The sequence below is a fragment of the Cohnella baijiui genome (genome assembly GCF_020731285.1).
Classification (GTDB): Bacteria; Bacillota; Bacilli; order Paenibacillales; family Paenibacillaceae; genus Cohnella.
The window spans coordinates 57,672-103,510 of the sequence record NZ_JAJFOW010000023.1; the positions used below are offsets into that span (position 1 = coordinate 57,672).

42 protein-coding genes and 1 pseudogene (1 of these 43 only partly in view) are annotated in these 45,839 nt (G+C 59.7%); 31 read left to right on the plus strand and 12 right to left on the minus strand.

The genetic code is table 11. The features are described 5' to 3' along the window. Both LKX83_RS19635 and LKX83_RS19640 read right to left on the minus strand, forming a co-directional pair. Positions 1-508, minus strand: partial view of a carbohydrate ABC transporter permease gene (locus LKX83_RS19635; RefSeq protein ID WP_227884073.1) — the 5' portion only. 371 nt of this gene lie to the left of the window's left edge; only the first 508 of its 879 coding nucleotides appear in the window; the start codon lies at positions 506-508; its stop codon lies beyond the left edge, outside the window. A 16-nt stretch (positions 509-524) separates the two neighbouring features. After that, positions 525-1,382: an ABC transporter permease gene (locus LKX83_RS19640; protein WP_227884141.1), complete on the minus strand. Its 858-nt coding sequence runs from the start codon at positions 1,380-1,382 to the stop codon at positions 525-527. 305 nt (positions 1,383-1,687) lie between these two features. On the opposite strand from LKX83_RS19640, the gene LKX83_RS19645 reads away from it, so the two are divergent. From LKX83_RS19645 to LKX83_RS19660, 4 genes are all read left to right on the plus strand, one after another. Beyond that, on the plus strand, positions 1,688-3,412 hold the full coding sequence (locus LKX83_RS19645) for a type 2 periplasmic-binding domain-containing protein (RefSeq protein ID WP_227884075.1): 1,725 nt from the start codon (positions 1,688-1,690) through the stop codon (positions 3,410-3,412). 114 nt (positions 3,413-3,526) lie between these two features. Further along, on the plus strand, positions 3,527-5,212 hold the full coding sequence (locus tag LKX83_RS19650) for a cache domain-containing sensor histidine kinase (RefSeq protein ID WP_227884143.1): 1,686 nt from the start codon (positions 3,527-3,529) through the stop codon (positions 5,210-5,212). 19 nt (positions 5,213-5,231) lie between these two features. Beyond that, the gene (locus LKX83_RS19655) at positions 5,232-6,878 is read left to right on the plus strand and encodes a response regulator (protein ID WP_227884076.1); all 1,647 of its coding nucleotides are present in this window, start codon (positions 5,232-5,234) and stop codon (positions 6,876-6,878) included. A gap of 49 nt (positions 6,879-6,927) precedes the next feature. Further along, complete coding sequence (locus LKX83_RS19660; protein ID WP_227884077.1) at positions 6,928-7,092, plus strand: hypothetical protein; 165 nt, start codon at positions 6,928-6,930, stop codon at positions 7,090-7,092. An 18-nt stretch (positions 7,093-7,110) separates the two neighbouring features. Here the strand turns inward: LKX83_RS19660 and LKX83_RS19665 are convergent, their stop codons facing one another. Further along, positions 7,111-7,980 (minus strand): helix-turn-helix transcriptional regulator, encoded by an 870-nt coding sequence (locus LKX83_RS19665; protein WP_227884078.1) that lies wholly within the window; start codon positions 7,978-7,980, stop codon positions 7,111-7,113. A 136-nt stretch (positions 7,981-8,116) separates the two neighbouring features. On the opposite strand from LKX83_RS19665, the gene LKX83_RS19670 reads away from it, so the two are divergent. Further along, complete coding sequence (locus tag LKX83_RS19670) at positions 8,117-9,070, plus strand: phytanoyl-CoA dioxygenase family protein (protein WP_227884080.1); 954 nt, start codon at positions 8,117-8,119, stop codon at positions 9,068-9,070. Between the two features lie 152 nt (positions 9,071-9,222). On the opposite strand, the gene LKX83_RS19675 is transcribed toward LKX83_RS19670, so the two are convergent. Next, positions 9,223-9,678 carry an Lrp/AsnC family transcriptional regulator gene (locus LKX83_RS19675; protein WP_370639103.1) on the minus strand — a complete coding sequence of 152 codons (456 nt, stop codon included), beginning with the start codon at positions 9,676-9,678 and terminating at the stop codon, positions 9,223-9,225. Between the two features lie 148 nt (positions 9,679-9,826). On the opposite strand from LKX83_RS19675, the gene LKX83_RS19680 reads away from it, so the two are divergent. After that, positions 9,827-10,525: a flavodoxin family protein gene (locus LKX83_RS19680; RefSeq protein WP_227884082.1), complete on the plus strand. Its 699-nt coding sequence runs from the start codon at positions 9,827-9,829 to the stop codon at positions 10,523-10,525. 193 nt (positions 10,526-10,718) lie between these two features. Then, positions 10,719-10,934: a hypothetical protein gene (locus tag LKX83_RS19685; RefSeq protein ID WP_227884084.1), complete on the plus strand. Its 216-nt coding sequence runs from the start codon at positions 10,719-10,721 to the stop codon at positions 10,932-10,934. A gap of 218 nt (positions 10,935-11,152) precedes the next feature. Here LKX83_RS19685 and LKX83_RS19690 read toward each other — a convergent pair whose 3' ends face one another. Beyond that, complete coding sequence (locus LKX83_RS19690; protein WP_227884085.1) at positions 11,153-12,487, minus strand: FAD-dependent oxidoreductase; 1,335 nt, start codon at positions 12,485-12,487, stop codon at positions 11,153-11,155. Between the two features lie 354 nt (positions 12,488-12,841). Continuing rightward, positions 12,842-13,123 carry a hypothetical protein gene (locus LKX83_RS19695; protein WP_227884087.1) on the minus strand — a complete coding sequence of 94 codons (282 nt, stop codon included), beginning with the start codon at positions 13,121-13,123 and terminating at the stop codon, positions 12,842-12,844. An 85-nt stretch (positions 13,124-13,208) separates the two neighbouring features. On the opposite strand from LKX83_RS19695, the gene LKX83_RS19700 reads away from it, so the two are divergent. The 7 genes from LKX83_RS19700 (at position 13,209) to LKX83_RS19730 (ending at position 18,544) form a co-directional block, all read left to right on the plus strand. Next, positions 13,209-13,736 carry a hypothetical protein gene (locus LKX83_RS19700; protein WP_227884089.1) on the plus strand — a complete coding sequence of 176 codons (528 nt, stop codon included), beginning with the start codon at positions 13,209-13,211 and terminating at the stop codon, positions 13,734-13,736. Between the two features lie 2 nt (positions 13,737-13,738). Further along, positions 13,739-14,233 (plus strand): GNAT family N-acetyltransferase, encoded by a 495-nt coding sequence (locus LKX83_RS19705; RefSeq protein WP_227884090.1) that lies wholly within the window; start codon positions 13,739-13,741, stop codon positions 14,231-14,233. Between the two features lie 103 nt (positions 14,234-14,336). After that, positions 14,337-14,624, plus strand: a complete 288-nt coding sequence (locus LKX83_RS19710) for a late competence development ComFB family protein (protein WP_227884092.1) — start codon at positions 14,337-14,339, stop codon at positions 14,622-14,624. A 224-nt stretch (positions 14,625-14,848) separates the two neighbouring features. Next, positions 14,849-15,847 carry a globin-coupled sensor protein gene (locus tag LKX83_RS19715; protein WP_227884094.1) on the plus strand — a complete coding sequence of 333 codons (999 nt, stop codon included), beginning with the start codon at positions 14,849-14,851 and terminating at the stop codon, positions 15,845-15,847. A gap of 158 nt (positions 15,848-16,005) precedes the next feature. Continuing rightward, on the plus strand, positions 16,006-16,812 hold the full coding sequence (gene speD, locus LKX83_RS19720; protein ID WP_227884095.1) for an adenosylmethionine decarboxylase: 807 nt from the start codon (positions 16,006-16,008) through the stop codon (positions 16,810-16,812). Positions 16,813-16,892: 80 nt separating this feature from the next. Continuing rightward, a complete protein-coding gene (locus LKX83_RS19725) occupies positions 16,893-17,936 on the plus strand; it encodes a GTPase (protein ID WP_227884098.1) in 1,044 nt (347 codons plus the stop codon). Beyond that, positions 17,933-18,544 (plus strand): hypothetical protein, encoded by a 612-nt coding sequence (locus LKX83_RS19730; protein ID WP_227884099.1) that lies wholly within the window; start codon positions 17,933-17,935, stop codon positions 18,542-18,544. Before LKX83_RS19725 ends, LKX83_RS19730 begins: the two co-directional genes overlap by 4 nt. A gap of 101 nt (positions 18,545-18,645) precedes the next feature. Here the strand turns inward: LKX83_RS19730 and LKX83_RS19735 are convergent, their stop codons facing one another. The 3 genes from LKX83_RS19735 to LKX83_RS19745 all read right to left on the minus strand — a co-directional run bounded on the left by LKX83_RS19735 (position 18,646) and on the right by LKX83_RS19745 (position 25,465). After that, positions 18,646-21,948, minus strand: a complete 3,303-nt coding sequence (locus LKX83_RS19735) for a DEAD/DEAH box helicase (protein WP_227884100.1) — start codon at positions 21,946-21,948, stop codon at positions 18,646-18,648. Positions 21,949-22,031: 83 nt separating this feature from the next. Continuing rightward, positions 22,032-23,669 (minus strand): response regulator transcription factor, encoded by a 1,638-nt coding sequence (locus LKX83_RS19740; RefSeq protein WP_227884102.1) that lies wholly within the window; start codon positions 23,667-23,669, stop codon positions 22,032-22,034. Beyond that, positions 23,666-25,465: a cache domain-containing sensor histidine kinase gene (locus LKX83_RS19745; RefSeq protein WP_227884104.1), complete on the minus strand. Its 1,800-nt coding sequence runs from the start codon at positions 25,463-25,465 to the stop codon at positions 23,666-23,668. Before LKX83_RS19745 ends, LKX83_RS19740 begins: the two co-directional genes overlap by 4 nt. Positions 25,466-25,626: 161 nt before the next feature. On the opposite strand from LKX83_RS19745, the gene LKX83_RS19750 reads away from it, so the two are divergent. The 10 genes from LKX83_RS19750 to LKX83_RS19795 all read left to right on the plus strand — a co-directional run bounded on the left by LKX83_RS19750 (position 25,627) and on the right by LKX83_RS19795 (position 34,758). After that, positions 25,627-26,508, plus strand: coding sequence for a carbohydrate ABC transporter permease (locus tag LKX83_RS19750; protein WP_227884105.1), 882 nt, complete (start codon positions 25,627-25,629; stop codon positions 26,506-26,508). Then, positions 26,508-27,341 (plus strand): carbohydrate ABC transporter permease, encoded by an 834-nt coding sequence (locus LKX83_RS19755; RefSeq protein ID WP_227884107.1) that lies wholly within the window; start codon positions 26,508-26,510, stop codon positions 27,339-27,341. Before LKX83_RS19750 ends, LKX83_RS19755 begins: the two co-directional genes overlap by 1 nt. A gap of 116 nt (positions 27,342-27,457) precedes the next feature. Further along, on the plus strand, positions 27,458-28,747 hold the full coding sequence (locus LKX83_RS19760; RefSeq protein ID WP_227884108.1) for an ABC transporter substrate-binding protein: 1,290 nt from the start codon (positions 27,458-27,460) through the stop codon (positions 28,745-28,747). A 158-nt stretch (positions 28,748-28,905) separates the two neighbouring features. Then, positions 28,906-29,736 (plus strand): sugar phosphate isomerase/epimerase family protein, encoded by an 831-nt coding sequence (locus LKX83_RS19765; RefSeq protein WP_227884110.1) that lies wholly within the window; start codon positions 28,906-28,908, stop codon positions 29,734-29,736. 99 nt (positions 29,737-29,835) lie between these two features. Further along, complete coding sequence (locus LKX83_RS19770; RefSeq protein WP_227884111.1) at positions 29,836-30,939, plus strand: Gfo/Idh/MocA family protein; 1,104 nt, start codon at positions 29,836-29,838, stop codon at positions 30,937-30,939. Between the two features lie 150 nt (positions 30,940-31,089). Continuing rightward, complete coding sequence (locus LKX83_RS19775; protein WP_227884113.1) at positions 31,090-32,022, plus strand: DMT family transporter; 933 nt, start codon at positions 31,090-31,092, stop codon at positions 32,020-32,022. Between the two features lie 188 nt (positions 32,023-32,210). Continuing rightward, a complete protein-coding gene (locus LKX83_RS19780; RefSeq protein WP_227884118.1) occupies positions 32,211-32,489 on the plus strand; it encodes a DUF2277 domain-containing protein in 279 nt (92 codons plus the stop codon). A gap of 155 nt (positions 32,490-32,644) precedes the next feature. Beyond that, a complete protein-coding gene (locus tag LKX83_RS19785; protein ID WP_227884120.1) occupies positions 32,645-33,535 on the plus strand; it encodes a DMT family transporter in 891 nt (296 codons plus the stop codon). 321 nt (positions 33,536-33,856) lie between these two features. Continuing rightward, on the plus strand, positions 33,857-34,201 hold the full coding sequence (locus LKX83_RS19790) for a PadR family transcriptional regulator (RefSeq protein ID WP_227884122.1): 345 nt from the start codon (positions 33,857-33,859) through the stop codon (positions 34,199-34,201). Next, positions 34,198-34,758 carry a DUF1700 domain-containing protein gene (locus LKX83_RS19795; RefSeq protein WP_227884124.1) on the plus strand — a complete coding sequence of 187 codons (561 nt, stop codon included), beginning with the start codon at positions 34,198-34,200 and terminating at the stop codon, positions 34,756-34,758. Before LKX83_RS19790 ends, LKX83_RS19795 begins: the two co-directional genes overlap by 4 nt. A 138-nt stretch (positions 34,759-34,896) precedes the next feature. On the opposite strand, the gene LKX83_RS19800 is transcribed toward LKX83_RS19795, so the two are convergent. From LKX83_RS19800 to LKX83_RS19810, 3 genes are all read right to left on the minus strand, one after another. Then, entirely contained in the window at positions 34,897-35,715 is an 819-nt protein-coding gene (locus LKX83_RS19800; protein ID WP_227884127.1) for a GNAT family N-acetyltransferase, read from the minus strand. A gap of 200 nt (positions 35,716-35,915) precedes the next feature. Then, on the minus strand, positions 35,916-37,127 hold the full coding sequence (locus LKX83_RS19805; protein WP_227884129.1) for an MFS transporter: 1,212 nt from the start codon (positions 37,125-37,127) through the stop codon (positions 35,916-35,918). A gap of 168 nt (positions 37,128-37,295) precedes the next feature. After that, complete coding sequence (locus LKX83_RS19810) at positions 37,296-38,024, minus strand: hypothetical protein (protein WP_227884131.1); 729 nt, start codon at positions 38,022-38,024, stop codon at positions 37,296-37,298. A 223-nt stretch (positions 38,025-38,247) separates the two neighbouring features. Between LKX83_RS19810 and LKX83_RS19815 the strand changes: the two genes are divergently transcribed. The 7 genes and pseudogenes from LKX83_RS19815 (at position 38,248) to LKX83_RS19845 (ending at position 45,582) form a co-directional block, all read left to right on the plus strand. Further along, on the plus strand, positions 38,248-39,030 hold the full coding sequence (locus LKX83_RS19815; RefSeq protein WP_227884132.1) for a DeoR/GlpR family DNA-binding transcription regulator: 783 nt from the start codon (positions 38,248-38,250) through the stop codon (positions 39,028-39,030). Beyond that, entirely contained in the window at positions 39,023-40,198 is a 1,176-nt protein-coding gene (locus LKX83_RS19820; RefSeq protein WP_227884134.1) for a sn-glycerol-1-phosphate dehydrogenase, read from the plus strand. The genes LKX83_RS19815 and LKX83_RS19820 overlap by 8 nt, the downstream gene beginning before the upstream one ends. A gap of 277 nt (positions 40,199-40,475) precedes the next feature. Next, the gene (locus LKX83_RS19825) at positions 40,476-41,624 is read left to right on the plus strand and encodes an ABC transporter ATP-binding protein (protein ID WP_227884136.1); all 1,149 of its coding nucleotides are present in this window, start codon (positions 40,476-40,478) and stop codon (positions 41,622-41,624) included. Beyond that, the gene (locus tag LKX83_RS19830; RefSeq protein WP_227884137.1) at positions 41,617-42,495 is read left to right on the plus strand and encodes a carbohydrate ABC transporter permease; all 879 of its coding nucleotides are present in this window, start codon (positions 41,617-41,619) and stop codon (positions 42,493-42,495) included. The genes LKX83_RS19825 and LKX83_RS19830 overlap by 8 nt, the downstream gene beginning before the upstream one ends. A 151-nt stretch (positions 42,496-42,646) precedes the next feature. Beyond that, positions 42,647-43,387, plus strand: coding sequence for a carbohydrate ABC transporter permease (locus LKX83_RS19835; protein WP_227884147.1), 741 nt, complete (start codon positions 42,647-42,649; stop codon positions 43,385-43,387). A gap of 278 nt (positions 43,388-43,665) precedes the next feature. Then, positions 43,666-44,780 (plus strand): annotated as a pseudogene (locus tag LKX83_RS19840) (ABC transporter substrate-binding protein). 25 nt (positions 44,781-44,805) lie between these two features. Continuing rightward, positions 44,806-45,582, plus strand: a complete 777-nt coding sequence (locus LKX83_RS19845) for a glycerophosphodiester phosphodiesterase family protein (RefSeq protein WP_227884138.1) — start codon at positions 44,806-44,808, stop codon at positions 45,580-45,582. Positions 45,583-45,839: the final 257 nt, after the last annotated feature.

Genomic DNA, 45,839 nt, shown 5'->3' on the forward strand with positions numbered 1-45,839 from the left:
TTTCTTTGGGTACGGTCTTAAAGAAATTGAGCAGGAGAACCATGTTCCAGGCGGATACCGCTCCCGGCAACACCAGCGCCCAAATCGAATTCATCAGATGCATCTTCTGGACGACGATATAGGTGGGGATAAGCCCGCCGTTAAACAGCATCGTAAAGACGAAAAACCACGTATACGCCGTTCTTCCTTTGAAACGGGAATGGACTTTGGACAACGGATAAGCAGTAAAGATCGTAACGATCATGCCGATTCCCGTCCCCAGGACGACGCGCTCGACGGAGACCAGGATGGAACGCAAAAAGTTCGAATTGGAAAACGTCTGCTCGTACGCGTCGGTATTGAAACCGACGGGCCACAAGCCGACCATATTGGCGTTGGCCGGTTCCTTGGCACTGAAGGAGACTGCGAGTATATGAATCAAGGGCAATATGCAGGCAACAGCCGAAATCAGCAAAAATGCAAGGTTGATGATGTAGAACACCCTGTAGGCCGGGGCTTTATGATACATATTTGTGCTCCTTTGCTCAAAAGATGCGATAATTGGCGAATTTGAAAGCCATTCGGTAGGCGGTCACGATGAGGAAGAAACTGACCACCGATTTAAACATGCCGACCGCCGTGGCGAAGCTGAACTGTGTTTTGAGCAGACCGGCCCGATAGGCGAAAGTATCGATAATATCTCCTTTGTCATAGACAAGCGCATTATACAGATTAAAGATTTGATCGAAGCCCGCGTTCAGAATGTTTCCAAGAGACAAGGTACCGAGAACGATGACGATCGGGGTGATCGCGGGAATCGTCACATTCAGCGTTTGTTTCCAGCGACCCGCTCCGTCCATCTCCGCGGCTTCGTAAAGAGCCGGATTGACGGCGGTTAACGCCGCAAGGAACAGGATGGTGCCGAAGCCGAATTCCTTCCAAATATCGCTGGCGACAACCGTGAACCGGAACCAATCCCCCTGCATAAGGAACGGAATCGATTCGATGCCGAACCAGGAGCCGAGCAATTGATTGACGGGTCCGTTGTTTCCCAGCAGGTTGATCAGAATGCCGCCTAGAATGACCCAGGACATGAAGTGCGGCAAGTAAACGAGCGTCTGCACGAGCCGTTTGACGAACATATGGCGCAATTCGTTAAGCAGCAGGGAGAATACGAACGGAACGAGCAAGCCGAACACGATTTTCAATCCGGCGATAACGAAGGTGTTGCGAATGACCTCAAGGCTGTCTTCCCGGGCGAACATCAGGCGGAAATTGTTCAGCCCTACCCATGGAGAGTGAATAAAGCCCAGCCAGGGCTTAAACTCCTGAAAGGCAATGACCAGTCCTCCCATAGGAAAATAGAGAAAAACGAGAGCCAGAACGATCCCGGGAACAAGCATGGCGTGGAGTTGCCACGTCAGTCCGAATGACCAAGGCTTCCTTCCCGCGGCTGGGCGTGTCTTTGTTTCCAAGTTCAATGCGATGTCCTCCCATAATCTGCGTTTATGTTTCGGTACATTCATTGTAAGAGAGCGCTATTGGGTTCAGATACGCGAAAGTCTCAACAAAAAAAGCATTCTCTTAACTTCGATTGGGGGATGGTTAAAGAATTGTCATTATTGTTAAATTTGTTTTCTATCCGGCCTGTTTTATATTCGTTATGCTTGGGGAGCAATTCCAAATCATGAGGTGGAGGTCAGCAGAAATGAAAGGTATAAAAAAGCGATTTTTAATAGGGATGGTCACGGTTCTCGCACTCTCGTCTTTAGCTGCGTGCTCCGGCAAATCCGGCAACGAAGCCGTTCAGGAGACGAACCCCGCGGCAAGCGCTTCGAGCGCATCGTCAAATGATAGCGGTTCCGCGGAAGCGAACGGGGAAACGGCTCCATTCAAGAACGGCAAATACGATCCGCCGATCCCGATCAACATTGCGGTCGATGTCGGGGACGATATCCAGTATTTCAACGGAGAAACGGCCGAGAAAAATATATTGTTCGACCAGACCAAAGCCAACCTGGGCCTGGACATCCATGTGCTGTGGACCGCCCCCGGCAAAAACGACGGGTTCAAAACGAAGCTGCTGCTTTCCCTGGCTTCCGGAGAAAAGCTCCCCGACGTGGTATTTACGGGCGGAGACTCCGAGCTCATGAATCAATTGATAGACTCCGGCAAGTTTATGGCGCTTAACGATTCCATCGACAAATACGCAAGCGAAGACATCAAACGGGTTTACAAGGAAAACCCCGATCTGTTCCTGCCCGTTACCCGCGACGGAAAAGCGATGGCTCTGCCTATTCCGATCTTCGGACCGAACAGTCCTCCCCTGATGTACATCCGTCAGGACTGGCTGGATAAGCTGAATCTGAAAGCGCCGACCAACATGGACGAACTCGAACAGGTGATGGACGCCTTCGTTAATAAGGATCCGGACGGCAACAACAAGAAAGACACGTACGGAGCGGCCGTGCAGCTGAAAAATCCGGGCGGAGATATCTTCGCCGACGCGACCGCCTTGTTCGGGGCTTATGGAGCGATTCCCGGAATATGGAGAAAATCGGAAGATGGCCAATCGCTTTCCTACGATTCGGTTCAACCGGGAATGAAAACGGCGCTCGGCAAATTCCGCGATTGGTTATCCAAAGGGTATATCTCCAAGGATGCCGCCCAGCAGGACGGAGGGACGGCGACGCAATTGTTCACTTCGGGGAAAGCCGGTATCGTGTTCGGTCCGAACTGGTTCCCGTACTTTCCGCTTCCGGATCTGGAGAAGAACGTTCCGGGAGCCAAGTACAAGGTTTATCCCATTCCAGCCGGTCCGGACGGCAAAGCCGAACGCAGAGCGATGTCCATCTTCGGCGGAGCGCTTCTTATCAACAAGGACTACGCTCATCCCGATGCCGTATTCAAATATGCCCAAGCCATGTACGAGATGGCCAGAGACGGCCAGGTATGGGGGCTTACTAGGGATTTCCTCATGAACAACGGTTACCAGGCGCAAGGAAGCTATTTCCAAGTATCGAAATACGGTTTCCTTCCGAATTACTTCGTCGATCCGTGGTACCAAATCGACGGTTATCTGGATTACATGAAAGAAGGCAAGCCGGGCCGCTCTCCAAGCGAACAGGAAGGGTTCGATACGTGCCAAAAAAATCCGTTGTGCGTGAACGGACAGATCGAATCGATGAGCACGTGGAGGGCGCAGAAAGACGCCGACGTCATCAGCGCTTTCGCCGGGCCTACGACGGAAACCCAAAAAACGCAAGGCGACTACCTTTACAAAATGGAATACGAGACGATGATCAAAATCATCTACGGCACTACGCCGGTTGACGGCTTCGACGCTTTCGTCGAGAAGTGGAAATCAAGCGGCGGCGATAAATTGACCCAGGAAGTCAACGATTGGTACACGAAGAACGTTCTGAAGAAATAATCGGCTCATCTGTACGGAAGAGGCGGACTTTCCATCCGCCTCTCTTGTACGTCCCGAAAGGGCTCCGTCATAATGGAACTTAAAAAACAGATGAGGCGATCCATCGTGATCAAGATGAACAACTTCACCAAAGTGAACATATTGATTCTCATGCTGCTCATTCCCGTTCTCATTATGTACGCGTATTCTTACCGAACCAGCATCCGGGTGCTTCAGCAAAATATTCAGGACTCCCAGATGAGCCGGTTGTCGTTTCTTTTCAAGCAGCTGAACGATAACGTCAATCAATTGTCCATGATGGCCAACGTGCTCCTCAAAGACCCGAACGTGAAGGAGTTTCGCGACCTGGATTTGTACGGGGACGAAATCAACTTTTTCAAGACCGTGCAAATCATCAGCCAGAAGTTAAACCTTCAAAGCGTCGCCAATACGTTTTCCAATTCCATCGTCATCTACGCCCCTCGTATTCAAAAGGCGATCGGACAATATTCGCTCGTTTCTTACGACGCTCAAGATCTTTACGGACATGCCGATCCGAATTGGCGGTACGACAGGGAAACCGGCCAATTCATCTTATATGCGTTCGATCCCATCTACGAAAACAATGTTGCCGCGAATGCCAGATTAATCGCGAAAGTGAGCTTCAAGTCGGACAATATCGTGAAAATGCTGGACAACTATCATTCCGAAGGAACCGGGGAAACGTTCTTGTTTCGCCCGGGAGCCAGGACGATCGTCAAATCGAGCGACTATCCCGCCCTCATCGATCAAATCGCCGATCAAATCGGGCAGTGGAAGTTAGGGGAGCAAGGAAACGCGACGGTCGATATAGAGGGCTCCTCCTATATGATCAATTACCTGAAATCCAATGAGCTGGGCTGGTATTTGGTCGACTACGTGCCGCTGCAGAATATCCTGTCTCCGATCACCGCCAACCGCAAGTTTTTCTATTTATTTTTGGGCGTGATGCTGTTAGTCAGCCTGATGATTTCCTATATCTTATATCAAAACATCCGGATCCCGATCAAAGATTTGATTCGCAGCGTGCAGCAGCTCAAAAAAGGCAACTATTCGACCCGAATCCGGGTAAAGTCGGACAATGAGTTTACATTCCTGATCCTGAAGTTTAACGAAATGGCGGGCGAAATCGAGAATCTGATCGGCAAGGTGTATGCGGAAGAAATCCGTTCCCGCGAAGCGACCTTAAAACAGCTGCAATCCCAAATCAACCCCCACTTCTTATACAATTGCCTGGCCTTCATGAAAAGCATGGCCGTTCTGGAAGAGAAAGAGTCTATCGTCGCGATGGCCGTTAACTTGAGCAAATATTATCGCTACACGACGAGAAACGAACGGCAGCTCGTCACCGTGCGGGAAGAGATGGAGCTTGTCCGGCATTACTTGGCCATCCAGAACCTTCAAATGAAGCGATTGTCCATTCACATCGATATTCCCCCAACCATGCTCGATCTTCCAATCCCGCGATTGCTGATCCAGCCGGTCGTAGAGAACGCGATCATCCATGGCATCGAATCCGATCCGGATGCCGGACGCATCGTCATTCGCGGGGAGCAGGTCGAGGGCGAAAATTGGATTACGGTAGAAGACGACGGTCCGGGAATGAGCGACGAAGAGAGGCTTGCTCTCTCGAAAAAGATCAATCTTCCTCTGACGGACGAGATCGGGTGCGGTCTGTGGAACGTTCATCAACGGCTGAAATATCAGTTCGATCCGGAATCCGGACTCGTGTTCGAAGCTTCTCAACCCTCGGGACTAAAAGTGATTCTTCATTGGAAATAAGCGGGAAGGGGCATGCAGCATGTTTCGGATTTTGATCGTGGACGACCACGAACATCAGGTGGAGAGCTTGGTCAAGTCGATTCCCTGGGACGAGCTTGAATTCGACCAAGTGCATCAGGCCTACTCCGGCACGGAAGCGCTGGATCTTCTTCATGCGTGTCCTATCGATATCGTGATTACGGATATCCGCATGCCGGGAATGTCGGGGCTTGAGCTGCTTCAGCGCATTCGGCAAAAATGGAAAAGGATCAAATGCGTCCTGTTCAGCGGTTACGCCGATTTCGAGTATGCCCAACAAGCGATCCAATTCCATACCGACGACTACATCCTCAAGCCGGCGGACGACGCGGAGATCGTCGCCTGTTTGAGGAGATTAACGGAATCGATTCGCAAGGAATGGGAGGACGTCAGTTCCCATCAACGAACCCTCTATACGTTGAGAGAAAATTTCCCCAAGCTGAGAGACGGGTTGCTGAACGAATTGCTGCAAGGCCGTTCCTTCGCGGAGCAGGCTTTGTCCCAACAGCTTAGCGCCTTTGAAATTCCTTTCGCCGCGGGCGACGAGGTCATGCTGATGCTCGTCCGTATGGACGACTCGTTCTACGCTTACAACGATCGGGACGTTCATCTGAGGGAATACGCGATCGGGAACATGGCGGAAGAGATCTTCCGGGACGAGTACGTGTTGTGGAAGTGCAAGGATCCCCACGATTATCTCATCTTTCTGATGAAAAGGAAGCGGAGCCATCAAGAAGATTTTTCAGCGGAGGAAGGCGTCGTAGGCAGTTCGCACCGGTTAGAGCGCGAAGCGAGCGAGCTTCAGAACAGCGTCCAGACCTTTCTGCACGGAAAGATTTCTATTCTACTCAGCACGAAGGGAACGTTTCCGGGCGCTGTTCCGCAACTGTATCAGTCCTCGCTCCGCGTCGTCCGCCAACGCTTTGGAAAACAGGACGAGTTCTTGATCTCCGCCGATTCTTTCGATGACACTCCGCAGGTAAACTCTTCCGCAGGGTTGTACGATTCGCCCACGTTGATCCAGCTGCTGGAAGCGGGACGCTGGGAGGCGATCGAAGATAAGCTTCGGACCGTGTTCGGAGAAATGGTCAAGCTGGATCGGCAAACCCATCAGGAGCATCTCCTGGAAGTTTGCCTGACGGTCAGCGGCGCGCTGATCTATATTTCGCATAAAAACGGCAAGCTTCTGGAATCCGTCATCGGCGAAGATTGGGCCTTTCTTTTCCAGCCGAACCCTTTTCGCAGCGTCGATCAATTGCAGCAATGGGTGTGGCGGGTGCTGCGCAAGATGCAGGCCGACATGCAAAGCGAGCAGAACGAAACGGCTGCCTATCTCGTCCGAAGGGCCCAGCAGTACGTCGAGGATCATTTGTCGGGAGATACTTCTCTGCAGACAGTTGCCGACCACGTGCGCGTTCATCCGGTCTATCTGTCCCGCGTCTACAAATCCGAGACCGGAGAAGGTCTCAGCGGTTATATTTTACGATTGAAGATGGAGAAGGCAGAAAAAATGCTTTTGGACGGAAGCCAAAAGATCCATGAAATCGCCGAACGGTTGGGGTATGCCAATCCGCCCTATTTCATCAAGGTGTTCAAGAAGCATTCCGGGCTCACGCCTAAGGAGTTTCGCGAACATATGACGCGTTAACGACAAACTACAAGCTGCCCGGCAGCAGGAACGGTGGAGGAAGAAGGATATGAACATCCGTGTGGAGCTGAATCGGAATTGGACCGTGACCGGTTACGGGGATAACGGCCGCATCGTCGGTCCGATCGCGGGAACGGTTCCCGGCCATGTGCATACGAAACCGGGTGTTCCGCGGCGGCAGATGCCGGTCGTAACCTGCTGGAACGGCGAATAATGCTTGTATGCTGCATCCTTATATGAACTTCCGTAAATTTCGATATTCCAAGGGAGATATTCCATTCATTTTTTTAAATAATTTCGAGAAATAATGAACGTTCGACAGGTTCAATTGTCGGGCAATATCCGTAATCGACCGATCCGTTCCCTGCAAGAGCTGCTGGGCGCGGATCATTTTTTGTCGAATATGATAATCGTGAGGGGACATTCCGATATATTTGCGAAATAAACGGGCGGCATGTTCTTCGTGATAGGAAGTACACTCGCTCAACCACTTTCGTTCGTAAAGCTGTTCGGCGTTTTGATCCAGAAATCGTTTTAACCTTCTAATGGGCTCCGACAACAGCAGGTTTTGCTGCCGGGTCCATGCGAACAAACCTGTGAGCAGTTCAATGAATTTCGCCCGGCTTTGCAAGATGGAAAAGTCATCACCTTGACTATAAAGTTCCAGTAGTTTGGCAAAGATAGCTTGAATCCCGAACGTCGGGCGGCTGTGCTCCGGTAATAGAAACTGGGTTTCCGGGCGTTCCCCGAGCCATAGTTCATTATCTCGTTGTTCGTCGGTAAAAGCGGCTTCTTGAATGCCGGACGGATAGCTGGCTTCTATTGCATTCGACTGAAACAAAGAGAAATGCAATCCATAAACGGCAAACGGTTCCCGGACATCCGCGCGAAATTCATGGACGACGCCCGGCCCATAATAAAACAAGTCCCCTTCAGTCCCCTTATAGGTACGGTTCTGTATGCGTGCGCTCCCTTTGCCTCGGACCACATAAATCAATTGATGATCCTGGATGATGCGCGGTCCAAAGACAAATCCCGGTTCACAGGGGAGCAAATTGACCGAAACGATGCAAGGATGGATTGCTTTCCAACTGTATTTCAACATGAAACCTCCTTGTTACTTGATTAAAACTATGTTTGTAAAGTATAAATCGAATCTTACACAATCCAAATACAACGGTAATTCCTTCTGCTAAGATCGTATTATAAAGTATACAGAATGAATAGGAGGAATCAATATGGCTCAAGTCATGGAAGATCCGGCTAAACGCGAACCGACGAAAACCTTTGAAGACGCTTCCCCGTATTTGCACGATCCGATAGCGCTGCGGGAAAAAGCGGAGAAAGACGGGTATTTGTTTATCAAAGGTCTGATTCCGGTTGATACTATCTTGGGGTTGCGCAGGGAAATTCTGGAGATATTGGACCGCCGGGGATATCTGAACAAAAATCGTCCGCTGATGGAGGGGATTTGCGATTTAGATGCGATACACAGTCGGTTGACGGAGGAAGACGTTAACTTTAATGGTGTAGGCGTTCCCATGGACGTATACAGGGAAGTTCAGAAATTGGAATCGTTTCACGCATTGGCCCATGAACCTAAATTGCTCCAATTATATGAAACCTTGTTTGAAGAGAAACCTTTCCCGCACCCGCGAAATATCGGCCGCATCATGATGCCGCATACAAAATTGCATAAAACGCCGACCCATCAAGATTTTCTGCACATACAAGGATCCGAACAAACATGGACATGTTGGATGCCGATTGGCGATGCCACCCAACAAATGGGAGCTCTTGCGATTCTGGAGGGAAGCCATAAGGCCGGTCTGCTTGGCGTGACCCATGCACCGGGCGCGGGCGAGTTGGAATCGATCCTCTGCGGCTTAGGTTATGAGTGGGTTGCAGGGGACTATGGTGCCGGGGATCTTGTTACCTTTCATAGTCTGACTGTGCATAAAGCACTCTCCAACCGGTTGCCGGATCAAATTCGTATTTCCGCGGATATGCGTTTCCAACCGAGCAGCGCTCCTATTCAAGGAAATTCATTTTATCCTCACGGCCCTTATGAATGGGATGATTTGTATGAAGGTTGGCAACGTGAAGAGCTCAAATATTATTGGAAAAATAGCGACTTTACTCTTACACCCTACGACGAATCTATACGGTGGCAAAAAGAGAAAATTTGCTGAAGCTCGGAGAACCGAAGCACTGAAAAGTCGGCGTGAGGTGCGGCCCCGCAGCGATTTTTGCATAATCGCGCAAGGTTGCCCGCTCATGAAGAAAAGCCCCGGATTCGGGGCTTTTCTTGGCATTAATGGGCTTTGATGCTTATCAATGAAATTCAGACGGCGGAGGGGCCGCCTTCGTCGGGGAGGACGGGCTTGTGGGCGACCGGCGTCGAGAGGACGATCAGCGTCGTCGAGCTGCCGTAGCGGTCGCATTCGTTCTCGAAAGCCTCCAGCGCCGCCATCGAGGCGGAAGCGACTTGGAGCAGGTAGTTGTACTCCCCGCTGATCCGGTGGCATTCCAGGACGTGCGGCGAGGTCCGGCAGAATGCCGCGAACGCTTCGCACGACGCGGCGCGGAACAGCAGGAACGAGACGATCGGCTTGCCGACCGCCGCCGGGGGGACGTCCGCCCGGTATCGCGCGATCGCGCCTCCGTCCTCGAGGCGCCGCACCCGTTCGGTGGCGGCGGGCTGGGAGAGCGCGACGGTCCGGCCGAGCTCCGCCATCGTGATTCGGCCGTCCTCTTGCAGCGCCTGCAGGATCTTTTCGTCGATCGCATCCAGCTTCATTTCGCATCGCTCCTTGATTTTGAAGGTCATGGTCTAAATATAACTTGCAAATGCCCGCAAATCACGCGATATTCCATGATTGCGCAATGGAGGGGAGGCGTTTGGTCGCGTAAAATGAGACCTATCTTCGAAGAGGGAGGTTTCGCGCATGACGCTGCAGCCATTGGAGACCGGACGGACGAGCCGGGAAGGGGACGCATCGGGCGCGCCGCCGCAGCTGCTCATCCTGGTCGGCAGTCCGCGCCGGACGGGCAATTCCGCCGCCTTGGCGGACGCCGTGCGGCGCGGCGCCGAGGAAGCGGGCGCGCAGGTGAAGGTGCGCCGCCTGGACGATTATATCGAGGGATTTCTCCGCGACTGCCGCACGTGCAGGCGGCCGGACGGAGAGTGCGCCATCGGGGATCGCTACCGGACGCTGCTGTTCGAGGATTTCCTGCCGGCGCAGGGCGTGGTGTTCTGCTCTCCGATTTATTGGTATGGGCTGTCCGCCCAGACGAAAGCCTGGTTCGACCGGACCTTCTGCTACTACGCGGGCGCCTACCCGGACTCCCCGCGCGTGATCGCCGGGATGACCGGCAAGCGGATCGGACTCGCGCTCGCCTCGGAGGAAACCTACCCCGGCGCCGCGCTCGGCATCGTCCATCAAGTGCAAGAGTACGCCCGCTACACGCGCTCTTCGTTTGTCGGCTTCGTCCGCGGCGTGGGCAATCGCCGGGGCGAGGTGGAGAGGGACCCCGCCTTTCCGCTGCAGGAGGCCGAGCGGCTGGGCCGCGAGTTTTTCGCGCGGCCGTATTCGGATTACCGGCTCGACACGCCTCGCAGCGGATCGGTCTGGCCGACTGTGTGAGTCCGGACGTGCTGCTGGTCGAGGCCGCAGAGGAAGCATAGGCGCGCTTCCGACTAAGCCGCCATTGACATCCGGTTCGCAACTTGATAAGACTGGTGTAGGACCGAAAGGACGGGCCTCCGCCGGTCTTTTCTCCTTTTGCGGGAGAAGGCGTTTGGGGCGGCCGAAGGAAAGGCGAACGAGGTGATTCCATATGACCGAACAATCCGGGACAAATCGGACGGACGCTGCTGCAGAAGAGCCCAAGAAGATCAGTCTGGCCGAAGCGATGAAGATGAAGCTCGCGGCGAAGAAGCAGGCGCAGGCCGGGGGCAAAGGCAGCCAGGACCACTATTCCACGGATACCAAAAAGATGAAGAGCCAGATCAACAAGAAGCCGAACAACCAGAAACGCCGCACGGGCGTTTAGAGCGTCGCAGGCGGCTGCGGTTGAGGTTGGGCGCTCTTCCGCTTTCTCTGCGGCGATGACCGCAGATTGCGGCTAACGCGGCGCGAAAGCGGCGTTCGGAGGCTGCGATGACCGCAGAATGCGGCTAACCCATTGCCGCGCGAGTCCGCGCTTCCTCGATCCAGCGCAAAAAAGCCAATTCCGAAACTTCGGAATTGGCTTTTTCGCGTGCCTCGGGTTCAGGCTTGAAGCGCCTGCAGGCCGGCCTGGTTCAGCAGATTCCAGGGCTTGTTGTAATGCGGCTGGAAGAAGAAGTCGACGAAGCCCAGCTCCTCGATCGTCATCCGGTTCTGGATGCAGACCGACAGCGTATTGACCGACTGGGTAAGGTCCGCCTTCGACAGCACCTGCGCACCGACGATCCGGCCGCCATCTTCCTCGTAGACGATCTTAAGCAGCGCCTGCTCGAACGTCGGCATGAACTCGGGGCGGAAGTTGTCCTCGATCGTGATGCTTTTCACATGAAGTCCCGCATCCAGCGCCGCTTGCTCGGTCAAGCCGGTCGAAGCGATATTCAGGTCGAACAGCTTGAGCCCCGACGTGCCTTGCGTCCCCAAATATTTGGTCGTCGGTTCGACGAGGTTGCGCGCGACGAGCGTGCCCATCCGGACGGCATTGGTCGCGAGCGGGATATAGGCGGGTTTGCCGGTCGGGTTGTAGCGAATGGCGCAGCTGTCGCCGGCGGCAAAGACGTCCGGGCAGCTCGTGCGCATGTACTCGTCGACGACGATGGCGCCGTTCGGGAGCATGAGCACCTGATCTTTCAGCAGTTCGGTGTTCGGCCGGAAGCCGATGCAGAGGATGACGAGATCGGCCGCATGCTCGCCGGCCGTCGTGACGACCTTCGTCACTCGTCCCGCCTCGCCTTCGAAGCCGGTCACCCCTTGGCCGAGCGCCAGCTCGACGCCGCGGTCGCGCAGCGCTTCCTCCACCCGGCTCGTGAACGTCTCGTCGAGATACTTGAACAGCACCCGCGGCGTGCTATCGATCAAAGTGACCTGCTTGCCAAGCTGCTCGAACGCTTCGACGAGCTCCACGCCGATGTATCCGGCTCCGACGACGGCGATCCGCTTGGCCTGGGCGGCTTTTTGGATGATCGTCTGGGCGTGCGCGTAGTTTTTGCAGAGCAGCACGTTATCCAGATCCATGCCCGGCATCTGCGGCACGATCGGCCACGAGCCGGTCGTGACGACGAGTTTGTCGTACGTATCCTCGCGAGTCTCGCCGGTTTCCAGGTCCCGCACGGTCAGCGTCTTGTAGACGGTGTCGACCGCGAGGACATCATGCCGCATCTTCGTGACGACGCCGAGATCGGCGAGCGTCTGCGGGGTGGCGTAGAAGAGCTGGCCGGCGTCCCGGACGACGCCTCCGACGTGCAAGGCGATGCCGCACGAGAGGAACGAAATATTGTCGTTGCGTTCATAGACGGTGATTTGGGCGTCGGGATGAAGCTTGGCCATTTGGGTAATGGCGGCGGTGCCGGCGTGCGTGCAGCCGATGACGACGACTTTCATGGAAAGGCCTCCTTCAAGTATTGTGAATCAATTCACAAGTTGATGCGCAGCGAGAGGCGAAAAGAGAGAAGGTACGAGCGCATGTACGAAATGTACGATTGGTTGTGATTTAATTCACAATCTGTTGTTGCTCTTATCATATGCGGGTTGGTCGAAAAAGGCAATAGATTTCGTGAAAAAAATCACAATATCGGTGACGAAATGTTGAACGGGCGAAACAGCACGAGCAACAGGCTTGAAAAACAGCGCGCAACCCAACGGGGGCCGTCATCCGAACAGCCCGCCGAGGGCGCAATAAGCTGCAAGGCACATGTAACGCCGGGTTACAGCACGCAAGGGTGCCGCTAGCCGTCTTTACAAAGGCGGCCCAGGCGGCGCTTCGGGCGGGACGTTCGGATTGACGTCCGGCACCTCCTCGGGTTTGATCTCCGGAAGGGGATCCGGCACGATCTCCGGGCGCGGCTGCTCGGGACGGATTTCCGGCGAAGGAGGCGGCTTGATCTCCGGACTCGGCTGTACGGGTTGGATCTCGGGCAACGAGGGCGACGTAATATCCGGCGGCGACGGCGGCGGCGTGCTGGGCGGCTCCGGGGGAAAGGCGGGCAAATTATCGGGAGACAGATAAGATTCCATCATCGGTCGATCGCTCCTTTCGCTATAGCCTTCTTTACCCCAAACCCGGTATGATGAAAGAATGAACCGAGAAAAGGAGCCGGCGTCCATGTTCGATCCCACCATATTTGACAATCTGAAAGTCGCGCTCGAGAATCGCATCTACGATCTGGACAACCTGGACGGCGTCATCCGGGTCTCGGACCGCGTCGATCGGCTCGAGCTGGCCGCAATGGCGCGCGCCTTTTCGATCCGTTTTCACCTCGCCGCGTATCCGGCTATCGAGGCCCGGATCGGTCTCGAGGCCTCGCTGCAGGACCTCGCCGCCGAGATCCTCGAGACGCCCGGCGCTTCCCCGGGCTGCGCGCTGCGGGTCGGCTTCCGGCTGGAGACGGACGATCCGGAGCGGACGTGTCCGCAGCTGGAGCGTCTCATGCGGGAGGTGTGGGGCGAGGGGCTGTCCCCGAAGCTGACCGTCCGCTACGAATTCGGGGAGGCGCGACCGAGATATCGCGTATCGGCTGAGCTGCCATTCGGCCGGAAAATCAACGAGGAGCAGATGGAGGATCTGGACGACCTCGTCGATCACGCGCTCCGATCGCTTGAGCTACTTTGTTCCGAGCTGAAGGAGGGCTGACAATGGACAAAGACATCGCACTGGTACCGGTCACCCGGGACAACTGGCTGGAGGCGCTCCGTTTGCGGGTTTCCGAAGGTCAGCAAGCATTCGTGCCGAGCGTGGCCGTCTCGCTAGCAAAGGTCTCGATCAAGCCGGACGGAGATCACGTAACCTACCTCCCGTTCGCCATCCATGCAGACGGGGCCATGGTCGGCTTCGTCATGCACGCTTACGAGCCGGGCACGACGGACGGCTATTGGATCAACGGCTTTTTGATCGATGCCGCCTATCAGGGACGCGGGAACGGTACGGCGGCGCTGAGACGGATGATCGACCTCATTCGCGAGCGCGCACCCGAATGCCGGGAGATCCGGCTCACCGTCCATCTGGACAACGGCGCCGCGGAACGGCTGTACGCGCGTCTCGGCTTTCGCCGGACCGGCCAGGTCTGGGGAGACGAGCGGGTAATGCGGCTCGCGGAGGCCGAAGTGGGCGAACGAGGCCGTAGCGTCTGACCAACCCGGACCAAGGGCGTAGACCGTTAGACCTGCTGACTTCCCGCGATCGCTTATGCTATCCTGTAGGTACATTTTGCCAACGGTGCTTAAGGAGAATCGCATGGAACTTTCCCGCGCGGCTTCCGTCCTGAACGTCATGGAGCCGATCGTCATCGACACGTTCAAGGAGCATATCCTCACCAACCGCACGCTGAAGTGCGATTGCGAAAAGTGCAAGCTGGACATCGTCCTTCTGACGCTGAATCATCTGCAGCCCCACTACACGTCCACGCAGGCCGGCGAAGCGTATATCAAGGCGCTGTTCATGAATACGCAGCTCCAATCGGACGTCATTCAGGAGCTGACCCGCTCCCTGCAAGTCGTCGAGGACAATCCCAATCACGACTGAACTCGAATCGCGCGCCCTTCGCGGCGTACTTCCGTCAGAGCCTCCCGGTCCCGGGGGGCTCTTGGCGTTCGTAGCAGCCCAATCCAGGCCCGCCGCCCCTTTCCAGGGCGCTGGTCCCGACACAGCCGGGTCCCGGAGCAAGACGTTAGAAGAAAGTGTCGATTTAAGGCGATTGTTGGTGTAAAGTGGAAGAAAGCAATATATTACATCGTGGGGGATCGTTTATGATTCGAGTGGACGAAGCCAGACAGACACAGCTGGCATATATCGGGCTCACAGAGCAGGATTTGGCCTATCTGAAGCGCCAGAAGGCGCACTTCGAGGCGATCGCCGACGCGGTCGTCGATCAGCTCTACGACCATATCACCCGGCAGCCGGAGCTCGCGCGCATCATCGAAGACCACAGCACGATCGAACGTCTGAAGAAGACGCAGCGATGGTACTTCATGACGATGGTCGAAGGCGAGATCGACATGGCCTATATCGAGAAAAGGCTCCATGTCGGCAGCATTCACTCGCGCATCGGACTGACGACCGATTGGTACCTTGGAACCTATATGCGTTACCTGGACATCGCCGTCCAGCACTTCAAGCGCGCCGCGCCGGACGAGTGGATGGACATCGTGCTCGCGCTGTCCAGAATGTTTAACCTGGACTCCCAGCTTGTGCTCGAAGCGTACGAGCATGACGAGAAGCAGAAGATCCAGCGCCTGTCGGACGAGCGTCAGGAGACGCTGGCCAAAGTCGGCAAAGCCGTGCAGGAGCTCGCGGCGATGATGGTTCAACTGAGCGGCAGCAGCCAATCCGTGGCGGACACGGCCAACCGGACGGCCGAAGTGCAGGAGCAGGCGCACGACAAGGTTGACCTGCTGCGCGACAAGATCGGCGAGATCGCCAGCGTCGGCACGCTCCTCCAAGAGGTGTCCGACCAATCGCACCTGCTCGGGCTGAACGCTGCGATCGAAGCGGCGCACGCCGGCGAGTTCGGCAGCGGGTTCGGCGTCGTCGCGAACGAAATCCGCAAGCTCGCGACGCATTCGAAGGATTCGCTCAAGGTGATCAAGACCAAGCTGAGCGAGATTTCGGGCGTGCTCGGCGAGGTTCTCCAGGACTCGGAGCTCACTTCGCGGCTCGCGCGCGAGCAGGCGGCCAGTTCTGAGGAGCTGACCTCGTTCGTCCATATGATCGAGTCGGTCGCGCACGATCTGGAGCGCATTCAATAATTCGCTTCTTCTTCGTCAGGACCTCTTTTCCGCCAAGCGCGCGGGAAGGGGGTCCTTTGCTTTGCCGCCGTCTCTCCAAGGTTGGCCGGACCGGCAGACGTACGCGGAATCGTTCCCGGCGAGAGAGGGTAATATGAGGGAAGAATGGAGGGATCCTCATGGCACTGACGCCGGAACAGCGCGTGACGCTGCACGGTTTCAACAACTTGACGAAGTCGCTCAGCTTTAACATGTACGACATCTGCTACACGAAGACGAAGGAAGAGCGCGAAGCGTACATCGCCTACATCGACGAGCAGTACAACTCGGACCGGCTGACCAAAATTTTGAACGCCGTCGCCGACATCATCGGCGCGCACGTCCTCAATACCGCCAAACAGGACTACGTGCCGCAAGGGGCGAGCGTGACCCTGCTCGTCTCGGAGGGCCCCGTCGTCGAAGTGCCGACGGAGTCGTTCGACGAATCGCCCGGTCCGTTTCCCGATAATGTCGTCCTGCAGCTGGACAAAAGCCATATTACCGTCCATACCTATCCGGAATACCATCCGAAAGAGGGGATCAGCACGTTCAGGGCGGACATCGACGTGTCCACCTGCGGCGAGATTTCCCCGCTGAAGGCACTCAACTATTTGATTCATTCGTTCGACACCGACATGATGACGATCGATTATCGGGTGCGCGGCTTTACGCGGGACATCGACGGCTACAAGCTGTTCATCGACCACGACATCAACTCGATCCAGAACTACATCCCGGACGCCGTCATCGACGCCTACGACATGATCGACGTTAACGTGTACCAGGAGCATATTTTCCATACCAAGTGCAAGCTGCGGGAGTTCGACCTGAATAATTACCTGTTCAGCTATACGAAAGAAAAGCTGTCCGTCCGGGAGCAGGAGGATATCACGGAGCGGCTTAAGATCGAAATGGACGAGATTTTCTACGGCAAAAATATTCGGTAGCGGGTCGGGCGCGGCCGCATCTTCGCGGCCTTCCTTTGCGTATATCGCATATAGAGACGGTAAAAAAGGGGTGCGGGGCCATGAAAAGCTTGCGCGAAGAAGCGGCGCGGCTGCGTCAAGACATCGAGAACGAGCAGCGGGACAAACTGAAGATTGCCTTGTTCGGCCAACCGGGCGCCGGCAAGTCGTCGCTCATCAATCAGATCGTCGGGCGACCGGTGGCGAAAACGGGAGCGACGACGGACATGACGACGGAAGCCCAGCTCATCGCGCACGACGAGCTGCTGCTCGTCGACCTGCCGGGGTACGGCACGACGCGCTTTCCGCCGAACGAGTGGATGGAGCGGTTCCGGCCGGAGGAGCTCGATCTGTTCCTTTGCGTCTTCTCGGGCAAGTTCCACGAGGCGGACTCGACATTTTTCAAGGAGCTGCGGGAGCAAGGCCGGGTGTGCCTGTTCGTGCGCAACAAGCTGGACGATCTATGGGAGGACGGCAAAACGCGGGAGGAGCTCGAAGCCGAGATCTCGGCGGACGTACGCCGGCAGGTCGGCTCCGACGAGCCGGTCCGCTTCGTCAGTTGCCGGACGTGCGAAGGATTGGCCGAGCTGGTGGATGCCATTTACGCGGCGCTCGACCCGGCCAAGCGCGACAAGTACGCGCGTTCGGCGAAGGCTTACAGCATGGCCCATCTCCAGGCGAAGCGCGAAGCCTGCGAAAAAGCCGTGTACAAATACGCCGGACTGGCCGCGGCGAACGGCCTGAATCCGATCCCCGGGGTGAACGTCGGCGTCGACATCTCCATCATGCTCAAGCTGTTCGCGGACGTTCGCAGCGCCTACGGCCTGACCGACGAGAAGGTGAACAAGCTGATCCCCTCGCTGCTGCCGCTCGGCAAGCGGGTGCTCGACTATTCGACGAAGGAAGGGATCACGCTCCTGCTCAAGCGGTTCGTGGGCAAGGGGGCGTCCGTCCAGGTCGGGCGCTTCGTACCGATCATCGGTCAGGCGGTCGCGGCGGCCGCCGGATTCGGCCTCACGCTGGCGGCCGGCAAATCCTACCTGAACGACTGCCATCAGCTGGCGGAGGGCATCCTGGCCGCCGAGCTCGGCCTCGCGGAGGCATGAGCCGGCGCGGAGCGGATTCCGGGGCCGAGGCGCGGCTTCGGGCGATCTTCGCGCGGCTGCGGTCGGAGCTGCTCGCCGCCCACCGCGCGCACCGCAAGGTCGCCCTGCTCGGCCAGCCCGGCGGCGGCAAGTCGACGCTGCTCGACCTCGTCACGGACCGCGGCTGCGTCCCGAGGCCGGTCATCGGCCAACGGACGGACGCGTTCGAATGGAGCCGTTGGGAGGATGGGCCGCAGAGGCCGCCCGTCTTGCGCTACCGCGATTTCGCCTTCGTGGACGCCCCGGGTTACGACACGCTCGCCCATCCGGCAGAGGTGTTCGCGGAGGCGTTCCCGTTCGACGTCTTCGATCGGATCCTCCTCGTGCTGGGCGGCAAAGTTCGCGCCGCCGACGATCGGATCTGGCGCGCGCTCCGGCAGCGGTCGCTGACCGCGAGGACGCTCGTCGCCCGCGGCTTCGCCGAGAGCCTGACCGAGGAGGAGCGGGCGGCTGTAAGCGCGGAGCTGTCCGGCCGGTTCGACGGCCGGTTCGTCCTGTTCAGCAACCGGGAGCGGACCGGACTCGCGGAGATCGGGCGGTTCGTCGGCTTGGCGGGAGATGATCGCTAGCCGGCGCCATACAGGACAACAAGCCCTTGGCCTGCGGAGGCCAAGGGCTTGATTGCGTTGCGGTGGCGTACGGGTCCGGACGAGGAAGGACGCTTATCCGCTTATCCGATCGACAGGAGCTCGCGGATTTCTTGCTCGGTCAGGGCGGACAGCGCCTCCTGGCCGGGCTGGACGACCTCGTCGATCAGATTTTTTTTGCGCTGCTGCAGCTCGTGCATCTTTTCCTCCACCGTGCCTTGCGCCACGAGCCGGATGACCTGGACGACGCGGCGCTGACCGATCCGGTGCACGCGGTCCGCGGCCTGCTGCTCCACGGCCGGATTCCACCAGAGGTCGTAGAGGATGACGGTGTCCGCGCCCGTCAGGTTCAAGCCGGTCCCGCCGGCTTTGAGCGAAGCGAGGAAGAGCTCCCGCTCGCCCGCGTTGAACCGGTCGCACAGCAGGGTCCGTTCGGCGGCCGGCGTCTGCCCGTCCAGGTAAAAGAGCGGGATGCCCCGCTCGCCCAGCGCCCGGCGGATGAGGCCGAGCATCTCGGTGAATTGCGAAAAGACGAGCGCCCGTCTGCCCGCGCGCCGGCACTCCTCGAGGATGTCCAGAAGCAGCTCGAACTTGGCCGAGCCGCCGGCGTAGTCTTCCACAAACAGGGCGGGGTGGCAGCACAGCTGCCGCAATCGCGTCAAGCCTGCCAGGATGCGGATGCGGTTCTGATGGAACGTCTCGCGGTCCAGGTGCTTCAGCGCTTCGTTTTTCAACTTGGCCAGGTAAGCGGCGTAGAGCTTTTTCTGCTCGGGCAGCAGTTCGGACGTCTGGATCGACTCGATCTTCTCCGGCAGCTCCCGCAGCACGTCGGCTTTGACCCGGCGAAGGACGAACGGACGGATCCGCTCCGCCACCGACGCCCGCGACATCTCGGCGAACGCACGCCGGCCCGGCAGGAGCGTCGGGAAGACGGCGCCGAAGATGGCGTGAAGCTCCTCCAGCGCGTTCTCGATCGGCGTGCCGGTGAGGGCGAAGCGATGCCGCGCCCGGATGCGCTTGACCGCTTGCGCCGTCTGGGTCGCCTCGTTTTTGATCGCCTGCGCTTCGTCCAGCAAGAGGGTATGCCAATCGACCGCCGCGTAGCGGCCGATATCGCGGCGGAGCAACGGATACGACGCGATCACGACGTCGGCGCCGGACAAGTCGCGCAGCGCCGCTTCCCGTTCCTTGCGGCTGCCGTCCGCGACGACGACGCGCACGCCGGGGGCGAACTTGGCCAGCTCGCTCCGCCAGTTGTACATGAGCGACGCCGGGCAGACGACGAGCGCCGGCGTGCCGCGCTCGCGGATTTCGGCGAGGACCGAGACGAGGAAGGCGATGCTCTGCACCGTCTTGCCGAGTCCCATGTCGTCGGCGAGGATGCCGCCGAAGCGGTAGCCGGCGAGCGTCTTCATCCACTGGTAGCCGTACGTCTGATAATCCCGCAGGACGGCGTTCAGCCCCTCGGGCGCGGGAACGTCCGCTTGATCCGGGCGGCGGACGTTCGAGAGGAGCTGCCTCAGCGACCGTCCGAGCTTGACGGAGGATCCGTAGTCGTCCGAGTCCGCCAAGCCCAGCGCGCGCGCGGCCGGAAGGCGAAGCTGCGACTCCTTCCACTCGGCGCTGCGGATGCCGACGCTATCCAGCAGGCGGCCGATTTCGGCGAAGTCCCGGCGCCGCAGCGGCACCAAGGCGCCGCTGGCGAGGCGGTGATACTTCCGCTTGTGCTCGAGCGATTGGAGGAGCGACCGGATCTCCGACTCCGGAATGCCGGCCATCTCGAACTTGAAGTCGAGCCAGTCGGTCCGCTCGTCCACGTCGACCTTCACCTTCACGGGCGCGTTGCCCTGGAACAGCCGGACTTTGACGGCCGATGTCGCGTAAACCGTGAGCAGCGGCTCGAGCTGCGGGACGATCTCGTACAGGAACGCAAACTCGCCGTCCTCGTCGCCTCCCATGACGTAGCCCGCCTCCGTTTTCGCGAAGGCGCTGCTCTCCATCAGCTCCAGAATCCGCCGCTCTCGTTCCCCGTCCCGCACGAGAATCCGGTGCGAGCCTCGCTCCGCGTCGGCAGGCTCGAGCGGGTTGACGACGAGATCGCCGTAGTGAAACTCCAGCCCCGCGAGCAGCCGGTCCCGGACCCGGTCCAGGTACAGATGCGCCTTCAGCGGCGCCTGCACGAGGCGTTCGGACACGGCCTCGGCGACGACGACGCGGCCGAGGCGCATGAGGCCGGGCACGACGCGGTTCATGAACGCCTCCATCCGTTCTTCCGGGATGCGGACGCCAGGCGTCCCGGCGCTGCCGAGCATGCGCTGCAGCTCGAGAAGGCGAACGCAAGCGGCAGGCTCCATCCGGTGCACGCGGCCTTCCGCAAGTACGGCGCCGTACGCTTCCAGGATGACGGCTTCGCTCAGCCCCTCGGTCTCCAGCCGGAAGCCGTCGTCCTCCTCCGCGCGATCGAAGGAGAAACGCAGCGGGAGCGGCTCGTCCGAAGTACGGAAGCCGTCGAAGCTCCGCTCTCCCTGCACGGTCTGAACGAGCGGGGCGCGCTCGAGAAGCGGGATCAGGTCCGGCCAAGCGGCGGGAGGCACGAGCAGCAGCCGGTCGCCTCCGCGGCTGGCCGCGCCCTGTGCATATAGACTCGCCGTCTCCCGGTACAGCGCTTCGTCGCGAACGAGCTGCGCGAGCCGCCGCAGCACATCATCGTCTTCCCGGCCGAAGCGGTGCAGCTCCGGATCGTAGGCGAACAGCTTGGTGAACGGATAGCACTTGGCGCGATCCAGGCAGGTCAGGAAGTCGCGGATGCGCGGAACGGCGAACGTTCGCTTCGGACCGGCCTTGAGCTCGATCCCGATCAGCGCGCGGCCGTCGGCATATCGGTACGGCTTGCACGCGATCTCGAGAATGAGCGGCGTCCGCGCGTCGAACAGCCGGCGTCCTCCGCTCGGGGAAGCGGGCTTGTCCTCGAACAGCCGCAGCACGTCTTCGGCGGACGCTTCGCGAGCCGATCCGCCCGGCGTCATGGCGTCGTCCGCCGCGAAGGCGGCCTGCGCCGCCGGACGGCGGGCGGCGGACGGGGAGCGGCGGGCGTACTCCCGGTCCCATACTTCCAGCAGCACGGCCGCGATATGGTTGCATGCTTTGTCGTAGGAAGCGAGCGAGGGGCAGGTGCACCGCGCGGCGATGTCGCCCGCCCCGGAGATGCCGGCCTTCACCTCGTAGCTGCCGTTGCCGCTGCCCCTGACCGTCGCTTCGTAGCGGCCGGCTTCCGCGTCGTAGCGGGTGAAGGCCACTCTGCCCGCGCGCGCGTAGGCTTCGCCGCTTTCGAAGGCGATGCGTCCGCAGAGCGACTTGATCGCCTGGCGGTTAAACGGGGCGCTCATCGGATGGTTTCCTCCTTTCGGACGGGATCAAACGTTCCGGCAGATACGCACCATCATACCAGAAATTCGCCCCCGCTTGAAACCTAACCGCCGTTCCGTTCCGCCTCCGCCAGCTTTTTCCGGTAATCGTTGGGCGACATCTGCTCCACCTTCTTGAATACGCGGCTGAAGTACTTTTCATCCTGATAGCCGACCATCAGCGCGATTTGCGCGATTTTGAGATGCGGGCTCGCGAGCAGCGTCTTGGCCTTATCCATGCGAACCCGGCTCGTGAAGTCCCCGATCGTCTCCCCGAACTCCTGCTTGAATCTGCGGGAGATGTATTCCCGGTTCAAGTGGAATTTCGAGGAGATGTCCTGCAGCGTGATCTCCTTCATGTAATGGAGCTCGAGATACCGCGCGATCTCTCGCATGGGGCTGCCGCCGGGCGCTTGCAGGGACGCCATGATCTGCGCCAGCTCGATCAATTGGCCGATCAGCCGCTCCTGCAGCACCGGGAGCGAAAACCGCCCGCGCTCGTCGAGCGGCAGGACGAACGGACCGTTTTCGGCCGGCATGCGGGGCGCTTCCCGGCATTCCTGAAAAAAATCCTCGATCCAGCCCGCTCTGGCTACGGTATATTCGTCCCACCACCATTTGAGCTGCTCCATCGTAATCCGCTCCATGGCGGAGACGGTCTCGCCCCATTCGCCGACGCTTTGGCGAATTTGGCCGGCATGGCCGCTGCGCACGGCCAACCGGATCTTTTCCTCGAACTTGCCGAAGCGAAGCGTGCCGACGGAAGGCGCGTCGGGTTGGTATTCGTGGATCGGCGACGACGATTCCAGGAGATTGCGCCGGTTCAGCGCGCCCAGCGCCTGGACGTAAGCTTGATGGAGTCCGGCGGGAAAGGGGCGGGGCTGGCTGACGCCGAACTCCGCCTGCACTTGGAGCGTCTGGCCGATCCCATCCGCGATCTTCCGAAGCCAGGCCGCCGTCCTGTCCGGTTCGTCCCAGATCAGGAGGACGATCTCGTAGGGGCTGTTCCAATTGCGGAAAGCGGTCCCTTGTCCGGAAGGGTGCAGGAAGTCGTTGCAGATGTTCAGCAGCGAGAAAAAGAGCAGATCCGGATTCGGCGCATATTTGCGCAGATGATGTTCGGGCAGCGACTTCAGGTCGAAAGCCGCCACTTGGCAGGTCCGAATGTCCGCCAGCGCAGAGAACTCCCGGAGATAGTGCTCCCCCGGGGCAGGGGCTCTGCCGTAAGACGTTTCAGCCAGCAGCCGCGACAGCAGCTTGTCGCGGTACATCGGCTTGAGCTCGTTGACCTCCATGCTTTTTGCCTGCAGCTGCCTTTTGCCCCGCTCGGTCTCCTGCCAGCTGGCGGCCGCTTTGCTCACCGCGTCCAGCAGCTGCTTGCGGTCGATCGGCTTCAGGAGGTAGTCGATGCCGCCGTATTTGACGGTATGGCGCACGAATTCGAAGTCGTTGAAGCCGCTGATGACGATCTTCTTGCAGTCCGCCGCATGCTTCTCCATCCATGCCATCAATTCGATGCCCGAGGCGAGCGGCATCATGATATCCGTCACGACAAGCTGCGGACGCCGCTCCTCAATGAGGCGGACGGCCTCCGCACCGTCCTCCGCCTCGATCACCTCCCGGAACCCCAACTCCCGCCAGTCGATCAGCTTGCGTACGGCCGATCGGACATGCTTTTCATCGTCGACGATCAAGGCTCTCATCCCGCGATCTCCTCCCGCTGCGTGACCGGCAAGGTCATCGTAATCCGCAGCCCTTGGGGGCTGCGGCCTTCCAGGCGCAGTTCCGCCCGCTCCCCGCAATAGAGCCGGAGGCGGAACATGACGTTCAACAGTCCGATCCGGTCCCCGCCGGCGCCCGGCTCCTGCCGCCGATCGGACAACGCTTGACGGATGGCGGCCAGCCCGTCCTCGGGGATGCCCCTCCCGTTGTCCTCGATCACGATATGCAGCTCGTCTCCCCGCAGCCGCGTCCCGATTCGCAATACGCCGACGCGCTGCGACTGGTGGAAGCCGTGCTTGAAGTAGTTTTCTACGAGCGGCTGAACGGTCATCTTCGGGATCGGAACCGCGCCCGCCCGTTCGTCCAACGCGTATTCGACCTTCAGCTTGTCCCCGAAGCGTTGGCGCTGCAGCAGCAAGTAGTGGTCCACGTAATCCAACTCTTGGGACAAAGGCACGACCGTATCCTTCATGTTCATGCTGTAGTGCATCATCTGCCCCAGGGAGGAGACGAGTTCGTATACCTCGGGGGCATCGTGTTCGAGAGCGGATGTGCCGATGGATTGCAGCGCGTTGTTGATGAAGTGCGGATTGATCTGCGCCTGCAGCATCTTGAGCTGATTCGTCTGATTGGCCAGCTTGAGCTTGTATTCCTGGATGATCAGATCGTTGATCGTATGCATCATCGTCTGGAAACGCTTGGCCAGTTGACCGAACTCGTCCTGCCGGGAGACGTCGATCGGCTCCTCCAACTGACCCGTCTGAATTTTGTTGATGCTGCGAATGAGCTTCTTGATCGGATGCGTGAACCGGATGGAGACGAAAAGCACCGCCGCCGTCGCGACGGAGAGGGACAGCACCGCGATGCCCGTATTGATCAAGGTCAGCTTGCGGGCATGGGCGTACAGATAGGGATTGGGAATCCGCTTGACGATCGTCCAATGCAGATCGGCCATCTCGACTCTGTCGTACAGGATGATGCCGTTATAGCCGGTCGCCTTGCGATCGAGGCTGCCTGCCGCGCCGGGGGCGCCAAGAATGGACCGAACCCAGGATTGGCGCGGATCCTTGCCGATCGCCGCCGCGTCCGACGCATAGACGACGACCCCCGCGTCATCGAGGATGTAGAGGTCTTCGTGATTCGGGTCGTAGAGCTGCGCGGACAGCTTCTGCAACGCGGCGACCTTGACGTCGATGGCCAGGAAGCCGATGCGTTCGTTCGTCGGCACGCGGTAGAGCGGACGGTAGACGGAGAAAACTAGTTCCGGCTTGCTGGCCGGAAAGAACCGGACCCCGTAGCTGGTGCTCCAATGCGTCGCGACCGTTCGGGATGCATAGGGGGCGATATCGGCGGTCTCTTTGGCCAGCTCATTCGTCTCCCCGCTCTTGAAGTTCCCCTGGTACATCAAATAGCCGATCTGGTCCTTGTCCAGATAGAGCAGGACTTGGTAGATCTTGTCGGCGGCTTGGGAGACCAGCTGGAGGGCGGTATAGACATTGGAGCGGTCTTTGTTGTCGGCGACGCCGTTCGCCAGGATGCCGGCCAGATTCGTATTCGAATAGAGAATGAGCGAGGCGTTGTTCACGGCGGTCAGGAAGTTGTAGAGGTTGGTCTTGCCTTCGGCGAGGAGCCGCGTATTCTCCGCGATCGCGCGGTCGCGGACGGATTCTTTGGTATAGAGGTACGTGACGAAGATCGAAGCGGCGATCGGGATGACGATGGAGAGGAGCATCAGAGAGATCAGCTTGTAGCGCACGCTTGTCCGCAGTCGGGTCATGCCGTATGCTCCTTCCTCTTGGTGTAAACGCCTTCATTCTAGCACCGTCTAGTCAATATCGTCCACCTATCCGCTCAAATTCCTGAGTGGGAAATCGGGGGCATGGCCGATACACTGGACCTAAAGTCGCTTGATCACATCACGATTAGGGGGAACCTGTTATGAGAAGGTGGTTGACCTCTCAGCCCATGCAGCAGACGGTATTCGTCGGTCCCGCTCTGCTGGCGTACGCCATCGTCATGGTGCTGCCGTTCCTGCTCGGCCTGTATTATTCGTTCACCAACTGGAACGGCGTCGCGAGCCATATCGATTGGGTTGGGCTGCGCAACTACAAGACGATTCTGACCGACGATCCCGACTTCGGCCGCTCCCTGTGGTTCACGGCGAAGTTTACGGTCGCCGTCGTCCTGATCAGCAATTTGCTCGGCTTCCTGATCGCCTACCTGCTGTCGAAGCCGCTCAAATCCCGCAACTGGCTGCGCACGCTGTTCTTCATGCCGAACGTGCTCGGCGGCCTGCTCCTCGGCTTTATTTGGCGGTTCATTTTCACCCAGAGCTTCCCGGCGCTCGGACAAGCCACCGGCTTCGGCTTTTTCAATCTCTCCTGGCTCGGCACGGAGTCGACGGGATTCTGGGGACTTGTCATCGTGAGCGTCTGGCAAGGCGCGGGCTACCTGATGGTCATCTACATCGCCGGACTGACCAACGTGCCGAGCGATATGCTCGAAGCCGCGGCGATCGACGGTGCTTCCGGGATGCAGATTTTGCGGAACATCGTGCTCCCGCTCATCATGCCGGCGGTGACCGTTTGCCTGTTTCTCAGCATCTCCTGGACGTTCAAGTCGTTCGATCTGAACTATTCCCTCACGCAGGGCGGTCCCTATGGCACGACCGAGTCGGTCGCCATGGACATCTATTACGAGGCGTTCAAGAACAACCGGTACGGGCTCGGCACGGCCAAGGCGTTCGTCTTTTTCGTGGTCGTCGCGGTCATCACGCTGGTCCAAGTCTCGATCACGAAGAAGCGGGAGGTGGAAATGTAATGAGAACCCAGCCGTACGGCGGGAAGCTATTCGCTTCCGAGATCGCGGTCATCCTCCTCGCCTTGCTGTTCCTGGTCCCGTTCTACTTCGTAGCCGTCAATTCGTTCAAGAGCTTCTCCGAGCTGCTCGTCGATACGTCCGGTCTTCCGAAGCATGTGGAATGGCACAACTACCAGCGCGCTTGGGAGGTGCTGCATTTCCCCCGCGCCTTGCGCAACTCGATCCTGATCACGGCGCTCAGCGGCATCGCCATGGTCCTCGTCTCGTCGATGGCGGCCTACCGGCTGCTGCGCCGACCGACCAAGGGGAACCGGCTCCTGTTCACGATGTTCATCGCCTCGATGATCATTCCGTTCCAGGCGATCATGATACCGCTGGTCAAGGTGGGCAACTGGTTCCATCTGCTGAACAGCATACCGGGCATCATGATCTGCTACGCGGGGCTCGGCGCCTCCTTCACGATCTTCCTGTACCACGGCTTCATGAAGTCCATCCCGCTGGAGATCGAGGAGGCGGCCGTCATGGACGGCTGCACGCCTTACGGGATCTTCTGGCGCATCGTCTTCCCGCTGCTGAAGCCGATGACCGTCACCGTCCTCGTGCTGCAGAGCCTGTGGATGTGGAACGACTTTCTGCTGCCGCTGCTGGTCCTGCAGAAGCCGGAGCTGCAGACGATCCAACTGGCTACCAACTCGCTGTTCGGTCAATACATGAAGCAGTGGGACCTGGCGCTCGCCGCGCTGGTGATGGGCATCCTGCCGATTCTCGTCTTCTTCCTGCTCTTGCAGCGCCATATCATTCAAGGCATTACGGCGGGGGCCGTGAAAGGGTAATCGGCGAAGAAGCAAATTTGTCCACCTATTCGGTCAATGCCATGAGTGTTGGCGTCCGATAAACTCAACTACAATGGGCCTTGTAGCGCTACGAAAAACGAGGGGGAGCGAGCGAGATGAGAAAGTGGGCTTCGGTAGTAGGCGTGGCGATGCTGTCCGGCGCGATGCTGGCCGGCTGCGGCGGGAAGAACGACGCGCAACAGGAGACGCAAGGGTCCGGCGCGCCGGCCAAAGAGGTCACGATCAAGATTCTGAACTTCAAGGTCGAGATTGCCGAGCAGTTCAACAAGCTCAAGGAGTCTTACGAACAGTCGCATCCGGGCATCAAGCTGCAAATCGACACGATCTTGGGCGGAGACGACTACAACACCCAACTGAAAGCTCGATTCGCTTCCGGAGAGATGCCCGATATCTTCAACAACGAGGGCTATACCAACCTGAATGCATGGGCGGAATATTTGGAGGACTTGTCCGATCAGCCGTGGGTCAAAGACGAGGTCGAGCTGGCCAAAGAGCCGATGACCCGGGACGGCAAAGTCTACGGCATGCCGGTCGGGCTCGAGGGACTCGGCTTCCTCTATAACAAGGACATGTTCGCCAAAGCCGGCATCACCGAGCTGCCGAAGACGCTGTCGCAGCTGGAAGAGGTTGCAAAGAAGCTGGAAGCGGCCGGCATGCAGCCATTTGTCAACACGTTCGACAACTGGTTCGGTCTCGGCTTCCATTCCGCGAACAACGCGTTCGCCAAGCAGCCCGACCCCAATGCGTTTATCCAGGGTCTCAACGACGGAACGGCCAAGTTCACCGACAATGGGATCTTTAAGGACTGGGTGAAGCTGTTCGATCTGGTCATCAAGTACGGCAACAAAAACGCCCTGACGACGGATTACAACAACGCGTCGACCTTGTTCGCCACCGGCAAAGGGGCGATCAACATGGGCGGCAACTGGCTGCAGCCCGTCTTGGACAAGCTCACGCCCGGCATGAACGTCGGCATTATGCCGATGCCGATCAACGAAGACGCCGCCCTGAACGACAAGCTGTTCGTCGGACCGGCCAACAACTGGGTCATCTACAACAAGTCGCCGGTCAAGCAGGAAGCGAAGGAGTTCCTGAACTGGCTCGTCTCCTCGGACGAGGGTCAGCGGTACCTGACGAAGGAGTTCAAGTTCATTCCCGCGTTCACCAACATTCAGTTCGACCCGGCGGACCTGGGCGCGCTGGGCGCCGAGGTGAAGAAGTATATCGACGACGGCAAGATATTGGGCTGGCATTGGGCCAAGTACCCGGACGGCGTCGCCCAAGAGTTCGGCACTTCGATGCAGAAGCATATCGCCGGCAAGATCGACGGAGATCAGATGCTCGCGGAGTTCCAAGCGGCCTGGGACAAGATGAAGACGCGGTAAGCCTGGAGTTGCGGACTCGCTGCCCAAGTGATGCAAGAACGTCCGACGACACGTCAAACTGCGGCCCGACGCCGCGACGACGGGCCCGCCCGGCCCTGCCGGGTAAGAACGAATTCTCGCCGTATTTTCAGTCTCATTCATTCTAAGGAGGATTTCCCATGACCTTGCAATTCGGACTTCAACTGTATTCCGTTCGAGACGAGCTCAAAAAAGACTACTGGGGCACGCTTGAGAAGCTGGCCGAGATCGGTTACCAAAACCTCGAGATCGCCATCCACAACGCCGACGAGGGACTGAATCCGAGCGCCTCCGAGATGCGCAAAAGGCTCGACGCGCTGGGCATGAAAGTCGTCTCCAGCCATATTCAGCCGCTCGACCGGTACGAGGAGATCATCGCCTACAACCAGGAACTCGGCTGCAGCTCGATCGGACTCGGCATCGCGTTCTTCAAGAACAAGCAGGAGGTGCTGGACTTCTGCCCCGTGCTGAACCGCCATGGCGAAGCCTACAAGAAGGGCGGCATCGACTTCTACTACCACAACCACTTCCAAGAGTTTCAGCAGTTCGGCGGCCAATACGTCATGGACATCATCCTGGAGAATACCGACAAGGATCTGGTTAAGATGGAGCTAGACACCTACTGGGCCGTGCGCGGCGGCGTCGATCCGATCGCCTACCTGCGGAAGCTGGGAGACCGCTGCGGTCTCGTTCACCAGAAGGATCTGCCTGCCGGCACGACGCAGGTCAACCTGCTGGAGGTAGCAGGCCCGGATTCGAACATCACGTTCGAGCGGTTTTTGGAACTGAGCAAAAAAGACGATTTTGCGGAAGTGGGGGAAGGAATGCTCGACATCGCGGGCATCGTCGAGGCGGTTCGGGAAATCGGCGCGGCCAAGTACATTTTCGTCGAGCAGGATATGACGAACAAGAGCCAATTGGAGAGCGTCGAGATCAGCTACCGGAACATCTCGAAGCTGTTCCGGGCATAAGGATTCAAGGACCTGCCATTCCAGGCGTTAGGGTTCAAGCACCTGCAAGGCAAGGGGGGCCGTGACGGCCCCAAGACACCGGTTGAGGAGGGCACAGGCATGAGAAAGGTAAAAGCAGGCATCATCGGCTGCGGCATTATTAGCCCGATTTATTTTGAAGCGGGGAAGAAGTTCGACATCTTGGATATCGTCGCGTGCGCCGATCTGGATATGGACCGCGCGCGGGCCCGCGCGGCCGAATTCGGGGTTCCGAAGGCCTGCACGGCGGACGAGCTGCTCGCCGACCCCGAGATCGAGATCGTCATCAACCTGACCATTCCGGCGGCGCACGCCGAGCTCCACCTGCGCGCGCTTGAAGCCGGCAAGCATACGTATGGAGAAAAGCCGCTCGCGATCCGCATGGAGGACGGGCAACGGATACTGGAATTGGCGAAGCGGAAGAACCTGCTCGTGGGCAGCGCCCCCGATACCTTCCTCGGCGGCGGGATCCAGACCTGCCGGAAGCTGATCGACGACGGATGGATCGGCAAGCCGGTCGCGGCGACCGCCTTCATGATGGGCTCGGGTCCGGAAAGCTGGCACGCCAACCCGGGCTTCCTGTACCAAGTCGGCGCCGGACCGATGTTCGACATGGGGCCGTACTATTTGACGGCGCTCATCAACCTGATCGGCCCGGTTCGGCGCGTCGCCGGCTCGGCCCAGATGACGTATCCGGAACGAACGATTACGAACGATATCGACTACGGCAAGAAGATCCCGGTCGAGGTGCCGACGCACATCGCCGGTACGCTGGACTTCGCGAACGGCGCGGTTGGCACCCTCATTACGAGCGTTGACATCCAGGGCACGCAGCTGCCGCATATGGAGATCTACGGGTCGACGGGCACGCTGGTCGTGCCGGATCCGAACACCTTCGGCGGCCCGGTCTTGGTGAAGCGGCACGATCAATCCGCGTTCGCGGAAATTCCGCTGACGCACGGGTTCGCAGACAACAGCCGGGGACTCGGCATTGTGGACATGGCCTACGCCATCGTAAACGGCCGACCGCACCGCGCGAACGGAGAGATGGCTTATCATGCGCTCGAGCTGATGCACGGCTTCCACCTCTCCTCGGAGCAAGGCGTCTATTACGAGCCGAAAAGCACCTGCGAACGGCCGGCTGCACTCCCCTCTGACCTGCCTAGGAACGGGCTGGACGGATAAGGGAGAGGAAAGGCCAAAGAAATATTCAAACTTGCATCTTGCAGGGTCGGGTTCAGGCAGGGTTTCCCCTTTCGTCATCGGCGGAGGCCCTGTTTTTTTATCGCCATTTTTCCGTCCATCCCAATCGATCAGACGAAGGGGTTGTGCCTCATGTCTCGTTGGCTCGCGATCGCGTTCGTCTTGACGGGCGCCGGCTGTTACGGCTTCGTTTCCGTACTGGCGAAGCTAGGGTATACGCGCGGATTGCAAGTCGGTCACGTGAATGCCGGGCAATTCGCCGCGGGAACGCTCCTCCTTTGGGGCATCGCGGCTTGTTTGGGAAGCAAGGGCGCTTACAAAAGAGTGACGCGGAACGCCGTTCTGAAGCTCATGGCTGCCGGCACGCTAATGGGGTTGACCGGGTCGCTGCTCAATGCGGCCATCAAGCTGGTGCCGGCGTCGATCGCCATCGTGCTCTTGTTTCAATTCGTCTGGATCGGCGTCCTGTACGATGGGCTGTTCCGGAGGGTGAAGCCGGACGGCCGGTCGCTGCTGGCCATCGCCATTACGATCCTCGGCGCTTCGTTTGCCGCCAACGTCTGGGGAGGACAATTCATGAAGCTGTCCGCCCTGGGCGTGGCGCTCGGCCTTTGCTCCGCCTTCTCCTACGCGGGGACGCTGTACGTCAGCGGCCGCGTCGAGACGGAGGTCAGTCCGTGGCTGCGGGGGTCCCTCATGGCCAGCGGCGCATTGATTCTCGTCCTGTGCGTGTATCCGCCGACTTATTTGGCTTCGCCGGACGTGCCTTGGGGCTGGTTCACCCTGTTCGGCATCGTGCTCGGCCTGATCGGCGTCGCCGTACCGACCGTCTGCTTCAACCTTGGCGCGCCCAGCCTCAGCGTCGGATTGACGTCGATGCTCGGCTCGATCGAGCTGCCGGTAGCGGTCCTCATGGCGCGGGTCGTCTTGTCCGAGCCGGTCTCGCTCCTCCAAGTCTCGGGTATCTGCCTCATTCTGGGAGGAATCGCCGCCAAGGGAGCGCGCATCGGACGGCGGAGAAGGACGCTGTCCGAGCAAACGGGGGCCCGCTCGCTGGGACAGTAGACAGAAGCAAGGGAGAAGGCGTCTGCGGTACGGATCCCGGACGAGATGGTCGAGAAAATCGACAACTCGACGTCTGCGCAGCGGATTCCGGATGAGACGATCCCGGCATTCGTACGGCAGGCTGGCTAGGCGCGGCTTCATGAAGTATGATGGAGCTAACGAGAAGCTGTCAAAAAAAGGAGTCCACCATGTGCCGAAACATTAAGACGCTGTTCAACTTCGAACCCCCGGCGACCGAGGACGAAGTCCGCGCCGCCTCGCTCCAGTTCGTACGCAAGCTGTCCGGTTTCAACGAGCCGTCCAAGGCGAATGCCGAAGCTTTCCATCGCGCCGTCGATGAAGTGGCTGCCGTCGCCCGACAGCTGCTCGATTCGTTGGTTACCCAGGCCGAGCCCCGGAACCGCGAGACCGAAGCCGAGCGCGCCCGCCTGCGGAACGCCAAACGATTCGGCCTGGCCGAGGATTGATTCGGATGGTTCGCGGCTGACTCGCATGCCGAAAGGACGCCTAAACCTCTTGAGGCGTCCTTTTTTGCCGTGTTGCATTTGCATTCCATATTTCGATGAGCGCTAAAAGGTCCCTGCGGTACAATCGCTGAAAACAGGTTGTTGGAGGAATCGAAATGCATCCGGCAAAATACGCAAGCTTGGTCGTGCTGGCGACGGCGCTCATGGGCTCTTCGTTCGCGGTAGGCAAGCTGGGACTTGCCTACTTTTCCCCGCTGCTGCTCGTCGGGCTTCGCTTTTCGCTGGCGGGTGCGCTCATGGCGATCTGGGTGGGACGGCGACGGCTGCCCGCAGCGCCTTCGGGATGGGCCAAAATCGCGGCGGTCGGCGCCTGCCAGACGGCGGCGGTTATGGGCTGCATCTTTCTCAGTTTGCGGACGATCACGGCGGGCGAATCCTCGATCCTCACCTTTGCGAATCCGCTCCTGGTCGTCCTGCTCGGCACCTGGCTGCTTCGGGCGCGCTACCGCTTGTCCCAATGGCTGGGCGTCCTGATCGGCTTTGCCGGCGTGGCCGCCACGCTGGGCTTTCAATTGCAGTTGAAGACCGGGACATTGCTCGGTCTCGGATCGGCGGTCGCTTGGGCGGTCGCGACGATTCTGGTCAAGCGCTGGGGCGCCGACCTCGACGTCTGGGCGCTGACGGCGCACCAGATGCTGTTCGGCGGACTGCTGCTGCTCTTGCTGGGCGTCGCGGCGGAGACGCCCAAGCTGATCGTCACCCCATCCGCGATCGGCATCGTTCTTTATCTCGCGATCCTCGGCTCCATCGTCCAGTTCGCGACGTGGTATTATCTTTTGAATGCCGGGGACCCGGGCAAGACGAGCGCGTTTTTGTTCCTGGCGCCTTTTTTCGGCGTCCTGTCCGGATGGGCGATCCTGGGTGAAATCGTGCAATGGTACGTTTACGTCGGCGGCTTTCTTATCCTCGCCGGCATTTTCCTGGTCAACTGGACGGCCGCCTCTTCCCGGCGCAAGTCCGAGCCGGTACCGACCGTCTCCAACTGAGCGCGTCTGCAGTCAGACGAGCCCCGACGAAAAATGCAGCCGATCCCTGGCGAAATCGATCGTGCGCCCGGGTTGCCGGGGAGGCAGATGGTGTGCGATCGCCGCCATCGTGCTGCGTCCTGACGCAAAAGCCTCAGCGTGCTGCATCCTGACGGAACGCCGCCTTCGGCGCTAACGCGCGTCGGGAGGGGCTGAACGCTTTTTGCGGCTTTTAAGCATCCTCTCCCCGGTGTATAGTCGGAGGGGATCTTTTTTTCGCCAGGTACCTTGCAGAGCATAGTACTACGTGATAACATGGTACCGAAAGGAGCGGAAGCCGGAATGGATATGTCCGAATGGACGTCGCAGGTCCGCCGGGGCTTGCTGGAGTACTGCATCCTGCAGCTCATCGGCAGGGAGCCCAGATACGGATACGAGCTCGTGACGGTGCTATCCAGATGGGAGCCGCTCGCCGTCACGGAGGGGACGCTGTATCCGCTGTTGCGGAGATTGCTGAAGGATCAGATCATCGAGTCTTACTGGCAGGAGTCCGAATCCGGACCGCCGCGCAAATATTACAGGTTGACGGAGACCGGGCGGAGCCTCACGGACAAAATGTCCGGGGAGTGGCGCAAAATCGACGGAGCCGTCCGGCAAATCGAAACGTATGGAGGAGAGCCGATATGATCACCCCGCAAGGAAGAGCCTATTTGGATAAGCTGTATCATTACCTCGAGAAGCTGCCGGAAGCGGAGCGTCTCGACGCCGTGCGCGAAATCGAGAGCCACATCGCCGAGGGTACGGCCAGCGGCGAAGCCGAGGCGGCGATCCTCGCCAGGCTGGGCGAACCGCGCAAGCTCGCGCGCGCCTACCGCAGCGAGCGGCTGATGGGGAGCGTCTCCATGCGTTCGCTGAAGGATGTCTTGTCGCTCGTCGGATTCTACTGCACGGCGGGTTTGCTGAGCGTCCTGGTCGTGCCCTTCCTGGCCGTGGTCGCCTACGGCTTCGGCTTCTGCTCGGTCTTGGTCTTGCTCGCCGGCGTGATCCGTTCGTTCGGCGTCACCTGGATCAATATGTCGATCGGGCCGGGCATAGAGGTGCCGACGGCTTGGAGCATGGCTTTCGCGCTCCCGGTCGCGGGGATCGTAGGGGGCATCGCCTTCGTCAGCTGGAGAGGCTTGCGCAAGTATTTGACCTTCCTGTCGGCGCGCTACCGGGCCGCGATTCCCGTCAAGCCGCTGTGACGGAAGGGGCTCGGTAAGCGGGGCACCGACCCAAGCCAATAACCAACCCAAGCCGAGTATCGAATCCAAGTAAATAAGCCCCAAGCCCACTAAAAAAGAGCTGCTCCCCGAATTTGCTTGGGGGACAGCTCTTTGCTTTCAGCCGGCGGCAGGCGGGGGCGAGGCGTAAAGACCGATCGTCAGCCCCGCCTCGAACCCGAGTCCGCGATAGACGGGCTCCCCCAGCTTGGAAGCCTGAAGCACGGCCAAAGAGGCGCCCGAAGCGCGGGCTTCCCGGACCGCGTGCTGCGTGATCGCCCGCCCGATGCCGCGGCCGCGCGCGGCTTCCAGCGTCCCGACATTATAGATGCCGGCGACGCCTTTCTCGAGGAAAGCCGTCGTGATCGCGACGGGCTCCCCTTCCAGATACGCGAGATAGGAGACGACCTTGCCATCTCCTTGAAGCGCAGCCCCCGCGATCGCGTCGACAAGCAGCGTGTTCAGAGGAAGCGGCAGACCGAACGTGCGGGCGGATACGTCTTTGTAGATCTCGAACGTCTCCGCTTTCGTCACCGTCTCGATCGCAAGGCCGGGAATCGCGGGCCTTTCTTCCTCGGGCGTCGTCAGGTCGAGGCCCATGCCCGGGAGGAGGTTCTTTTCCTCGAAGCCGCCTTCGACCAGCCTTTCCGTTAAGCCCGGTGCCTCCTCTTCGCCCCAATGGACCCACATCAACGATGCGCCGCGCTTCTCATATCTTGACTTTTCCGCTTCGATAAGCGAAGCGAGACTGTCCGGCTTCAAGTCCCTCGGCGTCGTGAAAACCCGGTTGAACATCGGATACATCATGGCGGCCTCGATGCGGATCAGACCGTTGTCCTCAGCCAACGCGAAGCCGGGCACATACGCGCCGAGCGCGGTCATATACGAGATCAGATTATCCCGACTGGCGGTCAGGAGCCGCTCCTGTGGAATGGACATATTCAAATTTCCTCGCTTTTCTTGATCTGATACCCGACTTGTCTCGGTCTCGATACCTTCGCTGTGTTTCAATTTCAAACACCCTTGCCTTGTCTCGATCTCCCATACCCACGCCTTGTCTCGGTCTCACATATCCGCGTTTTGTTTCCGTCTTGAAGATGCCTCTCCTCACTTCTGCGTCGGAGCCATCTCTACGAACGTCAAGGGCTGACGGTCGCGCGGCCCGGTCGGACGCGGGCGCGAAGCTTGCGCTCGAGCGCCACGCTGCCGACCGCGGCGAGCAGGCCGAGGCCGGCAAGGCCCGCCGCCAGCAGCGGCACGTGCGGCAGGCCTGCGTAGGTAATGACCGTACCGCCGAGATACGCGCCTCCCGCGTTGCCCAGATTCAGCACGGAGTGGCTGGAGGTCGCGGCGAGCAGCGGCGCTTCGTGCGCCAAATTCAGAATGCGCAGCTGGATGCCCGGCAGAATGCCGAAGGCGGCGACGCCCCATACGAAGACGGTCGCGACGGCGAGGACCGGCTCGCGGAAAGCGAGCGTCAGCAGCAGCAAAATGACCGCGAGAGTCGCGAAGTTGACGATCAGGGCAGGCATGAGCTTCCAGTCCGCCAGCTTGCCCCCCAGCATGTTGCCGATCGTGACGCCGATGCCGAACAGGACCAGAATCCAGGCGACGCTGTGCTCCGCGAAGCCGGTCACGTTTTCGAGCATCGGCGTAATGTACGTGAAGAGCGAGAACAAGCTCCCGCAGCCGAGCGCGCCGGTCAGCAGAATCAAGAGCACTTGCGGGTTCAGGACGCCGCGGATTTCCTTGGCGAGACTCGCGTGACCGTCTTGGCGGATGACCGGGATGAACAGCATGATGCCTACGAGCGCCACAAGGCCGAGCAGCGTAATCGCGCCGAACGAAGCGCGCCAGCCGAGCTGCTGGCCGACGAACGTGCCGAACGGGACGCCGACGATGTTGGCGATCGTCAGTCCTGCCAGGACGAGCGACACGGCGCCCGCGCGCTTTTCGGCGGGGACGAGCCGGGAGGCGATAATCGTGCCGACGCCGAGGAACGTGCCGTGCGAGAGCGCGGTCAGCACGCGGGCCGCGATGAGCAGCGGGTAAGTCGGCGCAAGCGCGGACATCAGGTTGCCGAAGACGAACATGCAGACGAGGAGAATCAGCAATTTTTTCTGCGGGAGCCGGTGGGTCAGCATGGTCAGCACGGGCGCGCCTGCCGCGACGCCGAGCGCGTAGCTGGTAATGAGCATGCCGGCCTGCGGGATGGTCACGCCCAGATCGTGCGCGACGTTGGGCAGCAAGCCCATGATGACGAACTCGGTCATGCCGATCGCAAACGCGCCTAACGTGAGACACAACAACGAAAACGGAAAGCGGGCCTTGCCGGTTGCGGGCGATTCCATTCGTACGGTTTCTCTCCTTGGCGAATCTATCTCTTTTTTTGGGGTCATTGTATCACGATCCGGGCCAAGTGGATATAGAGGCGCCGGCTAGACAAGACGAAACCCCCACCCTCCCGGGAAAGGGAAGACGGGGGCTTCTTGAGATCGGGCCAGGGTGCATGCGCGAGATCAGGAAGCTTGCTGCTTGCTGACGTAGTAAGAAATGACGCTGATCGCGAGAATCGGAAGATACAGCGCGAACAGCAGCAGGTGCAGCGCAGGGAGGCCGTTGCCGCTCGTCGCCCGCTCGAGGAAGTTCCGCGCTTCCTCGTTTTTGATCAGCTCGAGCAGCGGATGCAGCGCGAGCGCGTCGGCGGACACGATGAGGCCGAGCACGAGAAGCGTGAGCGCGGCGACGACGAACTTAAGGCTCTTGGCGTACACTTCATGCTCGGCGTATCGCGCCATCGCGATCCAGGCGACGGGCAGCGCCGTCAGCTGGAACCAGATGTTGTCCCCCGCGACCGTGCTGATGAGCAGCGCGCCGACCGACGGCGCCGCGACGAGCCAGAGCAGGCAGGCGCGAACGTCGGTCCTGGAAAATCGCGTATACTCCACGGCGGCCAGCAGGACGAGCGGGATGGCGAGCGCCGCGTTCACAAAGTGAGCGAACGGCGTGTCGCGCAGCAGCAGCGACAGCAGCATGACGATCGTGAGACCTCCGATGATGCGGCGGTTCAGGTTCATCTTGCGCACGTACAGCCAGATGCATAGGCTTGCGCTGAACAGCAGGAGAGGGAACGACAGCGTGCTGAAAAAGGCGGATTGTTCGCCCAACGAGGCGCTGAAGAGGAACAGCGCGGACAGGACGGCGAGCAGCCGAAGCTCGACGGAGATACGTTTGAGCCGCAGGAGCAATTGGACCTACCTCCCCAGGGGTGAGTGATACTAATTAACTATGCATGTCCGCCGGGAGACATGCTTGGAAGTCGGGAGAGGTTGTCCCGCGCGCGCATGAGCTTGGTCCGCCGAATCGGGTTTGCGATGGTTAACACTCTCTTAACGATTGCGAGCTATGCTAGAAATGAGTAAAATTGAGCATATGCAAACACAAATGCGCACGGAAGGAGCAATCGATCGCGTGCTGGCAGCGGAGAGAAAGAAGCGCATCGTAGACTACGTGAGGCAATATCGGTCGGCGACGGTATCCGTCCTGGCCAAGGCGTTCAACGTTCATGAAGCAACGATTCGCCGGGATTTGGCGGAAATCGAGCAGGAGGGCATGCTGAAGCGCACGCACGGCGGGGTCATCGTAGAGCAGTGGACCCGTGACGAGCCGTCGTTCAACGAGCGGACGAGCCAGCATTTGAGCGAGAAGGTGCGCATCGGGCGGCTCGCGGCTTCCTTGGTCGAAGACGGCGAGAACATCATCATCGACTCGGGAACGACGACGCTGCATATCGCGCGGAATCTCATTCACCGCAAGGGGATTACGGTCATCACCAACGACATGAACGTGGCGGCGGAGCTGCGCGACGCCCCGGGCGTGAAGGTGGTTCTCACCGGCGGCGAGCTGTATCCGTCCAGCTACATGCTGAACGGAATGATTACGGATCGGGTGTTGAAGTCGCTCCATGTGGAAAAAGCGTTCATCGGTACGCCCGCGCTGCACCCGCAGCACGGGCTGATGCATCCGGAGGCGATGCTCGTCCCGGCCAAGCAGGCGATGATCCGGGCGGCGGGGGAGATCGTCGTCGTGACGGACCATACGAAGATCGGCAAAGTCGCGCTGCACGAAGTGGCGCCGAACGGCGCGATCCACGCCCTCATCACGGGCGAAGAGATCGCCGAGTCCGACGCGCGGGCTTTTGCGGATCAAGGCATCACGGTTTATCGGGCCGGGAAGGAGGACGCTCATGTCTGATTTTATGAAAGACATCCACGCACAAGCCGCGGGGCTGCCGGAGGAGATGCGCAGCCGGATCGAGCTGGAACGGGTCGAGCTTCGCGCCGGCGCGATCCGGTTCGTGGCGCCGTATGCCGCAGACAAAGGCTATCGCCGTCTCGTCCTCGTCGCCGACGCGAATACGTACGAGGCGGCCGGCAAGTCCGCGGAAGCCTCGCTGACGGCGGCGGGGATCGACGTCCCGGTCGCGCGCATCCAGCCGAACGCGATCGGCGACGTCGTCGCGGACGAAGCCTCGATCGTTCAGCTTCTGCTGGAGATCCAGCGGCATCGGGCCGAGGCCGTCCTTGCCGTCGGCAGCGGGACGCTGCACGATATCGCGCGTTACGCCGCCTATACGGCGGGCATTCCCTTTCTCTCGGTGCCGACGGCGCCGTCCGTGGACGGCTTCAATTCAAAGGGCGCGCCTCTGCTGATTCGAGGTGACAAGATTACGGTCGCGGCGATCGGGCCCGACGCGATCTTCGCCGACTTGGACATTCTCGCGCAGGCGCCGCCGCCGCTCGTCGCCGCGGGTTTCGGCGACATGCTGGGCAAGTATACGTCGCTGTTCGACTGGCGGTTCGGCGCGCTTGTCCATGACGAGCCATATCTGGAGGCGTCGGCGGCCATGACCCGCTCCGCGCTCCAGCGGTGCGTGGACCATGCTGGGCTGATCGGCAAGCGAGACGAGGAGGGCATCGCCATCCTGACCGGCGCGCTGATCGAGTCCGGCTTCGCGATGCTGCTGTTCGGCCAGTCGCACCCGGCCTCCGGGGCGGAGCATCACCTCTCCCATTATTGGGAGATGGACAGCATCCGCCAGGGGCGCAAGCAGCTGCTGCACGGCGCCAAGGTCGGCGTCGCGTGTGCCGAGATCTCCCGCCTCTATCATCGCCTGGCGGACGAAGGACCGGACCGCTGGCGCGGACGCGAGCGGATCGCCGGCTTGTGGGGCGAGATCGCCGCGCTCGTCCGGCGCATCCCGGATGCGGAGACGATCGCCGATCTGCTGCGCGCGGCCGGAGGTCCGACCTCGCCGGGCGAGCTCGGCATCGGCGAAGCGCTCGTCTCGCGCAGCCTGCGGGAAGCGCATCGGATCCGCCCGAACCGCTATACGCTGCTGCACGCCTACAACGAAGCTTAGACGCTGCTATACACCTGCAACGAAGCTTAAACGTCTACGAATGCACCCTATCCGGGGTGCATTTTTTGTTTTTTGTCCCGCATTTCCTTCCGACACATACGTGAGAAAGTTGAAGTTTGCTCGATTTTGCGCATTTTAACACCCGATTCATCCCGCGCTGATACTCGCTTGACAGTCGGAGTCTACAATCAAATCCATAAAAGCGAACAAAAACGATCATGATTTGCGCGATGTTTGCGCGAAAGTGCGCAAATGGGGCGAAGGGAGGGAATCGTCGATGGCTTCCATCGAGTTTGTCCGCGTGACCAAGTCGTTCGAAAAGAGCAGCGTCATCGACAATCTGAACCTTACGATCGAGGACGGCAAATTCACGGTGCTCGTCGGGCCTTCCGGCTGCGGCAAGACGACGCTGCTGCGAATGATCGCGGGCATCGGACCGCAGTCGTCCGGCGAAGTGCGCATCGGCGGCAAGGACGTGTCCCGCGTTCCGCCGGGCAAACGGGGCGTCGCGATGGTGTTCCAGAACTACGCGATCTACCCGACGATGACCGTCAGGGACAATATCGAATTCGGGCTCAAAAACAATCGCGTGCCGAAAGCCGAGCGCACCCGGCTTGTCGAGACGATCGGCGCCACCGTCGGACTGGCGGGCTATCTTGATCGCATGCCTTCCACGCTGTCCGGCGGCCAGCGGCAGCGAGTCGCGCTTGCCCGGGCGATGGTGAAGGAGCCGTCCGTGTTCCTGATGGACGAACCGCTGTCGAACCTGGACGCGAAGCTGCGCGCGCAGATGCGCATCGAGCTGATCGAGCTGCACAAAAAGCTGGGCGCCACCTTCGTCTACGTGACGCACGACCAGGTCGAAGCGATGTCGATGGCCGATACGATCGTGCTCATGAACGAAGGCGTCATCCAGCAGGAGGCGCCGCCGGAGGACGTCTATCGCGACCCGGCCAACCTGTTCGCGGCGCAGTTCATCGGGGTGCCTCCGATGAACGTGGGCGAGTTGGGGATCGATGGCGTGCGCTTTGGCTTTCGGCCGGAGAGCGCCGATCTCGCCGTCTTGTCCGGGGCGGAGCGCGAGCTTGCGGCGGCAGCGGCCGGCGACCCGATCCGTCCCGGTGCCGGCGCCCCCAAACCGGCCGGGGCGGACGAAGCCCGCTACGCGTTCCGCGGCCGCATCGCGACTCGCGAAATGCTCGGCGCGGAGACGCTCTATCAGGTGCGCCGCGACGGGGAACCTGGCGCGTCGTTCATGGTGAAGTGCTTCGCCGACCGATTTGCGGTCGATCAGGAGGTCGAGCTCGAAGTGCCGGCGGACAAGCTGTTCTTCTTCGACGCCGCGGGCGACCGGATCCGGCGCGATCACCCGGCGCACGACGCGTATGTAGCGGCGCTCTGCAGCAGGGAGCCGGCCCATGCCTAGCCGCGGGTGGTGGCCGCTGCTGCGGCCGTACGTCATGATCGCGCCGGCGATGGCAGGGATCGGCCTGTTCGTCCTTTATCCGATCTTCTATTTGATCAAGCTCAGCTTCTATAAGTACAACCTAATGAACAAGGCGAAGAGCAAATATATCGGGCTCGACAACTACCATCAGATCTTCACGCGCGGCGACTTCTACCAGGCGCTGGGCAATACGGCCCTTTACACGGTCGGCGTCGTCGTCTGCACAATGGTGCTTTCGCTTCTCGCCGCGCTTTGGCTGAAGCGCAAGTCGCGGTGGAACCGGATCGTGCAGGCGGGCATCTTCACCCCGCACATCGTCTCGATCGTCTCCATCGCGCTGCTCTGGATGTGGCTGATGGAGCCGAATCAAGGCTTGCTGAACTATCTGTTCAAGCTGTTCGGCCTCCCGCCCTCGGCCTGGCTGCAGAGCTCCAAGACGGCGCTGCTGTCCGTTATCCTCGTCTCCGTCTGGCAGGGCATCGGCTACTACACGCTGATTATCGTAGCCGCGTTGCAGAGCATTCCGCCGACCATCTACGAAGCGGCGGCGCTCGACAACGCGAGCAGGACAAACGTGTTTTTCCGGATTACGCTCCCGCTCCTTTCGCCGCAGCTCTTTTTTATCCTCGTTATCATGACGATCGGCTCCTTCAAGGTGTTCGATACGGTGCAGGTCATGACGGGAGGCGGTCCGAACGGCGCGACGAGCACGATCGTCTACTATATTTATCAATTCCGCACGACCAATATCGGTTACTCGGCGGCGACCGGCGTCGTGCTGATGGCGATCATCGGCCTGCTGACGTTCCTCTATTTCCGGTTGCTGGCGCGCAAGGTGCATTACCAATGACCGGTTTCCTCGCCGCAAGCGCGGCGCAGGCGCCGGCCAGGAAGGAGCATGACCGTTGAATCCGGAATACGCTCGCCACCCGATCCGCGTCTTGGCGGATTACGCGCTGAAAGGCGCCGTCGTGCTCGTCTTCGTCTTCCCGTTCCTCTGGATGATTTCGACGTCGCTGCAGACGTTTCGGGAGACGATGGCTTTCCCGCCGACGTGGCTCCCGGCCTCCCCGCAGTGGCAGAACTTCGTCCATGCGATGAAGGCCGGTCCGTTCCTCACGTACGCGCGCAACTCCGTCGTCGTGACGGCATCCATCATCGCGCTCCAGCTCGTTGTAATGATCCCGGCAGCGTACGCCTTTGCCAAATACCGCTTTCCGGGGAGAAACGCCCTGTTCGGCCTCGTGCTGCTGGCATTCATGATTCCGGGCCAAGTCACCTTCATTCCGGTTTATTTGATGCTTGCGGATTGGGGTCTCATCCGGACGCTGCTGCCGCAGATTCTGCCGTTCCTCTCGAGCGCGTTCGGCATCTTCCTGCTGCGCCAGTACTTCATGCAGATCGCCGAAGAAATCGTCGAGGCGGCCCGTCTGGACAACGCCAGCGAGGCGAAGATCATCTGGCGGCTCATGATTCCGATGTCGACGCCGGCGCTGGCGACGATCGCGCTGTTCAGCTTCGTGAGCCACTGGAACGACTATTTCTGGCCGCTCATCATGACGGACTCGAACGCGGTACGGCCGCTCACGCTCGGGATCGCGATGCTCCGGGAGACCGAAGGCATCAGCAATTGGCACATCCTCATGGCCGGCAACGTCGTGCTCGTCGTCCCGATCCTTATCGTGTACTTGTTCTGCTCCCAGCAGATCGTCAAAGCGTTCGTCTATTCGGGGATCAAGTAAGGCAGCGGTCCCTTGGCATAGAGATTTGAAATTCATTTTGATGGAGGGGTACAAAAGTGGCACAAAAGAAGATTCGCGGAGCGTTGGTCGCAACGGCATTGATGGGGGTGCTCGCCGGATGCGGCGGGGGAGACGGAAGTTCGGCATCTTCCGATGCCAACCAAGGGGCGTCTAGCTCGCCTACTTCCAGCGCGACGACTTCGCCGGAGACGGCGGGGGGCGGCGCCAAGACGAAGGTGCAGTTCTGGCATTCGCTCGGCGGCAAAAACGGCGAATACATGGACGCGCTCATCAAGCGGTTCAATGAGTCGCATCCCGATATCGAGGTGGTCGGTACCTTCCAGGGCGGTTACGACGAGACGGTCACGAAGCTGCAACAGGCGGTCGCCTCCAACACGGCGCCGGACGTCACCATGCTGGAGCGGGCGTACGTGCAGATGTTCGCCGATTCGGACGTGCTGGAAGACTTGAAGCCGTATTTGGATCGGTCGGGCATGAGCCCCGACGACTTTACCCCGGGCCTCATGGGACATTCGGTGTTCAACGACAAGCTTGTCTCTTTGCCGCTGAACCGCTCGACGCCGATCCTTCACGTCAACAAGACGCTGCTGGACGCCAAGGGGATTGCCGTGCCAAGACATGGGACGAGCTGAAGGCGGCCGCGAACGCGCTGGCCGACAAAGGCAAAGGACAATACGGTCTTACGATGCCTTACGATACGTGGTACCCGATCGCCATGATCTCGCAGGCCGGAGGCAAATTCTTCAACGACGGCAACACGTCGGTCGATTTCGTCGACAACGGCGTCGGGGAGAAAGTATTCGGCTTTTTGAAAGATTTGCAGAATAGCGGAGCCTTCTACTATCCGCCGCAGCAGGACTCCGGCAACATCGTCAACAAGATGTTCACCGAAGGCAAGGTCGCGATGATGTACCAGTCGACGGGCTCGATCGGCGGCCTGATGAGCGCGGTGAACTTCGACTACGTGACGGCGTTTCTGCCGAAGGACCAAGTTTACGCCAATCCGACGGGCGGCGCCAACGTCGCGCTCCTGTCCGGCTCGAAAAACAAGGACGCCGCTTGGACGTTCGTCCAGTGGATGGACACCGATCCGCAGGGCGCGCAGCAGTTTATCGTGCAGTCGGGATATTTGCCCTTCACAAAAGCGATGGTCGAGTCCAAGGAGATTCAGGACCTGTGGGCTAAGGAGCCGAACCGCAAGGTGGCGTACGATCAGCTGGAGTATGCCGTCGATACGAACAAGGACGTCGCTTGGCCCGAGGTGATGCACGAGTTTTTCTCCGCGATCGAAGCGATTTTCTACGACAGCAAGGATATCAAGAGCACGCTCGACACCTTCAAGAAAGAGGCGGAGCGCATCCTGAGCGCATAATCCAAATAAAACGGAGGCAGCGGAGATGACGAATATCGAACGGCTGAACGGAGACTCGCGCATCGTCGTGGCAGGCCATCGGGGTTACAAGGCGGCGTATCCGGAAAATACGCTGCTCGCGTTCGACGAAGCGCTGAAGCGGGGCGTCGACATGCTGGAATTCGACTTGCGGATGTCCAAGGACGGCGAGGTCGTCGTCATCCACGACGAGACGGTCGACCGCACGACCGACGGTACCGGAGCCGTTGGGGACCTGAAGTTGGCGGAGCTGGCGCGGCTGGATGCCGGCGGGTGGTTCGGCCGCCCGTTCGAGGGACTGCGCATCCCGACGTTCGGGGAGCTGTGCGAACTGCTGGCGGCTCATCCCGACGTGCTGCTGAACGTGGAGATCAAGTCCGGTCCGCGGGCGAAGGAGATCGCGGATCGGGCCGTCCCCCTGCTGGCGGGCCGGTGTATGTTGTCGCGATGCGTTTTTACCTGCTTCGACGCCGATATCATCGCCTATCTGCACGATGCGCACGGCGTAAAAACGCAAGGTTTTCCCGCGGAATTGATGGCGAACTTCGATCACGGCACGGACGGGACGTATGCGAAAATGTGGGCCGTCGGGCTGCCGGTGCAGCTGCTGACGCCCAAGCTCGTCGACGAGATGCGCGCTCGCGGCCTGCAGGTATGGTGCTACTGCCCCGACGACCAGGCGCAGGTCGACTACTCGCTGTCCTGCGGCGTCACGGTCCTGACGGTCAACGACGTTCTCCCGGCGCTGCGGCGGAGGGAGATGGAGCGCGCTGCGGCGATTTAGCGGGGAGAACCGGCGGAGGATTTAGTCGAGAGTCTCGGTAGAGGGAAACTTGGCTGTTGAGAGACTCGGCGGGGAGGTTCGAGGGCTCAATTGACAGCCTCGGTTGAGAGATTAAATGGAGAGACTCAGTTGAGAGATTAAGATGAGAGATTCAGTAGAGTTTAGCGTGGGCACCTTTAGAGGTGCCCTTTTTATGGCTAAGCCGAGATGTGCGGAAAAACCGCATAACTCCCGGCGTTTGGCGGTACCCGGCACCG

Excerpts from the sequence above, each read along its gene's own strand:
- LKX83_RS19645 (WP_227884075.1), top strand. The coding sequence starts at position 1,688 with ATGAAAGGTATAAAAAAGCGATTTTTAATAGGGATGGTCACGGTTCTC.
- LKX83_RS19750 (WP_227884105.1), top strand. The coding sequence starts at position 25,627 with ATGAGAAGGTGGTTGACCTCTCAGCCCATGCAGCAGACGGTATTCGTC.
- LKX83_RS19780 (WP_227884118.1), top strand. The coding sequence starts at position 32,211 with ATGTGCCGAAACATTAAGACGCTGTTCAACTTCGAACCCCCGGCGACC.
- LKX83_RS19785 (WP_227884120.1), top strand. The coding sequence starts at position 32,645 with ATGCATCCGGCAAAATACGCAAGCTTGGTCGTGCTGGCGACGGCGCTC.
- LKX83_RS19670 (WP_227884080.1), top strand. The coding sequence starts at position 8,117 with ATGGCTCAAGTCATGGAAGATCCGGCTAAACGCGAACCGACGAAAACC.
- LKX83_RS19640 (WP_227884141.1), bottom strand. The coding sequence starts at position 1,382 with ATGCTTGTTCCCGGGATCGTTCTGGCTCTCGTTTTTCTCTATTTTCCT.
- LKX83_RS19845 (WP_227884138.1), top strand. The coding sequence starts at position 44,806 with ATGACGAATATCGAACGGCTGAACGGAGACTCGCGCATCGTCGTGGCA.
- LKX83_RS19830 (WP_227884137.1), top strand. The coding sequence starts at position 41,617 with ATGCCTAGCCGCGGGTGGTGGCCGCTGCTGCGGCCGTACGTCATGATC.
- LKX83_RS19760 (WP_227884108.1), top strand. The coding sequence starts at position 27,458 with ATGAGAAAGTGGGCTTCGGTAGTAGGCGTGGCGATGCTGTCCGGCGCG.
- LKX83_RS19705 (WP_227884090.1), top strand. The coding sequence starts at position 13,739 with ATGGACAAAGACATCGCACTGGTACCGGTCACCCGGGACAACTGGCTG.
- LKX83_RS19755 (WP_227884107.1), top strand. The coding sequence starts at position 26,508 with ATGAGAACCCAGCCGTACGGCGGGAAGCTATTCGCTTCCGAGATCGCG.
- LKX83_RS19695 (WP_227884087.1), bottom strand. The coding sequence starts at position 13,123 with ATGATGGAATCTTATCTGTCTCCCGATAATTTGCCCGCCTTTCCCCCG.
- LKX83_RS19775 (WP_227884113.1), top strand. The coding sequence starts at position 31,090 with ATGTCTCGTTGGCTCGCGATCGCGTTCGTCTTGACGGGCGCCGGCTGT.
- LKX83_RS19680 (WP_227884082.1), top strand. The coding sequence starts at position 9,827 with ATGACGCTGCAGCCATTGGAGACCGGACGGACGAGCCGGGAAGGGGAC.
- LKX83_RS19730 (WP_227884099.1), top strand. The coding sequence starts at position 17,933 with ATGAGCCGGCGCGGAGCGGATTCCGGGGCCGAGGCGCGGCTTCGGGCG.
- LKX83_RS19805 (WP_227884129.1), bottom strand. The coding sequence starts at position 37,127 with ATGGAATCGCCCGCAACCGGCAAGGCCCGCTTTCCGTTTTCGTTGTTG.
- LKX83_RS19740 (WP_227884102.1), bottom strand. The coding sequence starts at position 23,669 with ATGAGAGCCTTGATCGTCGACGATGAAAAGCATGTCCGATCGGCCGTA.
- LKX83_RS19650 (WP_227884143.1), top strand. The coding sequence starts at position 3,527 with ATGAACAACTTCACCAAAGTGAACATATTGATTCTCATGCTGCTCATT.
- LKX83_RS19820 (WP_227884134.1), top strand. The coding sequence starts at position 39,023 with ATGTCTGATTTTATGAAAGACATCCACGCACAAGCCGCGGGGCTGCCG.
- LKX83_RS19725 (WP_227884098.1), top strand. The coding sequence starts at position 16,893 with ATGAAAAGCTTGCGCGAAGAAGCGGCGCGGCTGCGTCAAGACATCGAG.
- speD (WP_227884095.1), top strand. The coding sequence starts at position 16,006 with ATGGCACTGACGCCGGAACAGCGCGTGACGCTGCACGGTTTCAACAAC.
- LKX83_RS19675 (WP_370639103.1), bottom strand. The coding sequence starts at position 9,678 with ATGAAGCTGGATGCGATCGACGAAAAGATCCTGCAGGCGCTGCAAGAG.
- LKX83_RS19825 (WP_227884136.1), top strand. The coding sequence starts at position 40,476 with ATGGCTTCCATCGAGTTTGTCCGCGTGACCAAGTCGTTCGAAAAGAGC.
- LKX83_RS19770 (WP_227884111.1), top strand. The coding sequence starts at position 29,836 with ATGAGAAAGGTAAAAGCAGGCATCATCGGCTGCGGCATTATTAGCCCG.
- LKX83_RS19690 (WP_227884085.1), bottom strand. The coding sequence starts at position 12,487 with ATGAAAGTCGTCGTCATCGGCTGCACGCACGCCGGCACCGCCGCCATT.
- LKX83_RS19715 (WP_227884094.1), top strand. The coding sequence starts at position 14,849 with ATGATTCGAGTGGACGAAGCCAGACAGACACAGCTGGCATATATCGGG.
- LKX83_RS19710 (WP_227884092.1), top strand. The coding sequence starts at position 14,337 with ATGGAACTTTCCCGCGCGGCTTCCGTCCTGAACGTCATGGAGCCGATC.
- LKX83_RS19700 (WP_227884089.1), top strand. The coding sequence starts at position 13,209 with ATGTTCGATCCCACCATATTTGACAATCTGAAAGTCGCGCTCGAGAAT.
- LKX83_RS19655 (WP_227884076.1), top strand. The coding sequence starts at position 5,232 with ATGTTTCGGATTTTGATCGTGGACGACCACGAACATCAGGTGGAGAGC.
- LKX83_RS19800 (WP_227884127.1), bottom strand. The coding sequence starts at position 35,715 with ATGTCCATTCCACAGGAGCGGCTCCTGACCGCCAGTCGGGATAATCTG.
- LKX83_RS19835 (WP_227884147.1), top strand. The coding sequence starts at position 42,647 with ATGATTTCGACGTCGCTGCAGACGTTTCGGGAGACGATGGCTTTCCCG.
- LKX83_RS19765 (WP_227884110.1), top strand. The coding sequence starts at position 28,906 with ATGACCTTGCAATTCGGACTTCAACTGTATTCCGTTCGAGACGAGCTC.
- LKX83_RS19660 (WP_227884077.1), top strand. The coding sequence starts at position 6,928 with ATGAACATCCGTGTGGAGCTGAATCGGAATTGGACCGTGACCGGTTAC.
- LKX83_RS19735 (WP_227884100.1), bottom strand. The coding sequence starts at position 21,948 with ATGAGCGCCCCGTTTAACCGCCAGGCGATCAAGTCGCTCTGCGGACGC.
- LKX83_RS19795 (WP_227884124.1), top strand. The coding sequence starts at position 34,198 with ATGATCACCCCGCAAGGAAGAGCCTATTTGGATAAGCTGTATCATTAC.
- LKX83_RS19745 (WP_227884104.1), bottom strand. The coding sequence starts at position 25,465 with ATGACCCGACTGCGGACAAGCGTGCGCTACAAGCTGATCTCTCTGATG.
- LKX83_RS19685 (WP_227884084.1), top strand. The coding sequence starts at position 10,719 with ATGACCGAACAATCCGGGACAAATCGGACGGACGCTGCTGCAGAAGAG.
- LKX83_RS19790 (WP_227884122.1), top strand. The coding sequence starts at position 33,857 with ATGGATATGTCCGAATGGACGTCGCAGGTCCGCCGGGGCTTGCTGGAG.